General features: G+C 72.4%; 49 protein-coding genes and 1 pseudogene (2 of these 50 running past the window's edge). 20 read left to right on the top strand and 30 right to left on the bottom strand.

Features of this window, described 5'->3' with window-relative positions; all coding sequences use genetic code 11:
• Positions 1 to 1,410 carry the 5' portion of an MFS transporter gene (locus ACZ58X_RS26250; protein WP_470336048.1) on the bottom strand. 63 nt of this gene lie to the left of the window's left edge, so the window shows 1,410 of its 1,473 coding nt (coding positions 1-1,410); the start codon lies at positions 1,408 to 1,410; its stop codon lies off the left edge, out of view.
• A gap of 90 nt (positions 1,411 to 1,500) precedes the next feature.
• On the opposite strand from ACZ58X_RS26250, the gene ACZ58X_RS26245 reads away from it, so the two are divergent.
• Complete coding sequence (locus ACZ58X_RS26245) at positions 1,501 to 2,172, top strand: TetR/AcrR family transcriptional regulator (protein ID WP_470336047.1); 672 nt, start codon at positions 1,501 to 1,503, stop codon at positions 2,170 to 2,172.
• A 56-nt stretch (positions 2,173 to 2,228) separates the two neighbouring features.
• Here ACZ58X_RS26245 and ACZ58X_RS26240 read toward each other — a convergent pair whose 3' ends face one another.
• Both ACZ58X_RS26240 and ACZ58X_RS26235 read right to left on the bottom strand, forming a co-directional pair.
• Positions 2,229 to 2,690, bottom strand: coding sequence for a carboxymuconolactone decarboxylase family protein (locus tag ACZ58X_RS26240; RefSeq protein WP_470336105.1), 462 nt, complete (start codon positions 2,688 to 2,690; stop codon positions 2,229 to 2,231).
• 159 nt (positions 2,691 to 2,849) lie between these two features.
• Complete coding sequence (locus tag ACZ58X_RS26235) at positions 2,850 to 4,112, bottom strand: MFS transporter (protein ID WP_470336046.1); 1,263 nt, start codon at positions 4,110 to 4,112, stop codon at positions 2,850 to 2,852.
• Positions 4,113 to 4,233: 121 nt separating this feature from the next.
• On the opposite strand from ACZ58X_RS26235, the gene ACZ58X_RS26230 reads away from it, so the two are divergent.
• Positions 4,234 to 4,758, top strand: a complete 525-nt coding sequence (locus ACZ58X_RS26230; RefSeq protein WP_470336045.1) for a helix-turn-helix domain-containing protein — start codon at positions 4,234 to 4,236, stop codon at positions 4,756 to 4,758.
• 136 nt (positions 4,759 to 4,894) lie between these two features.
• Entirely contained in the window at positions 4,895 to 5,794 is a 900-nt protein-coding gene (locus tag ACZ58X_RS26225) for a universal stress protein (RefSeq protein WP_470336044.1), read from the top strand.
• Positions 5,795 to 5,864: 70 nt separating this feature from the next.
• Here the strand turns inward: ACZ58X_RS26225 and ACZ58X_RS26220 are convergent, their stop codons facing one another.
• From ACZ58X_RS26220 to ACZ58X_RS26205, 4 genes are all read right to left on the bottom strand, one after another.
• Entirely contained in the window at positions 5,865 to 6,749 is an 885-nt protein-coding gene (locus ACZ58X_RS26220) for a helix-turn-helix transcriptional regulator (RefSeq protein WP_470336104.1), read from the bottom strand.
• Between the two features lie 18 nt (positions 6,750 to 6,767).
• Entirely contained in the window at positions 6,768 to 7,592 is an 825-nt protein-coding gene (locus tag ACZ58X_RS26215; RefSeq protein ID WP_470336043.1) for an SDR family oxidoreductase, read from the bottom strand.
• A 309-nt stretch (positions 7,593 to 7,901) separates the two neighbouring features.
• Positions 7,902 to 8,306, bottom strand: a complete 405-nt coding sequence (locus ACZ58X_RS26210) for a hypothetical protein (protein ID WP_470336042.1) — start codon at positions 8,304 to 8,306, stop codon at positions 7,902 to 7,904.
• 39 nt (positions 8,307 to 8,345) lie between these two features.
• Entirely contained in the window at positions 8,346 to 8,891 is a 546-nt protein-coding gene (locus tag ACZ58X_RS26205) for an ATP-binding protein (RefSeq protein ID WP_470336041.1), read from the bottom strand.
• A gap of 209 nt (positions 8,892 to 9,100) precedes the next feature.
• On the opposite strand from ACZ58X_RS26205, the gene ACZ58X_RS26200 reads away from it, so the two are divergent.
• The 3 genes from ACZ58X_RS26200 to ACZ58X_RS26190 all read left to right on the top strand — a co-directional run bounded on the left by ACZ58X_RS26200 (position 9,101) and on the right by ACZ58X_RS26190 (position 11,628).
• Complete coding sequence (locus ACZ58X_RS26200) at positions 9,101 to 10,477, top strand: Tat pathway signal protein (protein WP_470336040.1); 1,377 nt, start codon at positions 9,101 to 9,103, stop codon at positions 10,475 to 10,477.
• 42 nt (positions 10,478 to 10,519) lie between these two features.
• Positions 10,520 to 11,008 (top strand): SAM-dependent methyltransferase, encoded by a 489-nt coding sequence (locus tag ACZ58X_RS26195; RefSeq protein WP_470336039.1) that lies wholly within the window; start codon positions 10,520 to 10,522, stop codon positions 11,006 to 11,008.
• A 488-nt stretch (positions 11,009 to 11,496) separates the two neighbouring features.
• Positions 11,497 to 11,628 carry a hypothetical protein gene (locus ACZ58X_RS26190; RefSeq protein WP_470336038.1) on the top strand — a complete coding sequence of 44 codons (132 nt, stop codon included), beginning with the start codon at positions 11,497 to 11,499 and terminating at the stop codon, positions 11,626 to 11,628.
• A 148-nt stretch (positions 11,629 to 11,776) separates the two neighbouring features.
• Here the strand turns inward: ACZ58X_RS26190 and yjfF are convergent, their stop codons facing one another.
• The 4 genes from yjfF to ACZ58X_RS26170 all read right to left on the bottom strand — a co-directional run bounded on the left by yjfF (position 11,777) and on the right by ACZ58X_RS26170 (position 16,412).
• Complete coding sequence (gene yjfF, locus ACZ58X_RS26185) at positions 11,777 to 12,748, bottom strand: galactofuranose ABC transporter, permease protein YjfF (protein WP_470336037.1); 972 nt, start codon at positions 12,746 to 12,748, stop codon at positions 11,777 to 11,779.
• Positions 12,745 to 13,830, bottom strand: a complete 1,086-nt coding sequence (locus ACZ58X_RS26180) for an ABC transporter permease (RefSeq protein WP_470336036.1) — start codon at positions 13,828 to 13,830, stop codon at positions 12,745 to 12,747. The genes yjfF and ACZ58X_RS26180 overlap by 4 nt, the downstream gene beginning before the upstream one ends.
• Positions 13,827 to 15,350, bottom strand: a complete 1,524-nt coding sequence (locus ACZ58X_RS26175; RefSeq protein ID WP_470336035.1) for a sugar ABC transporter ATP-binding protein — start codon at positions 15,348 to 15,350, stop codon at positions 13,827 to 13,829. Before ACZ58X_RS26175 ends, ACZ58X_RS26180 begins: the two co-directional genes overlap by 4 nt.
• Before the next feature lie 78 nt (positions 15,351 to 15,428).
• Positions 15,429 to 16,412, bottom strand: coding sequence for an ABC transporter substrate-binding protein (locus ACZ58X_RS26170; protein WP_470336034.1), 984 nt, complete (start codon positions 16,410 to 16,412; stop codon positions 15,429 to 15,431).
• Between the two features lie 1,244 nt (positions 16,413 to 17,656).
• On the opposite strand from ACZ58X_RS26170, the pseudogene ACZ58X_RS26165 reads away from it, so the two are divergent.
• The 3 genes and pseudogenes from ACZ58X_RS26165 to ACZ58X_RS26155 form a co-directional block, all read left to right on the top strand.
• Positions 17,657 to 19,141, top strand: a pseudogene (locus ACZ58X_RS26165) (glycoside hydrolase family 10 protein); the annotation flags it as partial.
• Between the two features lie 304 nt (positions 19,142 to 19,445).
• A complete protein-coding gene (locus ACZ58X_RS26160; RefSeq protein WP_470336033.1) occupies positions 19,446 to 20,867 on the top strand; it encodes a non-reducing end alpha-L-arabinofuranosidase family hydrolase in 1,422 nt (473 codons plus the stop codon).
• Between the two features lie 125 nt (positions 20,868 to 20,992).
• Positions 20,993 to 21,976: an extracellular catalytic domain type 1 short-chain-length polyhydroxyalkanoate depolymerase gene (locus tag ACZ58X_RS26155; RefSeq protein WP_470336032.1), complete on the top strand. Its 984-nt coding sequence runs from the start codon at positions 20,993 to 20,995 to the stop codon at positions 21,974 to 21,976.
• 90 nt (positions 21,977 to 22,066) lie between these two features.
• On the opposite strand, the gene ACZ58X_RS26150 is transcribed toward ACZ58X_RS26155, so the two are convergent.
• From ACZ58X_RS26150 to ACZ58X_RS26135, 4 genes are read right to left on the bottom strand one after another with little or no spacing between them, the layout of a single operon-like run.
• A complete protein-coding gene (locus tag ACZ58X_RS26150) occupies positions 22,067 to 24,448 on the bottom strand; it encodes a beta-xylosidase/alpha-l-arabinosidase (RefSeq protein WP_470336031.1) in 2,382 nt (793 codons plus the stop codon).
• On the bottom strand, positions 24,445 to 25,266 hold the full coding sequence (locus ACZ58X_RS26145) for a carbohydrate ABC transporter permease (RefSeq protein WP_470336030.1): 822 nt from the start codon (positions 25,264 to 25,266) through the stop codon (positions 24,445 to 24,447). The genes ACZ58X_RS26150 and ACZ58X_RS26145 overlap by 4 nt, the downstream gene beginning before the upstream one ends.
• Positions 25,263 to 26,159 (bottom strand): carbohydrate ABC transporter permease, encoded by an 897-nt coding sequence (locus tag ACZ58X_RS26140; RefSeq protein WP_470336029.1) that lies wholly within the window; start codon positions 26,157 to 26,159, stop codon positions 25,263 to 25,265. The genes ACZ58X_RS26145 and ACZ58X_RS26140 overlap by 4 nt, the downstream gene beginning before the upstream one ends.
• Positions 26,156 to 27,448 carry an ABC transporter substrate-binding protein gene (locus tag ACZ58X_RS26135; RefSeq protein WP_470336028.1) on the bottom strand — a complete coding sequence of 431 codons (1,293 nt, stop codon included), beginning with the start codon at positions 27,446 to 27,448 and terminating at the stop codon, positions 26,156 to 26,158. The genes ACZ58X_RS26140 and ACZ58X_RS26135 overlap by 4 nt, the downstream gene beginning before the upstream one ends.
• A gap of 210 nt (positions 27,449 to 27,658) precedes the next feature.
• Between ACZ58X_RS26135 and ACZ58X_RS26130 the strand changes: the two genes are divergently transcribed.
• Together ACZ58X_RS26130 and ACZ58X_RS26125 are read left to right on the top strand one after the other, a co-directional pair.
• Complete coding sequence (locus tag ACZ58X_RS26130) at positions 27,659 to 28,693, top strand: LacI family DNA-binding transcriptional regulator (protein WP_470336027.1); 1,035 nt, start codon at positions 27,659 to 27,661, stop codon at positions 28,691 to 28,693.
• A 406-nt stretch (positions 28,694 to 29,099) separates the two neighbouring features.
• Entirely contained in the window at positions 29,100 to 30,020 is a 921-nt protein-coding gene (locus ACZ58X_RS26125; RefSeq protein ID WP_470336026.1) for an NADP-dependent oxidoreductase, read from the top strand.
• Positions 30,021 to 30,111: 91 nt separating this feature from the next.
• On the opposite strand, the gene ACZ58X_RS26120 is transcribed toward ACZ58X_RS26125, so the two are convergent.
• On the bottom strand, positions 30,112 to 31,341 hold the full coding sequence (locus tag ACZ58X_RS26120) for an ROK family transcriptional regulator (RefSeq protein ID WP_470336025.1): 1,230 nt from the start codon (positions 31,339 to 31,341) through the stop codon (positions 30,112 to 30,114).
• A 12-nt stretch (positions 31,342 to 31,353) separates the two neighbouring features.
• Positions 31,354 to 32,784 (bottom strand): xylulokinase, encoded by a 1,431-nt coding sequence (gene xylB, locus ACZ58X_RS26115; protein WP_470336024.1) that lies wholly within the window; start codon positions 32,782 to 32,784, stop codon positions 31,354 to 31,356.
• Between the two features lie 97 nt (positions 32,785 to 32,881).
• Here xylB and xylA point away from each other — a divergent pair, with 97 nt between their 5' ends.
• Entirely contained in the window at positions 32,882 to 34,054 is a 1,173-nt protein-coding gene (gene xylA / locus ACZ58X_RS26110; RefSeq protein WP_470336023.1) for a xylose isomerase, read from the top strand.
• A 194-nt stretch (positions 34,055 to 34,248) separates the two neighbouring features.
• Positions 34,249 to 34,848, top strand: a complete 600-nt coding sequence (locus ACZ58X_RS26105; protein WP_470336022.1) for a PadR family transcriptional regulator — start codon at positions 34,249 to 34,251, stop codon at positions 34,846 to 34,848.
• A 21-nt stretch (positions 34,849 to 34,869) separates the two neighbouring features.
• Here ACZ58X_RS26105 and ACZ58X_RS26100 read toward each other — a convergent pair whose 3' ends face one another.
• Together ACZ58X_RS26100 and ACZ58X_RS26095 are read right to left on the bottom strand one after the other, a co-directional pair.
• A complete protein-coding gene (locus ACZ58X_RS26100) occupies positions 34,870 to 35,106 on the bottom strand; it encodes a hypothetical protein (protein WP_470336021.1) in 237 nt (78 codons plus the stop codon).
• Positions 35,103 to 35,504, bottom strand: coding sequence for a nuclear transport factor 2 family protein (locus ACZ58X_RS26095; protein ID WP_470336020.1), 402 nt, complete (start codon positions 35,502 to 35,504; stop codon positions 35,103 to 35,105). Before ACZ58X_RS26095 ends, ACZ58X_RS26100 begins: the two co-directional genes overlap by 4 nt.
• A 192-nt stretch (positions 35,505 to 35,696) precedes the next feature.
• On the opposite strand from ACZ58X_RS26095, the gene ACZ58X_RS26090 reads away from it, so the two are divergent.
• A complete protein-coding gene (locus ACZ58X_RS26090) occupies positions 35,697 to 36,350 on the top strand; it encodes a GOLPH3/VPS74 family protein (RefSeq protein WP_470336019.1) in 654 nt (217 codons plus the stop codon).
• Positions 36,351 to 36,366: 16 nt separating this feature from the next.
• On the opposite strand, the gene ACZ58X_RS26085 is transcribed toward ACZ58X_RS26090, so the two are convergent.
• The 8 genes from ACZ58X_RS26085 to ACZ58X_RS26050 all read right to left on the bottom strand — a co-directional run bounded on the left by ACZ58X_RS26085 (position 36,367) and on the right by ACZ58X_RS26050 (position 45,321).
• Positions 36,367 to 36,636 carry a hypothetical protein gene (locus ACZ58X_RS26085; RefSeq protein ID WP_470336018.1) on the bottom strand — a complete coding sequence of 90 codons (270 nt, stop codon included), beginning with the start codon at positions 36,634 to 36,636 and terminating at the stop codon, positions 36,367 to 36,369.
• Between the two features lie 14 nt (positions 36,637 to 36,650).
• Positions 36,651 to 37,739, bottom strand: coding sequence for an aldose epimerase family protein (locus tag ACZ58X_RS26080; protein WP_470336017.1), 1,089 nt, complete (start codon positions 37,737 to 37,739; stop codon positions 36,651 to 36,653).
• Positions 37,740 to 37,840: 101 nt separating this feature from the next.
• Positions 37,841 to 39,349: an L-arabinose isomerase gene (araA, locus tag ACZ58X_RS26075; RefSeq protein ID WP_470336016.1), complete on the bottom strand. Its 1,509-nt coding sequence runs from the start codon at positions 39,347 to 39,349 to the stop codon at positions 37,841 to 37,843.
• A 15-nt stretch (positions 39,350 to 39,364) separates the two neighbouring features.
• Positions 39,365 to 40,042 (bottom strand): L-ribulose-5-phosphate 4-epimerase, encoded by a 678-nt coding sequence (locus tag ACZ58X_RS26070; protein WP_470336015.1) that lies wholly within the window; start codon positions 40,040 to 40,042, stop codon positions 39,365 to 39,367.
• Complete coding sequence (locus tag ACZ58X_RS26065) at positions 40,039 to 41,736, bottom strand: ribulokinase (RefSeq protein WP_470336014.1); 1,698 nt, start codon at positions 41,734 to 41,736, stop codon at positions 40,039 to 40,041. Before ACZ58X_RS26065 ends, ACZ58X_RS26070 begins: the two co-directional genes overlap by 4 nt.
• 309 nt (positions 41,737 to 42,045) lie before the next feature.
• A complete protein-coding gene (locus ACZ58X_RS26060; protein WP_470336103.1) occupies positions 42,046 to 43,038 on the bottom strand; it encodes a LacI family DNA-binding transcriptional regulator in 993 nt (330 codons plus the stop codon).
• A 278-nt stretch (positions 43,039 to 43,316) separates the two neighbouring features.
• Positions 43,317 to 43,727, bottom strand: a complete 411-nt coding sequence (locus tag ACZ58X_RS26055) for a hypothetical protein (protein WP_470336013.1) — start codon at positions 43,725 to 43,727, stop codon at positions 43,317 to 43,319.
• Between the two features lie 112 nt (positions 43,728 to 43,839).
• Positions 43,840 to 45,321 carry an arabinofuranosidase catalytic domain-containing protein gene (locus ACZ58X_RS26050; protein WP_470336012.1) on the bottom strand — a complete coding sequence of 494 codons (1,482 nt, stop codon included), beginning with the start codon at positions 45,319 to 45,321 and terminating at the stop codon, positions 43,840 to 43,842.
• A 557-nt stretch (positions 45,322 to 45,878) separates the two neighbouring features.
• Here ACZ58X_RS26050 and chvE point away from each other — a divergent pair.
• The 3 genes from chvE to mmsB all read left to right on the top strand — a co-directional run bounded on the left by chvE (position 45,879) and on the right by mmsB (position 49,869).
• Positions 45,879 to 46,973 carry a multiple monosaccharide ABC transporter substrate-binding protein gene (gene chvE, locus ACZ58X_RS26045; protein ID WP_470336011.1) on the top strand — a complete coding sequence of 365 codons (1,095 nt, stop codon included), beginning with the start codon at positions 45,879 to 45,881 and terminating at the stop codon, positions 46,971 to 46,973.
• Positions 46,974 to 47,082: 109 nt separating this feature from the next.
• Positions 47,083 to 48,630 carry a multiple monosaccharide ABC transporter ATP-binding protein gene (gene mmsA / locus ACZ58X_RS26040; protein ID WP_470336010.1) on the top strand — a complete coding sequence of 516 codons (1,548 nt, stop codon included), beginning with the start codon at positions 47,083 to 47,085 and terminating at the stop codon, positions 48,628 to 48,630.
• Positions 48,631 to 48,633: 3 nt separating this feature from the next.
• Positions 48,634 to 49,869 carry a multiple monosaccharide ABC transporter permease gene (gene mmsB, locus ACZ58X_RS26035; protein ID WP_470336009.1) on the top strand — a complete coding sequence of 412 codons (1,236 nt, stop codon included), beginning with the start codon at positions 48,634 to 48,636 and terminating at the stop codon, positions 49,867 to 49,869.
• A gap of 87 nt (positions 49,870 to 49,956) precedes the next feature.
• Here the strand turns inward: mmsB and ACZ58X_RS26030 are convergent, their stop codons facing one another.
• The 3 genes from ACZ58X_RS26030 to ACZ58X_RS26020 form a co-directional block, all read right to left on the bottom strand.
• On the bottom strand, positions 49,957 to 50,319 hold the full coding sequence (locus tag ACZ58X_RS26030) for a DUF1304 domain-containing protein (protein WP_470336008.1): 363 nt from the start codon (positions 50,317 to 50,319) through the stop codon (positions 49,957 to 49,959).
• Positions 50,320 to 50,407: 88 nt separating this feature from the next.
• A complete protein-coding gene (locus tag ACZ58X_RS26025; RefSeq protein WP_470336007.1) occupies positions 50,408 to 50,905 on the bottom strand; it encodes a hypothetical protein in 498 nt (165 codons plus the stop codon).
• Between the two features lie 117 nt (positions 50,906 to 51,022).
• Positions 51,023 to 52,072, bottom strand: a complete 1,050-nt coding sequence (locus ACZ58X_RS26020; RefSeq protein WP_470336006.1) for a LacI family DNA-binding transcriptional regulator — start codon at positions 52,070 to 52,072, stop codon at positions 51,023 to 51,025.
• A 473-nt stretch (positions 52,073 to 52,545) separates the two neighbouring features.
• Here ACZ58X_RS26020 and ACZ58X_RS26015 point away from each other — a divergent pair, with 473 nt between their 5' ends.
• The 3 genes from ACZ58X_RS26015 to ACZ58X_RS26005 form a co-directional block, all read left to right on the top strand.
• Positions 52,546 to 55,119, top strand: coding sequence for an RICIN domain-containing protein (locus ACZ58X_RS26015; RefSeq protein WP_470336102.1), 2,574 nt, complete (start codon positions 52,546 to 52,548; stop codon positions 55,117 to 55,119).
• A 362-nt stretch (positions 55,120 to 55,481) separates the two neighbouring features.
• The gene (locus ACZ58X_RS26010; protein ID WP_470336005.1) at positions 55,482 to 56,435 is read left to right on the top strand and encodes an expansin EXLX1 family cellulose-binding protein; all 954 of its coding nucleotides are present in this window, start codon (positions 55,482 to 55,484) and stop codon (positions 56,433 to 56,435) included.
• 134 nt (positions 56,436 to 56,569) lie between these two features.
• A protein-coding gene (locus tag ACZ58X_RS26005) for a SigE family RNA polymerase sigma factor (protein WP_470336004.1) crosses the window boundary here: on the top strand, positions 56,570 to 56,898 show its 5' portion. Its footprint extends 202 nt past the window's final position; 329 of the gene's 531 nt are visible here — the first part of the coding sequence; it begins with the start codon at positions 56,570 to 56,572; the stop codon falls past the right edge of the window.

Genomic DNA, 56,898 nt, shown 5'->3' with positions numbered 1-56,898 from the left:
CTCGGTCGCGCCGGGCCGCCGTCGGGGCAGGACGGTGACGGCGACGACCGCCGCCAGCGCGAACAGCACGGCGCCGGCGGCCAGCCCGAGCGCGTACCCGGCGTCCAGGGCGGCCGGGCCGGTGGTCGCCCCGGTGGCCGACCCGGTGCGGTGGGCGGCGAGGGTGGCCAGGGCCGCCAAGCCGACGCAACCGCCGAGTTGGCGCGAGCTGTTGAGCAGGCCGGAGGCCGCCCCCGCCTCGCGGGGTGCGACACCGGTGGTCGCGGCGGCGGCGACGGGGGCCAGCACCAGCCCGGTGCCGATGCTGGTGACCAGGGACGGGCCCAGGACGTCGCCGAGGAACCCGCCGTCCGGACTGATCAGCGCGAACCAGCCCAGCCCTACGGCGGCCAGTACGGCCCCGGGCACCAGGGCCGCCCGCGGGCCGCGGTGCGCGGTGATCCGGGTCGCGAGCAGCGAACCCACCACCAGCCCCGCCGAGAACGGCAGGAACGCGGCCCCGGTGGCGGCGGCGCCCAGCCCGAGCACCTGCTGGAGGTGGAGCGAGACGAAGTAGAAGGCCGCGAACTGCCCGGCGGCGGCCAGGAACACCAGCACGTTCGCCCCGGCGACCCACCGGCTGCGCAGCAGCCCGAGCCGCAACAGCGGTGCGGGGGACCGGAGTTCGGCAGCCACGAAGCCGACCAGCAGCGCAGCGGCGGCACCCAGCGTCCCCAGGGTCGCCGGGGATCCCCACCCCTGGCTCTCGGTCCGGACGACGCCGAACACCAGCAACCCGACGCCCCCGGTGGCCAGCACCGCGCCGAGCACGTCCAGCCGTTCCCGCCGTTCGGGCCGCGCCCCGGCCCCGAGTCCCCTGGGCAGCAGCGCGAGCGCCGTCGCCACGATCGGCAGGTTGACCAGCATGACCCAGCGCCAGCCGGCGTACTCGGTGAGCACCCCGCCGGCCAGCACGCCCAGTGCGCCCCCGGCGGCGTTGGCGGCGCTCCACGCCCCGAGGGCGCGGACCCGCCGGGGGCCCTCGGGGAAGGCGGTGGTGAGCATCGCCAGTGCGGCCGGGGCGGCCGCCGCAGCGCCCGCGCCCTGCCCGGCGCGGGCGGCGACCAGCTGCCAGGGGTGCTGGGCCAGCCCGCCCGCGAGCGAGCAGAGCCCGAAGGCGGCCAGGCCCAGCACCAGCAACCGCCGCCGCCCGTACAGGTCGCAGGCGCGGCCGCCGAGCAGCAGCAGCCCGCCGAAGGTGAGCGCGTAGACGTGGACGACCCAGGAGAGGTCGAGCGGGGCGAAGCCCAGGGCGTCGCGGATCGCGGGCAGCGCGACGTTGACCACGGACATGTCGAGGGCGAACACGAACTGGGCGACGGTGACCGCCGCGAGCACCAGGCCGGGTCGGCCTCGCGAGTTTTTATACATGTAAGGAAAGTACCCTCGCAGGCTCACCGCTGTCGAGCCGCACAGGACCGGCGAGGCACGACGGGCCCCCGGACGAGGCATGATGAGGGGATGCAGCAGCCCTCCCCCACCCCCCGCAAGGCCACCGGCCGTCCTCCCCGCATTTCCCGGGAGGAGGTCGTCGAGGCGGCCCGCCGGATCGTGGCCGAGGAGGGCGTCGAGCGGCTGACCATGCGCCGTCTGGCCACCGACATCGGCAGCACCCCGATGGCGCTCTACCACCACGTGCGCAACAAGGAGGAGTTGCTCGTCCTGCTGCTCGACGACTACGCCGCCCGCACCCTCCACCCGGTCGAGCTCCCGGCCGACCCGCGCGAACGCGTCCTCACCGCGGCCGCCGCGATCCACGACGCGCTCGCCGCCTGCCCCTGGATCGTCGAAGTCCTGGCCGCCGACGACCTGTTCTCCATCCACGCCCTCTGGTTCGTCGAGCAGATCGTCGACGGACTGGTCGACTGCGGCCTGACCCCGGAACGCGCCGCCCACGGCTACCGCGCGATCTGGTACTACACCGCCGGGGAGATCGTGGTCCGCACCACCGCCGCCAGGCGCCGCACCGACGACGACCGCCCCACCTACCGGGAGCAGGTCTTCGCCGGCCTCGACCCGGCCGTCCACCCCCGGCTGGCCCAGGTCGCCGACCGCTGGGAGACCCTCACCGCCCAGGAGACCTACCGCGACGGACTGAGCGCCCTGGTCTCCGGCCTGCTCGCCGCCCGCTGAAACGCGGAACCGGCCCGCCGGGCGAAACGCCCGACGGGCCGGTCCAGGGCCGGAGTTCAGGACCAGGGGTCGGTGAACGCCCTCCCGGGGACGGGCTTGGCGATCAGCGCGATCGCCGTGAAGAAGTTCACCTGACCGATCGCCAGCATCAGCGTGGCCAGCGCCTTCTCGTCGTAGTGCGCGGCGACCTCGGCGTACAGCTCGTCCGACACCCGCTCGCCGTCCGGGTTGGGCTGCAGCACGGCGTCCGCCAGCGCGAGGGCCGCCCGCTCGGCGGCGGTCAGGAACGGCGAGTCCCACCAGCTGGCCACCGAGGTGATCCGCTCCTCCGACTCACCGGCCTTGCGCAGGAAGCCGGTGTGCAGGACGGTCAGGTAGGTGCTGCCGGCGAGCTGCCCGGCCCGCAGCTGGACCAGGCTGACGGTGCCGCGCGGGAGCGAGCGGTTGCCGACCGCCCGGAACAACGCGGCCGAGACGTCGGCGAGTTCGGGGACGAGCTGGTTCGGGTCGGTGGCCATCCGGGGGCGCAGCGGGATCTCGTCGGTGATCGAGCGGGCGCTGGGCCGGTCGGCGGTCAGGTCGGTGCTCATGGTCGTGTTCCTCTCGGGCGTTCGGTGTGCTCTCACCGACCCGACGGATCCCGGCACCCGAGTGTGACAGCGCCGGGAGAGGAATTCTCAACCCCGTTCCACCCGGCGCCCGCCGTCGTGCCCCGCCCGCATGCTCAGCACCGCACCGACCAGCAGCAGGCCGATCAACGCGAGCAGCGGAACCGTCCACGACCCGGTGCCGCCGTGCAGGACCGCGACCAGCGCGGGGCCGGCGGCGGAGACCAGGTAGCCACCGGTCTGGGCCATCGTGGACAGCCCCGCGACGTGGTCGTGGTCGGTACCCCGCCGGGTGAACAGCACCCCGGCCAGGGCCTGCCCGCCGCCCATGCCGATGCCGAGGATCGCGGCCCAGGCCGGCGCCCAGGCGGCGGGGGCGAGCAGCAGGCCGAGCAGCCCGAGCGCGGAGACCGCGGCCACGCCGAGGATGTGCGGGCGCTGGTCCCGGCGGGCCGCGGCCAGGGTGGGCGCGAGGAAGCCGCCGACGGCCAGGCCGAGGATCATCACGGCCTGGTCGGTACCGGCGGTGGTCCGGCTCACGCCCGCGCCGACCAGGATGGTGGGCAGCCAGGCCAGCGTGGCGTAGAAGACCAGGGTCTGGATGCCGAAGTAGGCGGTCAGGCTCCAGGCCAGCGCCGTCCGGCCGACCGGCCGCCGCACCCCGGGGGCCGCCCCCGCCGGGGCGCGCCGCCCGACCCGCAACTGCGGGGCCGTGCCCACCACGGCGAGCACCGCCGGGACGACGGCGAGCGCGATCGCCGCCTCCCACGACCAGGCGCCCGCGACGGGCGCGACCAGCGCGGCGACCACGGCCGAACCGGCGCCCATGGACAGCGCGTAGACGCCCATCATGGTGCCGATCCGCCGGGGCGCGAAGCGGGCCCGGACGAACACCGGGATCAGCACGTTGACCACCGCCACCGCGGCGGCCACCAACGCCGTCCCCACGTACAGCCCCGGCATCCCCAGGGTCCGCACCACCGCCCCGCCGACCAGCAGCACGCTCGCCCAGAACAGCCCGCGCTCCTCGCCGAGCCGCCGCCGGGCGAGCGCGCCCAGCGGTGCGAACAGGCCCATGCAGAGCGGGGGTATCAGCGCGAGCACGGTGACGGTGCCGGCACCCCAGCCGGCCACCGGGGCGAGCGGGCCGACCTGCCCGAAGGCGACCCTGCTGTTGAGGCTGAGCAGCACGAAGCCGAGCACCAGCAACACGCCGGAGGCGGGCGCCGCGCGCGTCGGTGTGGGTGCCGGTGTGGGTGTCGGTGTGGGTGTCGGCGTCGGTGTCGGCGTCGGTGTGGTCGCGCTGACCGTTGCGGCGGTCGGAGACGGCATGGGCGGATACCCTTCGCATCGCGGAAGTTAGGCTTGCCTAAGCGTTCTCGCTCAAGTGCGCTTGAGCGCAAGCAGCGGTACGAAAGGCAGTGCCGGCAGCGAGCCCGGGAAGGAACCGCGGATGTCCGACCTCCACTCCATCACCGAGGTCTCGGCGGCCTTCGGCCTCTCCGTCGCCGCCCTGCGCTACTACGAGGAGTGCGGCCTGGTCATCCCCACCACCCGCCGCGGCCGGGTCCGCCACTACGACCGCGCCGCCCTGGAACGCCTCGCCCTGGTCCAGCTCTGGCACGTGGACGGCATGATCCCGGTCGCCGGCACCGGCGCCGTCCTCGCCACCGAACAGGCCGCCGAACGCCGAGTCCTGCTGGAGGCCCAACGCGCCGAGATGCTGGCCCGCGCCCGCCGCCTGGAGCACGCCGCGGCCGTCCTGACCCACATGCTCAACTGCCACCGCGACCAGCCGCTCACCTGCCCCACCACCCTCGCCCACATCCACGCCCGGGTCGACGCCGCCCTCACCGGCGAACCCCTCACCGACGGCTTCCTCCCGCCCCCGTCGGATCCCACCCCGTCGGGCCCAGACCCGTCGGATCCCACCCTGTCGGACCCCACCCCGTCGGATCCCGACCCGCAGGAGGCCTGAGCCCCACCCCACCGGAGGCCCGGGCGCCCCGAGAGGTGCCGTCCCCGCCCACCGCCGATACTGGGGTCGCAGTCCCGAAGCGGCCCCGGCGGGCCGGGTACGGCCCTCCCCGCGCCGCAGAACCCGAGGAGCCCCCGTGTCCGAACCCGCGCCGACCGGCCCCGTCGGCCCAGCCGCTGCCGGCCCCGCCACCGGCCCGGTCGTCGTCGGCTTCGACGGCTCCCCCGAGAGCCTCACCGCCACCCAGTGGGCCGCCCACGAGGCGCAGCGCCGCGCCGTCCCGCTGGAGGTCCTGGAGGCCTGGCCCTGGCCCAAGCGGGACGTGGTCGGCAGCGACCAGACGTACCACCGCGCCCTGGCCCACCTCGCCGAGCGCGAGTCCGCGCTGACCGCCCTGTCGCCCGGCCTCTCCGTCGTCTCCTCCGCCGTGTCCGCCGACCCGGTCGAGGCGCTGGAGGCCGCCTCGCACCGCGCCGCCCTCCTCGTGCTCGGCTCCCGCGGGCTCGGCACCCTGCGCGGCTTCCTGGTCGGTTCGGTCAGCCAGGAGGTGCTGCGGCGCTCCGCCTGCCCGGTCGTCCTGGTCCGCGCCGACCACGACGAACCGGACGGCCCGGTCACCGTCGGCCTCGACCTGACCCACCCCGCCGAGGAGGTGCTGGAGTTCGCCTTCCGGGCCGCCGCCCTGCGCTCCGTCCCGCTGCGGGTCGTCCACGTCTGGTCCCCGCCGGCCGGCAGCGAGTACATGGCCTTCGACGCCATCGGCGGGCTGGAGCGCGAGGTCTCCGGCGTCGAACGGGACGGCCTCACCACGGCCCTGGCCCCGCTCCGGAGCCGCCACCCCGAGGTCGAGGTCACCGCCGACCTCGTCCGCGGCAAGCCCGCCGTCGAACTCGTCGACGCGGCCGCCACCGCCCGTCTCCTCGTCCTCGGCCGCCGCCTGCGCCACGCCCCCCTCCGCCACCACCACCTCGGCCCGGTCGCCCACGCCGCGATCCACCACGTCCACTGCCCGGTCGCCGTCATCCCCTACGACTGACCGCCCACAGCCCGACGCCCCGCCGGGGAATCAAGCCGGTGGATCCGGGCATACGGCCGCAGGGGTTGGACTATCCGTTGTGTGCTTCGAGTTCGGTAGCCCGCTCCTGGTGGGTGGCCGCCCACGACGCCAGGAGCGTCAGATTGTCAGCGGTCGGCGTGTCCGCCGGTGCGGTGTAGACGTTGAGGTACAAGCCGGGTTCGGCGGGCAGTTCCAGGGACTCGACGTCCAAGTCGAGTCGGCCCACGATCGGATGGCGCACACGCTTGCGACCGGACCGGTGCAGCCGCACGTCCTGGGATGCCCACCGCTGCCGGAACAGCTCGCTGGACGTCGACAGTTCGCCGACGAGGGCGATCAGCTCCTCGTCGTGCGAATTGCGGCCGGCTTCCATGCGCAGCTTCGCGGCCACGGCAGCGGCAATCTGGTCGTAGTCGACAAAGAGATCTCTTGCCGCCTCGGGGTTCAGATAGACGAACCGCGCCGTGTTCGCGGGCCGTCGTGAGTCGGCCAGCACCGGTGAATAGAGCGCGCGAGCGAGTTGATTCATGGCGAGCACGTCATAGCGGCCGTTACCGATCCAGGCCGGCGCACCGGAGATCGCGTCGAGCACCTGCTGCAGCGTCGAGCGCACCGTCACGGCAGGCCTGCGCCGGCGTGGGCCGCCGGGCGCAGGGGATCGGCGCGCGAGGTGGAACAGGTGGTCGCGCTCGGCCTCGTCGAGTTGCAAGGCGGAGGCCAACGCGTCGAGCACGCCATCGGAGGCACCGGCGAGGCTGCCCCGCTCCATTCGCGCGTAGTAGTCGACCGATACCCCCGCCAGTAGCGCTACCTCCTCGCGGCGCAGACCTTTGACCCGACGGTTGCCGCCGTAAGCGGGCAGGCCCGCCTGCGCGGGTGCTATGCGGGCGCGACGCGAGCTGAGGAACTCCCGGATCTCGGTGCGTGGATCCATCGTGGCCATCCCCTCACCCTAAGCCCGTCCCGCAGTCCGAGGGGTGCCCGATGCGGTCGTCGCTATGCCGCCGTCCACCGGGATGACGGTGCCCGTGAGGTAGGACCCGGCCCGGCCGGCGAGAAACACGGCGATACCCGCCATGTCGTCGTCACGGCCGAGCCGGCGCAGAGGGGCCGCCGCCGCGATCGTGTCACCGACGGCATCGATCGTGGACGCCGTCATCTGCGACGGGAACACCCCCGGCGCTACCGCGTTCACCGTGACGTGCTGTGGGCCCAGCTCTCGGGCAAGCACTCGGGTGAGTTGGTGGAGTGCCGCTTTACTGCTGGCGTAGGAGTAGTTGGGCGACTCGGCGACGTGAATGGCCGCGATGCTGCCGATGTTGATGATCCGCGCGGGATCATCGGCAGTGCCCGCCCTGCGAAGCGCGGGCAGCAGCGCCTGCACCAGCCAGAACGGCGACTTGAGGTTGAGGTCGATCACCGCGTCCCAGGCCTCGTCCGGGAACGTCGCCAGCGGCTCGTGCCACATCGCTCCCGCGTTGTTGACAAGGATGTCCAGGCGCTCCGAGTCGACCTGGACAAGATCGGCGAGGCGCTGACACTCGTCGTGCCTGGACAGGTCGGCGGGGATCGCTCGAACGTCGCCGAATTCGGACAGTAGATGCTGTGCCTCCGCGCACGCCTCTTCCTTGCGTGAGCTGACGACGACGCGGGCACCTGCCTGGAGAAGGCCGCGCGCCATCATCAGCCCGATTCCCCTGGTGCCGCCAGTGACAAGGGCGTACTTCCCACTCAGATCGAAAAGCTCTGCGTGAGTGGTGAATTGGTCGTCCGCCATCGGTCTCCGTCCCTTCTGTCGTGGAAGAACGCGCCAGCACGGTCGCGCATTCGAGGCAGCTGAATTGAACTGACGGGGGTAAAGCTGCGATGTGTCTCCATGTTGGCAGGCGCTGTGGATGCCTGGGAGGCCCTGGTGATACACGTACTGCGAGGGCACCCTTGCCTGGTGCACTGACCCCGGATCCACCAGCTCGATACCGGTGGATGGTTCTTCCAGAAACGAAGAAGTGCCTTGCGGCCTGCGGTGACGGGGTCCTCCAGGACCACATCAGGCGAAAAATGGCGTGCCGACCTATAGCCCCACCGCCTACGGCCTGGTGGCTCCCGCGAAGTCGGAGGCGGGCATGGCGCTCGCGGCCACATCGCGCAGCGGGACACCGGGGCTGCGCCAGAAGGTGACCGCGCGTCCGTTGGCGATCCGGACGCGGTCGTGATCCGGGAGGACGACGGCAACCTGATGCTCGTCGAACAGCCGGGCACCGTGCAGCAGCGCCCCTGCCTGGTCCGCATCCGCGTGCACCAGGGCGAACAGGTTCGAGGCGGGCAACCACCAGGCGTGGTGCGGGTGTTCACTGACCAGCTCGGCTTGGGAGGGGCTGTCGCCGGTATCCGCGCAGACCTCGGTCAGAGCGGCGTAGGCGGCCACGACGGCATGTCTGCGGGCCTCGCTGGTAATCCTGGTCAGCGTTCTGGTGCGCGGTCCGACGCTCACGGCGCAGTCCTCTGGTCCGAAGTCGATGGACGGATGGGGTTACGCCGCCGGTATCCGGTCGAGCTCCGACTGCCGACCGAGCCGCACACCGACGGCGGACCTGGGCCGGCCGACCCGTACGGGGGCGCCGGTGCACAGCACCACGACCTGCGGCTCGACCTGCCGACCGAAGACCGTTGCCGGGGAGGGCCGGAACGCCTCGGGCAGGTCGAGTTCGGCCCACACCACCTTGTGGTCCGGCCCTTCGTCGACACCGAACCGGTCGACCACCCCAGCCACGAGCAGCAGACCCCGACCGCTGGTGGCGCCCTCCCCCGCCTTCCGGGGTTCGGGCCTGCCGGACCCGGGGTCGGTGACGGACATCCGCAGCACCCCGGTCGGGGTGAGGCACAGCGCAGCAGTCAGCTCTTCGTCCGGCCGGCCGCCGTCGCAGCCGTGCACAACGGCGTTGGCCGCGATCTCGGACATCACCAGCTGGATGTCCTCCACCCGCGGATCGTCCAGGCGCAGGCCGAGCGCCGGCAACTGCCCCTTCGCCCACCGGCGAACGGCGCCGACCCGCGCCAGTTCGGCGGGGAACCTCATCGTGACGGTACGTGGTCTCGGCTCCATGGGGCGCCTCACTCGGGTCGAATACCAGGACGTGCCGTGTGGCCGCCCTCAGGACGGCCGGACGCGTCGTGCGGCCTGAAACCGCCTTGCAGAAACAGGAAACCGTCCATGGTCGCTAGGAGTAAGGTGTTGGCGACCGTCCGCTGTTTAACGTGTTGAGCGGCACCGCCAGGGAGACCCCTATGGGGCGCACTCGTCAGCCCAATGAGCGGTTGGGCCAGCTCATCCGTGAATCCGGTCGACCCAACGAAGCCCTCGCCCGGGCCTTGTGCGCGGTCGCGGCCACCCACGGCGACCCGGCGCGGCCGAGTCGATCATCCGTCACCCAGTGGGTCCGCTACGGCTGGGCCCCCTCCGGTAACCTCCCGCAGTACCTCGCGGAAGTCCTCACCAGGTGGCTCGACCGGGACATCACCCTGGCCGCGATGGGACTCGGCGAGGAGGAACCGGATCTTCGGGACTGGGACTTGGATACGCTGAGAGCCCTGGCGGCTCTTGGACGGATCGACGTTGACGTGGAACGCAGACAGCTCCTCCGCAGCCTTACGTACTCGCTCGGGGCGTTGAGCATCCCGCCCAGCAGTTGGTGGGAGCACAAAGCCCGTGCCGACAGCCGCAACAGCACCCGGCACCGCGCCGGTCGGGCTGATGTGGAGGCCGTGCGCGAGATGAGCGGGCTGTTCTCCCAGCTCGACCAGCGCCGCGGCGGCGGGCACGGCCGCACAGCGGTCGCCCAATACCTCCTCACGGACGTCCACGACTTCCTCCGCGGCACCTTCGCCTCCGACCAGGTGCGACGCGACATGTTCTCCGCGGCCTCCGAACTCGCCTACCTGGCCGGGTGGACGGCCTTTGACAACGGCGAACACCCCACCGCCCAGCACTACTACACCGTCGCCGTGAAACTGGCGGCCGAAGCCGACGATCCCGCCATGGCCGCCCACGTCCTGCGTGCCATGGCCCACCAGGCGGTCGACCTCGGCAAGCCGGGCCACGCCGTAAGGGTCTCGGAGGCCTCCATGTCCGGCGCCCGGTACGCTCTGGCGAGCCCGCGCGAGCGCTCCCTCCTCGGCGTCGTCCACGCCCGCGCACTCGCCGCAGCCGGACGCGCCCCCGAAGCGAACGCCGCGCTGCTCCGGGCCGAACGCGACCTGTCCGCAGCCTCCCCCGGCGACGACGAACCGGCCCGGGTCTTCTTCTTCGGCGAGGCCTCCCTGGCACATGAGACGGCGTCGGCCCTGCGGGACATCGGCGACCTGGACGGCGCGGCCCGGGAGTTCGAGCGCAGCGTCGCGACGCGTCAGGCCTCCGCGTTCACCCGCACCCACGCCGTCACCCTCGGCCACCTCGGGCTCGTGAAGGCCGAACAGCACTCCGTCGAGGAGGCCTGCGCGATCTGGGCGCGATCGCTGGACGCGATGCAGAGCGTGCGCTCAGCCCGCACCCGTGACGTCGCCCTGCAGATCCGCGGAGCGCTGTCCACCTATCGTGGCCGCAAGGTCCCGGTCATCAACGCCGTCGACCGGCGCGCCGCCGAGTACCTGGCGGCCACCGCCTGACCCGCCGACCTGGCGCGGTCTGTTCACAGGAGGGGAAGCACAGTGACCGAAGTCTTCACCGTGGAGGCACTCGGGTACGTGGTGGGGGGTCGCACCGAGCCCACCGACGACTACTGGGGAGGCACACGCGCCATCATCCGTCTCGACGGCGACCGCTTCCCACCGGAGGCCACCAAGGGGCTGGAGGCGTTCTCCCACCTCGACGTGATCTTCCGGTTCCACCTGACCGACCCGACCGACCTGAACTTCGGCGCCCGCCGCCCGCGCGACAACCCGCAGTGGCCCGAGGTCGGCGTCTTCGGCCACCGGAACATGCGGCGCGTCAACTGGCTCGGCTCCTCCCGCTGCCGCCTCCTCAAGGTCGACGGCCTGGACCTGCACGTCGAGGATCTGGACGCCGTGGACGGCACCCCGGTCCTCGAGGTGAAGCCCTGGTTCGAGGAGTTCGGCCCCCGTGGCGACACCCACCAGCCCGCGTGGACCACCGAGATGCTCCACGACTACTTCGCCCCGGGCCCCACCACTCCCTGATCGCAACCCTGCGGTGCTTGCCCCCTCGTCAGCGGCGCTTACGCGAGGGGGCAAAGGGTCGGGCACACCGCCCCCGTGAAGCTCGACTTCACCGTCGGTGCGAACGGTGGGTTTCCCGACGACGGGACACAGCGAGTTAGTGGTCGTTGTGACATTGACCGTTCAGCAGCGTGAGCGGAGAGGCAGAAGCACTCACCGGTGCACCGGGGGGAATGGGGGCAAAAGCAACAGCACCGGCAGGCCCTCTGCTCACGATCGTGACACATCGCCAGGCCGGAGACTCCGGATGCCGTGCGAAGGGGCGGTAGGAGAAGGAGTCGGCTCTCCATCACTTTCCTTGATTCGCCGGTCAGCTGTGCCTCGGCACCCGGCGAGCCGAGCGTTCAGCGTCGGATCTGGCAGGATCGCCGAGTGACAGATGTCCGCTTGCCCGCATTCCGGGGCGCCGGATCGATCTGGACGCACCGCATTTCACCGATTGAGTCGCCGTGGCATTCGCAGTGGTGAACGACCGGGTGAAGTCCCCCGCGCTCCACGAGTCCGACCGGGGACTCCTCAGCGGCCCACTGAGCGGACTGAGCGCCGCCATCAGCACCGAGAAGGACAAAGAGCATGCCTGACCAGCCGCTCGCTGCGGGTTGGACTGAACTCGGGGCAGAGGGCCGCTCATTCCCGCAAGCGCTCCGCCCCGCTGGACGAGGTCCGGCAGGGCGGAGCGCCGGCCGGGACGCGGGTCCTGCGGACCCGGACCGCCGGCGACCGCTCCGGCTACCGCCGGCGGGCGGTGATCAGGCGCTGCAGGACGATGAAGACGAACAGCAGCCCGCCGATCACGATCCTGGTCCACCACGAGCTGAGGGTGCCCTGGAAGCTGATGACGGTCTGGATCAGGCCCAGCACCAACACGCCCAGCACGGTGCCCAGCAGGTAGCCCGAGCCGCCGGTGAGCAGGGTGCCGCCGATCACCACGGCGGCGATCGCGTCCAGCTCCAGGCCGACCGCGTGCAGGCCGTAGCCGGAGAGCATGTAGAAGGTGAGCAGCACGCCGCCGAGCGCCGAGCAGAAGCCGCTGATCGCGTACACGGTGGTCTTGGTCCGCGCCACCGGCAGGCCCATCAGCAGGGCGGACTGCTCGCTGCCGCCGAGCGCGTACACGTTCCGGCCGAGCCGGGTGTAGTGCAGGACGACGAATCCGGCCGCCACCACCAGCAGCGCGATGACCACGCTCGGCGAGATGAACAGGTCGCCGAGCGGGATCCGGGTCTGCGCCATCGCGGTGTACGACGGGTCGGTGATGGAGATCGACTCGATGCTGATCGTGTAGCACAGGCCCCGGGCGAGGAACATGCCCGCCAGTGTCACGATGAACGGCTGGATCTCGAAGGTGTGGATCACCCACCCCATCACCCAGCCTCCGGCCGTGCCCATCACCAGCACCAGCGGGATGACCAGCAGCGGCGGCCAGCCCTGCCGCTCCACCAGCCAGGCGGAGACCATGGTGGACAGGGCCACCACCGCGCCGACCGACAGGTCGATGCCGCCGGTCAGCACGACGAAGGTCATCCCGACCGCGACCACGAGCAGGAAGGCGTTGTCGATCAGCAGGTTGAGCAGCACCTGCCCGGAGAAGAATCCGTCGTACTGGACCGACCCGGCGGTGAACATCGACACCAGCAGGACGGAGGTGACCAGCAGCGGGATCTGGCCTCGCACTCTGGTCAGCAGGGCGTTGGCGTTCACGCGCCGACCTCCCGGTTGGTGGTGGTGGTGGCAGGGCGCGGCCGGCCGGTGCTCCGGCGCCCGGCGCCGCGTCGGGCGACCTTGGCACGGAAGTTCGGCGACTGGATCAGGCAGACCGTGATCACGACGAACGCCTTGAAGACCAGCGTGGTCTCCGGCGGGATGCCGATGGTGTAGACCGTGGTGGAGAGGGTCTGGATGATCAGCGCGCCGAGGACCGTGCCGCCGATCGAGAAGCGGCCCCCGTTGAGCGACGTCCCGCCGATCACCACCGCGAGGATGGCATCGAGCTCGATCCACAGACCGGCGTTGTTGCCGTCCGCCGCCGACACGTTGGAGGAGACCATCAGTCCGGCGACGGCCGCGCAGAGGGCGCTGAACACGTACACCAGGCCGACCAGGCGCATCGCCCGGATCCCGACCAGCCGGCTGGCCACCGGGTTGCCACCGACCGACTCCAGCAGCAGGCCGAGGGCGGTGGAGCGGGTGAGCAGCGCGGTGAGCAGCGCGACCAGCCCGCTGAGCAGGATCGCGAACGGCATCGCCAGCCAGTAGCCGCCGCCGATGAGCTGGTACGGCGCGCTGGTGATCGTGATGATCTGACCGTCGGTGATCAGCTGGGCGACGCCGCGGCCGGCGACCATCAGGATCAGGGTGGCGATGATCGGCTGTACCCCGATCCGGGCCACCAGCACCCCGTTCGCGACACCCAGCAGCACCGCCGTACCGAGCGCGATGCCGATCGCGCCGAGCACCGTGCCGAGGCTTGCCGGGTCGGCGGCCTCGCTGATGTGCTGACAGGCCAGCGCTCCGGCGATGGCGACGGTGGAGCCGACCGAGAGGTCGATGCCGCCGGTGGCGATCACCAGGGTCATGCCGAGCGACACCAGGATCAGCGGAGCGCCGAAGTGCAGGATGTCGACCGTGCTGCCGTACAGGTGGCCGTCCTTGAGGTGGACGGCGAAGAAGTCCGGGGTGAAGGCGAGGTTGGCGAGCAGGAGCACGGCCAGCACCACGGCCGGCCAGAACAGCCGGTACCGGGCCACCGCCCTGCCCTTCCCGGTGGTCGAGGCCGTGGTCATCGTTCCGCTCCACTCGCGATGGTGGCCAGGACGCGCTCCGGGGTGAGGGCGTCGTCGTTGCGCAGTTGGGCGACCATCCGGCGGTCGCGCAGTACCCCGACGCGGTGGCTGAGCCGCAGCACCTCCTCCAGCTCGGCGGAGATGAACAGCACCGCCATGCCCTCCTCGGCGAGGTTCGCGACCAGCTTCTGGATCTCGGCCTTGGCGCCGATGTCGATGCCGCGGGTGGGCTCGTCCAGGATCAGCAGCTTGGGGTCGGTGATCAGCCAGCGGGCCAGCAGTACCTTCTGCTGGTTCCCGCCGCTGAGGTTGCGGACCAGCGCCTCCGGATCGCCCGGGCGGATGTCCAGGGCGCGGATCCAGCGCAGCGCCAGCTCGTCCTGCACGGTGCGCGACAGCGGACGGGCCCAGCCGCGGGCCGCCTGCATCGCCAGCACGATGTTCTCCCGGACGGTCAGCTCGCCGACCAGGCCCTCGGTCTTGCGGTTCTCCGAGCAGAACGCGATGCCGTGCGCGATCGCGTCGCGCGGGCTGCGCAGGTCGGTCTCGGTGCCGTCGATCCGCACGGTGCCGCCGTCCTTGTGGTCGGCGCCGAACAGCAGCCTGGCGGCCTCGGTCCGGCCGGATCCCAACAGGCCCGCCAGGCCGATCACTTCACCGGGACTGATGGCGAGGTCGTACGGGGCGACGGCGCCCTGCCGGGCGAGGCCCTCGGCCTCCAGGAAAGGGCGGCCGGTGGCCGGTGCGGAGCGCTCGCGCCCGTGGCCGCCGGCGAGGCGGTCGAGCCCGACGAGCTCCGCCCCGATCATCCGCGAGACCAGGTCGACCTGGTTGAGCTCGCTGGTCAGGTACTCGCCCTCGAGCCGTCCGTTGCGCAGCACCGTCATCCGGTCGCAGATCTCGTAGATCTGGTCAAGGAAGTGCGAGACGAACAGGATGGCGACGCCCTGGTCGCGCAACCGCCGCAGCACGGTGAAGAGTTGGCCGACCTCTTCACGGTCCAGGCTGGAGGTCGGCTCGTCCAGGATCAGCACCTTGGCCGAGACGTCCACCGCGCGGACGATGGCGACCAGTTGCTGGACGGCGATGGAGTAGCTGTCCAGCGGCGCACTGACGTCGACGTCCAGTTCCATCGTCCGGACCAGTTGGGCGGCCCTGCGACGCATCCCGGCCCAGTCGATCAGGCCGAAGCGCCGCGGTTCGCGACCGATGAAGATGTTCTCCGCCACCGACAGGTTCGGGCAGAGGTTCACCTCCTGGTAGACGGTGCTGATGCCCACCTCCTGGGCCTGCAGCGGACCGGCGATCCGAACCCGCTCTCCGGCCAGCACCACCTCGCCGCCGTCCGCCGGGTGCACCCCGGTGAGCACCTTGATCAGGGTGGACTTGCCGGCGCCGTTCTCCCCCATCAGGGCGTGCACCTCGCCTGGGAAGAGCCGGAAGTCGACCCCGTCCAGCGCCACCACCCCGGGGAACTCCTTGCGGATCCCCCGCACTTCCAGGACCGGTTGCTGACGCACCCCGGTTCTCCTCTCCTCGTGCGACCCTGTCCGCCCGGGAAGTGATCCGCCGATCACTCCCCGGGCGGGCGGGCCCGTTCAGTACTGGCGGGTCGGCAGCGCGGCAGCGGCCTGGTCCTGGGTGAAGACACCCTCCTGCGTCTTGATCCGCTTCGGCACCTGCTCGCCGGCCTTGACCTTCTTCACCAGGTCCATCAGCTGGTCGCCGAGGATCGGGTTGCACTCCACATCGACGTTGATCTTGCCCTGGGTCATCGCCGTGAAGGCGTCCTTGACCCCGTCCACCGAGATGACCCTGATGTCGGTGCCCGGCTTCTTGCCGGCCTCCTCGATCGCCTGGATGGCCCCCAGCGCCATGTCGTCGTTGTGCGCGTACAGCACGTCGATCTTCGGCTGGGCCTTCAGGAAGGCCTGCATGACCTCCTTGCCCTTCGCGCGGGTGAAGTCGCCGGTCTGCGAGGCCACCACCTTGAACTTCGCGTCCGCCTTGATCACGTCACCGAAGCCCGCCTTGCGGTCGTTGGCCGGCGCCGAGCCGGTGGTGCCCTGCAGTTCGACGATGTTCACCTCGTCGGACTTGCCCTGGTACTCCTTCACCAGCCAGTCGCCGGCCTTCTTGCCCTCCTCGACGAAGTCCGAGCCGAGGAAGGAGACGTAGAGCGAGTCGTCCTTGGAGTCCACCGCGCGGTCGGTGAGGATCACCGGAATCTTGGCGTCCTTCGCCTCCTTCAACACGGTGTCCCAACCCGACTCCACCACCGGCGAGAAGGCGATCACGTCGACCTTCTGCTGGATGAACGAGCGGATCGCCTTGATCTGGTTCTCCTGCTTCTGCTGCGCGTCGGAGAATTTCAGCTCGATGCCGGCCTTCTTCGCGGACTCCTGGATCGACTTGGTGTTCGCGGTACGCCAGCCACTCTCCGCGCCGACCTGCGAGAAGCCCACGACGAGCTTGTGGCCGGCTCCCTTGTCTGCCGAGCCCCCGCCACTGCCGGAACCACACGCGGTGAGGACGGTGACCATCGCACCGGCGACCAGGGCCGCCGCAGCTCTCTTGGACATGGTGGGACTTCCTCTCGGGATCGTCGATCGCGCGAGCGGCACCCGTCACGTGAACGTGAGGTGTCGACGCCGTTTCGCTCGGAACAGATTGTTAGCGCTCACAAATGGCACCGGCAAGGCTCTTGCACCCCGTTACCCAATCTTGACCGGGTCACCGAGGGCGGCCCGAAGCACCGTCAACTCGCCGAAAACATGAGCAGTTGGCTCACGCGAAGGAGCACATCGCGACACTCTCGCCGTCGCGTGCGGAGCGCCTGGCCCGATCCCGACCAACCGTCACCTCGTCGTGCGGCGGCGCCGCAGCCCTGGGGCCTCGCCCGGACGGCACCTGTGAGCGCTAACAGACATCCGGAGGCGGACTCAGGACCCGACGGTCGGCCGACGGCGGCACGTCCCCGTCGAGGCGGAGGGCTCTTCTCGGCGGCCGAGGGATCGCCGAAACTTTCGAGCACGTTCGCCGGCGCGGATCGCGGTCTGCGCTGCGGAGTGACCGTCGGAAATCGGCGAGATCCCGGACAAGTTCCTGCATGTGCCCCGAACGCCGAGCACCTGATCGGCCTCCCGGCCCACCGGAGGGTCGGGAGGCTTTCGATGCCCTTGCCGAAACCGTTGACAGCTTGTCGGGCTCCAGTCAACACTGTCGCCGTCGACACGTCCCGACGGCGCCGGATCGATCCGGGGCCGTCTTCGCCGACCGGCGGAGGGTGCGGCCGTGTCGATGCCAAGCCGGTCCCACCCGCACCGCTGCGCGACACCGTCCGGCCGACCCACCCACCACGGCCGCCGGTGCCGCAGGGATGCCCCCACTCCCATCAGCAGGACGGATCACCGTCGTGAATTCTCCGCACCCCCAAGAGCCGTACGACGAAGCGCCCTTGGCGGGACGCCCGCAGAGCGTGCTCCGGCGCGCCCGCGAGCTCCTGCGGTGTGACCTGACGGCCCGCCGTCGCGCGAAGCCCTGACACCACCCGCCAGGGCCGGCCCGTCAGAACCGACCTGCCAGGTCAAGCCGCACGTCTGCCCACGATGAATTGTGAGCGTTAACGGGGCTTGCAGCCAGGCCGATCCCCGCCGGCCCGACCTCCCCGCACGCACACCGCCCGCCCCGCTCGGCCGGACCGGACCAGCACGGATCGGAACGGAACGGACCGGCCGAGTGCCCGCTCCGGAACCGGCGTCAGGACGCACAGCCGGTTCCCGAGCGGTACGCAGGATTCCCCCACCCACAAGGAGAACGATCCGTCATGCCATGGCTCAAGCAGAAACCCGGTCTCCGCGCGGTCCTCACGACCGCCGCCTGCCTGCTCGCCGGCTCGGTCACGGCCGCCGCCACCGCGAGCCCGGCGGCCCACGCCGCCGGAGGGACCACGCTGGGTGCGGCGGCCGCCGACAGCGGTCGCTACTTCGGTACGGCCGTGGCCTCGGGCAGGCTCGGCGACCCGACGTACTCCGCCATCGCCGACCGGGAGTTCACCATGGTGACCCCGGAGAACGAGATGAAGTGGGACACCATCGAGCCCTCACGCGGATCGTTCACCTTCGCTCCCGCCGACTCGATCGTCAGCCACGCCTCCGCGCACGGCCAGCGCATGCGCGGCCACACCCTGGTCTGGCACTCCCAACTGCCCGACTGGGTCAAGTCCACCGGCGACGCCAACACCCTGCGCAGCGTGATGAACAACCACATCACCCAGGAGATGTCCCACTACAAGGGGAAGATCTACGCCTGGGACGTGGTCAACGAAGCGTTCAGCGACGACGGCAGCGGCCGGCACCGCGACTCCGTGTTCCAGCGCGTGCTGGGCGACGGCTTCATCGAGGAGGCCTTCCGCACCGCCCGCACCGCCGACCCGTCGGCCAAGCTCTGCTACAACGACTACAACATCGAGAACTGGTCCGACGCCAAGACCCAGGGCGTCTACAGCATGGTCAAGGACTTCAAGTCCCGCGGCGTGCCCATCGACTGCGTCGGCTTCCAGAGCCACTTCGGCGCCGGCGGCCCCCCGCCCAGCTACCGGACCACCCTGGCCGACTTCGCCGCACTCGGCGTGGACGTCCAGATCACCGAACTCGACATCGCCCAGGCCCCCGCCACCGCCTACGCCGACACCGTCAAGGCATGCCTGAGCGTCGCCCGCTGCACCGGCATCACGGTCTGGGGCATCCGCGACAGCGACTCCTGGCGCACCGGCGAGAACCCGCTGCTGTTCGACAACAACGGAACCAAGAAGGCCGCCTACGGCGCGGTGCTCAGCGCCCTGGGCGGAGGCGGCGGCACACCGGGCGGCGGCACACCGGGCGGCGGCATCACCTCCGGCACGGTCTACACGCTCTCCGACGTGGCCGCCGGACGCGTCCTCGACGAGCCCGCCGGGCAGAACGGCAACGGCACCCCGCTCCAGGTGTGGGACGCCGGCGGCGCCGCCAACCAGCAGTGGCGCGCCGACCGGAACGGCGACGGCTCGTACACGCTGACCAACACCGCCAGCGGCAAGGTCCTGGACGAACCGGGCGGCGGGACGGGCAACGGAACGAGGGTGACGGTCCGGGACGCCAACGGCGGCGCCAACCAGCACTGGAGGGCCGGCCGGAACGGCGACGGCTCGTACACCCTCGTCAACGTCGCCAGCGGCCGCGCCCTGGAGACCCCGGGCGGCCAGACCGGCAACGGCACCCCCGTCCAGATCTGGGACTCCTGGGGCGGCGCCAACCAGCACTGGATTTTCAGGTGAACTGACCCGCAGGCGGGGGCGGGGCGGGGGAGCACCTCTCCCGCCCCGTGCCCGCCGAAGGCCGCCGGGAGCCACCGGGGCGGACGACCCGCCAGGTGCCCCGACGCGGCCCGACCACGATCCCGGAGGCCCGGCAGAGGCACGGGCCGCCGTAGGTACGGAGTCCCCGACCCCGTACGGGCCGAGGCGCGGGTACCCGCGCCGGCCGATAGCCGGCTCCCGGAGCGTACGCACGCCGCACCCGGAGCCCAACGATGACGAAGGCGTGCGACAGTTCCGCCCATTCCCACTGGAGATCCCCATGCGCAGACGAAGTTCCACCTACCGGCGCCTGTCCACGGCGCTCACGGCCGTACTCGCGGTCGTGGCGGCACTGGCGACGATGGTCGTCGCCAACCCGGCCCAGGCGGCCGGCACCGGCGCCCTGCGCGGTGCGGGCTCCGGGCGGTGTCTCGACGTGCAGAACGCCGGGCAGGCCGATGGCACCGCCCTGCAGATCTACGACTGCTGGGGCGGGACCAACCAACAGTGGACGGCGACCTCCGCCAACGAGCTGACGGTGTACGGAAACAAGTGCCTGGATGTGCCCGGCCACGCCACCACGGCCGGTACCCGGGTGCAGATCTGGACGTGCACCGGCGGCGCGAACCAGCAGTGGCGGGTGAACTCCGACGGCAGCGTCGTCGGCGTGGAGTCCGGGCTGTGCCTGGACGTCGCGGGCGGGGCCACGGCCAACGGCACGGCCGTGCAGATCTGGCCGTGCACCGGCACAGCGAACCAGCAGTGGAGCGGCCTGTCCGGGTCCACCCCGCCGGGCGGCACCTGCCCGCTGCCGTCGACCTACCGCTGGTCCTCGACGGGCCCGCTGGCGCAACCGGCCAACGGCTGGACCGCGGTGAAGGACTTCACCAACGTCACGTACAACGGCAAGCACCTGGTGTACGCGTCGAACGTGTCCGGGAAGTCCTACGGCTCGATGGCGTTCGCCCCCTTCACCAACTGGTCGGACATGGCCTCCGCCCCGCAGACCGGGATGAACGAGAACGCGGTGGCGCCCACCCTGTTCTACTTCGCACCGAAGAACATCTGGGTGCTCGCCTACCAGTGGGGCGCGTGGCCGTTCATCTACCGCACCTCCAGCGACCCGACCAACCCCAACGGCTGGTCCGCACCGCAGCCCCTGTTCACCGGCGGCATCCCCGGCGCCGCCCCGATCGACCAGACCCTGATCGGTGACGACCAGAACATGTACCTGTTCTTCGCCGGCGACAACGGCAGCATCTACCGGGCCAGCATGCCCATCGGCAACTTCCCCGGCAACTTCGGCTCCTCGTACACCACCGTCATGACCGACACGGTGAAGAACCTCTTCGAAGCACCCCAGGTCTACAAGGTCAAGGACCGGAACCAGTACCTCATGATCGTCGAAGCCCGCGGCACCAACGAGCAACGCTACTTCCGCTCCTTCACCGCCACCAGCCTCAACGGCACCTGGACCCCCCAAGCCGCCACCGAGACCAACCCCTTCGCCGGCAAGGCCAACGCCGGCGCCACCTGGACCAACGACATCAGCCACGGCGACCTCGTCCGCAACAACCCCGACCAGACCATGACCATCGACCCCTGCAACCTCCAACTCCTCTACCAGGGCATGACCCCCGGCTCCACCGCCCCCTACGACCAACTCCCCTGGCGCCCCGCCCTCCTCACCCTCCAGCACTGACCCGACCGGGCCCGCCCGTTGACGGGCGGGCCCGTTGACGGGCGGGCCCGTTCCGGACCGTTCGCACCGGCACCGGCATCGGCACCGGCACCGGCGTCAACCGCCCACAGAGAAGGGGTTCCCTCGTGCGCTCCCGGCACCCGAAGTCCCGCCTGCTCGCCCTACTACTCGCGGTCGGCGCCGCGTCAGGGGCGAGCCTGTCCGCCGCTCCCCCGGCCGCCGCCGCCGCACTGACCCGGATCACGGCCTTCGGCAACAATCCGACCGACCTGCAGATGTACGTGTACGTCCCGAACGGCGTCAAGCCGCACCCGGCGATCCTGCTGGCGCTGCACGGCTGCCAGGGCTCCGGGCCGTACATGTACTCCAGCACGGACTTCGCGGGGCTGGCCGACCGGTACGGCTTCGTCGTTGTCTACCCCTCGACCAGCCCCGGCGGCAGCTGTTGGGACGTCTCCTCCGACCAGGCGCTGACCCGCAACGGCGGCAGTGACCCGGTCGGGCTGATGTCGATGATCACGTACACGGAACAGCACTACGGCGGCAACCCCGGCGCCGTGTACGTCACCGGCGAGTCCTCGGGAGGCATGATGACGAACGTCATGCTCGCGGACTACCCGGACGTGTTCACGGCGGGCGCCGCGTTCATGGGCGTGCCCTACCACTGCTTCCACACGGGCACCGTGCGCGGCTGGAACGGCGCCTGCGCCGGAGGCCAGGTCTCCATGACCGCGCAGCAGTGGGGCGACCTGGCGCGCCGCGCCGACCCCGGCTACAACGGGCCCCGTCCCCGCGTGCAGCTGTGGCACGGCACCGCCGACCCCGTCCTGAACCACCGCGACCTCGGCGAAGAGACCAAGCAGTGGACGAACGTCCTCGGCGTGGGCCGGACCCCGTCCTCGACGGACACCCCGGCCGCCGACTGGAACCGGTCCCGGTACGCCGACCGCTCCGGCAGGACGCAGGTCGAGACGTACAGCATCGTCGGCGCCGGCCACCAACTCCCCATCCAGGGCACACCGATGGCCGCCGACGCCGTCCACTTCATGGGCCTGGACGCCAGCTCCGCCGCCACCGCCCCGGGCACCCGGCAGCCGCACCACGGCTGAGCCGACGGCTCCCGGCCGCCCCGAACCAGCCGCCGCCGCCCCGGCCGAGGGGCGGCGGCGGCTCACGAGTCGAACTGCCCGGGAACCCCGCTACGGGGTCGTGGCGGACGGGAGGCGGTGGACGGTGACGGTCGGGTGCAGCCGCCGGGTGTGGTCGAGCGGGCGGACCGGGCCGGTGAGGCGCAGCGGTGCGGTGAGGCGGGCGTCGGTGCTGGAGGCGGAGATCCGAAGCTCCAGGGCGCCGGGTTCGACGGTCCGCCGGCCGTCCCGCCCGGTGAAGGAGGCCAGGTCGGCGGGGAGGGTCAGCTCCACCCGGCAGGCCGCTCCGGGGGCCAGCTCGATCCGCCGGTAGCCGACCAGCCGCTGCACCGGCTGGACCACCGTGGCCACCGGGTCGTGGAGGTACAGCTGCACCACGTCGGTACCGGCCCGGGCGCCGGTGTTGCGCAGCAGGAAGCTGAGGCGGAACGCGCCGTCGGTGCCGGTCTCGGCCTGCTGCACGTCCAGGTCGGACCAGGCGAACTCGGTGTAGCCGAGGCCGTGTCCGAAGCCGAAGGCGGGGGTCGGGTCGGTGCTGGAGACCTCGCCCGCCTGCGCCAGCCGGGCGGCCAGGTAGGTGGAGGGCTGGACGCCGGGGTGGGCGGGGACGGAGACGGGCAGCCGCCCGGACGGGTTGACGCGCCCACTGAGCACGCCCGCGAGGGCCCGGGTGCCGGCCTGGCCGGGGAAGAAGCACTGGACGATCCCGGCCGCCTCGGTGACGGCCCGGCCGAGCGCGTACGGCCGCCCGGCGAGCAGGGTGAGCACCACCGGTGTCCCGGTGTCCAGCACTGCTTCCAGCAACTGCCGCTGCCTTCCCGGGAGTTCGAGCGACTCGACGTCGCAGCCCTCGCCGCTGGTGCCGCGCCCGAACAGTCCGGCGCGGTCGCCGAGGGCGAGCACCACCGCGTCCGCCCGCTCGGCGGCGCGGACGGCCTCGACGATGCCGGCGGTGGACTCGCCGTCGACCGTCACGCCCCGCACCGTCCGCAGCTCGCTGCCGGGGAACTCCGCCTCCAGCGCCTCCCGCAGAGTGGGGAGTTCGAGGCCGGGCGGGGTGTCCGGGTGCTGGCTGCCGACGTGGACGGGGAAGGAGTAGCAGCCGAGCACCGCGGTGGGCACGTCGGCGTTCGGGCCGATCAGCGCGATCCGGGCCGGGTCGCGCAGGGGCAGCAGGCCGTCGTTGCGCAGCAGCACCACGGCCTGTTCGGCGAGTTCGGCGGCGAGTGCGCGGTTGGCGGGCCCGTCCAGGTCGATCCGGCCGCGCAGCGCCCGCGGCTCGCCCAGGTCCGCGTCGGCGAGGGCGGCCGGGACGGGGTTCCAGTCCTCGTCCAGCAGCCCGAGTTCGGCCTTCTGGACGAGGACGCGGCGCAGCGCCCGGTCGATCAGCCGTTCCGGGACGGTGCCCGAGACGACGGCGTCGAACAGGGGCTGTCCGAAGGTGTCGACGGTCGGCAGTTCGACGTCGACCCCGCTGCCCAGGGCCAGGCCGGCGGCGTCGGACCGGTCCTCGGCGACGCCGTGCAGGGTCTTGAGGAAGGCGATGCCGAAGTAGTCGGCGACGACGGTGCCGGTGAAGCCCCAGGTGTCCCGGAGCAGGCCGGTGAGGAGGTCCTGGTCGGCGGCGGAGGGGAGGCCGTCGGTGTCGGTGTAGGCGTGCATGACCGAGCGGGGCCGCCCTTCGCGCACGGCCATCTCGAAGGGCGGCAGGATGACGTCGGCGCGCTCGCGCGGGCCCATGGAGACGGGGGCGAGGTTGCGCCCGGCCCGGGAGGCGGAGTACCCGGCGAAGTGCTTGAGGGTGGCGACGACCCCGGCCGACTCCAGGCCCTGGACGTAGGCGGTGGCGACGGTGCCGACGAGGTACGGGTCCTCGCCGATCGTCTCCTCGACCCGGCCCCAGCGGGCGTCGCGGACCACGTCGAGCACCGGCGCGAGGCCCTGGTGCACGCCGACGGCCCGCAGGTCGTGCCCGATGGCGGCGGCCGTCGTACGGACGAGGTCCGGGTTGAAGGTGGCGCCCCAGGACAGCGGCACGGGGTAGGCCGTGGCGCCCCAGGCGGCGAAGCCGGCCAGGCACTCCTCGTGGGCCAGCGCGGGGATGCCGAAGCGGTTGGCGGCGGCGATGCGCTGCTGGGTGCGCAGCAGGGAGAGCGCGCCGATCGCCGGGTCGACCGGGGCCGTGCCGAACGGGCGGGTCAGCTGGCCGAGTCCGTACGGCAGCAGGGTGTCGAGGTCGGGCGGCTCCTCCATGTCGTGCTGGTGGGGGGCGACTTCGTCGCCCTCGCCGTCGGCCCCGACCCACAGGCCGACCAGTTGGGCGGTCTTCTCCCGGAGCGTCATCGCCGCGATCAGGGCGTCGGCCCTGGCCTGCGGGGTGAGCCCGGCGTCCCGCCAGGCGGGCGCGGTCTCCGTGCGCTGGCGGTGGTTCATTTTCCTCCCACGCCCGTCAGGCCCTGGACCAGGGCGCGGCGGGCGAACAGGTAGACGACGAGGATGGGGAGCATGGACAGCACGACGGCGCTGAGCAGTGCGGGCACGTCCACGCCGTGTTCGGTCTGGAAGTCGTACAGGCCGAGAGTGATGACCTTGGTGCTGTCGGACTGGGTGAGGATCAGCGGGAAGAGGAAGCCGTTCCACGCCTGGAGCGCGGCGAAGACGGTGATCGAGGACAGCCCGCCCTTGGACAGCGGGATCACCAGCTGCCGGAAGACCCGGGCCGGGGAGGCGCCGTCCATCGCCATCGCCTCGTACAGCTCGGGGCTGATGTCGCGCATCGCCCCGGTCAGCACCAGGGTGCAGACGGGCAGGCAGAAGGCGGCGGTGGGCAGGACGATGCCGATCAGGTGGTCGTACAGCCCGGTCTGGTTCATGACGTAGAACATCGGCACGATCACCGCCTGGGCGGGGATCGCCAGGCCCAGCAGGAACAGCCGGAAGATCCAGCCGGTGGCCCGGCCGCGGGCGCGCACGATGGCGTAGGCGAGCGGGGGGACGACCAGCAGCACGATGGCGACCACGCCGGCGGTGACGGTCAGGGTGTTGAGGAAGTCCTGCCCGAAGCCGTTGGAGAAGTCGTCCAGGTAGTTCTGCAGGGTCCACTGGGCGGGCGGGCTCAGCGGGCCCTCGGTGGAGTAGTCGGAGCGGGTGCGGAAGGTGGCGATCAGCAGGACGTACAGGGGCAGGCCGATCAGCGCCAGCCAGACCAGGGAGCCGAAGCCGGCCAGGACGTTGGGGCGGCGGCGCGTCACATGCCCTCCGTCGTGCCGCGCATGCGGTCGTAGCCGGAGAGCCGGACCAGCACGATCGAGATCAGGGTGGCGACCACCACGAGGACCAGGGCGACGGCCGAGCCCGGGCCGAACTCGAAGCCCTTGAAAGCCTTCTGGTACATGTAGTAGGCGGTGACGGTGGTGTCGGTGCCCGGTCCGCCCTGGGTGAGGATCAGCACCGTGTCGAAGGTGGTCAGGCCGCCGACGACCATGAGGATCACCGAGGTGACGACGGTGTTGCGCAGCTGCGGCAGGGTGATGTGGAAGAACTGGCGCACCCGGCCCGCCCCGTCGATGGCGGCCGCCTGGTAGAGCACCTGGGGGACGGCCCGGGCGCCGCCCTGGTAGAGCAGCGCGTGCAGCGGGGTGTACTGCCACACGCCGACGAAGGTCAGCACGGCGATCGCGCCGCCCTTGGTGCCGAGCAGGTTGCCGTCGCCGAACAGCCAGGTGAGCTGGGCGGGGACGCCGAAGTTGGGGTCGAGTACGGCCCGCCACACCACCGAGACGGCGGTGGCCGAGAGCAGCAGCGGCACGAAGTAGATCGCGGAGAGGACCGCCCGGTTGCGCTGATGGCCGGCGGCCCAGACGCCGATCAGGATGCTGACCGGCGTCTGCACGGCCACGCCGAGGGCGGTGAGCAGCAGGGTGGTCCAGACGGACTGGAGCATCACCGGGTCGTCGAACAGGGAGGTCCAGTTGTCCAGGCCGTTGAAGTGCGGTTCGCCGATGCCGTCCCAGCTGGTGAAGGACAGCACGGCGACCAGGGCCAGCGGCAGGAACGCGAACAGCAGGAAGAACACCGCTGCGGGCAGCGCCCACACGAAGCCCGGGCGGGTCGCCGCCGCGGCGGGGCGCGCGGGGCGGGTCATGAGGTCGGCAAGGCGCTCATGGCCTTGATGAAGCCGTCGGTGTCGATCCTGCCGTCGAAGAACTGCTGGACGGCGGTGTACATGGGGGTCATGGCGCTCGGCGGGTACGCCTGGTCCCAGGAGAGCTGGAAGGAGGGGGCGGCCTTCACCAGCTCGTACTGGGCCTTGGAGTAGGCGGGGCTGGCCGAGAGGTCGAGGAAGTCGGCGGTGCTGGTGGTGGTCGGCAGGTTGCCGATGGCCAGTTGCGCCTTCACGAAGTCGTCGGAGTACATCAGCTTGAGGAAGGCGGCGGCGGCCTCCGGGTACTTGGTCTTCCTCAGGACGGAGTAGAAGTTGTTGGTGTTGCCGACGACGGCGGCCGGGTCGCCCTTGCCGCCGCCCACGGAGGGGAAGCCGGTGTAGCCGAGGCCGGACCTGGCGAAGTCGGGGTTGGCGTCCTGCTGCGTGGAGTAGTACCAGGAGCCCATCAGTTCGAAGGCGGCCTTGCCCTTGGCGACCAGGGCCGGGGAGCCTCCGTCGGTGAACTTGACGGAGTCGAAGTTGCTGCCGAAGGCGCCGGCGTCGACCAGTTCCTTGAGGGTGCTCAGCGCCTTGCGGCTGTCCTCGCTCCCCCAGGCGGCCTTGTCGCCGCTCAGCGCGCGTTGGAACAGTTCGGGGCCGGCGATCCGGTCGTAGAGGTACTCGAACCACATCAGGGTCGGCCACTGGTCCCCGCCGCCGAGCGCGATCGGGGTGATCCCCTTGGCCTTCAACGCCTTGGTGGCGGCGACCAGTTCGTCCCAGGTCTTCGGCGGGGTGAGCCCGGCGTCCGCGAGCACCTGCTTGTTGTGGAACAGCAGCACCGGCTGGGTGCCGCGCATCGGCACGCCGTACGGCTTGCCGTCCACCACGGCCGAGTTGAAGACCGCGGGCAGGAAGTTGTCCCTCAGGCCCGGGTCCTTGGCGATGAAGTCGTCCAGCGGCAGCAGCAGTCCCGCCTTGACGAACGGCTGGATGGAGCCGCCGCCCCAGTTGAAGAAGACGTCGGGGGCTCGCGAGGTGTTGATCACGGTCTGCAGCTTCTGCTGGTAGTCCGCGCCGGGAATGGTGTCCAGCACCACCTTGACCTTGGAGGTCTTGTTGAAGGTCTCGACGAGCCGCTTCTCGACCTTGTTGGCGGCGTCACCGTAGACCAGCACGTGGATCGTCCCGGAGCCGGAGTCGGAGGAGCCGCCTCCGGAGCCGCATGCGGCGGTGGTGCCGAGGACGAGCACGGTGGCCGCGGCGACCGCGGCGATTCTCGATCCCATATCCTGCCCTCTGATTCGAATATTTCGAGCGAGTCAGCGAATGTTGTGGGAAACCTAGGTCCGTGCTGACAGCTCGTCAAGGGATCTGACGGGATCGGTTTCGGCTCGGCTGGGGCTAGCATCCCTGCGGTACGGCACGGCCTCAGGGCGCGTCGTCCCACCCATGTCCGCAGCGGAGTTCGCCCAGCAGGGGCAGTGCAGGAGGAACTCATGACCAGAGCGGCAACGCTCGCCGAGATCGCACAGGAGGCCGGGGTCTCCGCACCGACGGTTTCGAAAGTCCTGAACGGCCGGGCCGACGTCGCCCCGGCCACCCGGGAGCGGGTGGAGGAGCTGCTGCACCGGCACGGCTACCGGCGGCGCGGCAACCGCCAGGCCAACCCGCTGCTGGAGCTGGTCTTCCACGAACTGGAGAGCGCCTGGGCGGTGGAGGTGATCCGCGGCGTCGAGAACGTCGTGCGCGAGGAGGGCCTGAGCATCGTCCTCTCCGAGTCCGCCGAACGGAACGGGCCCGGCCAGTCCTGGGTGGACGGCGTGCTCGCCCGCCGCCCGACCGGCGTGGTGCTGGTGCTGTCCGACCTGGACCGCGCGCTGCGGGAGCAGCTCTCCAGCCGGGACATCCCCTTCGTGGTGATGGACCCGGCCGGCGACCCGGGCCAGGAGGTGCCCGCCGTCGGCACCACCAACTGGGACGGCGGCCTCGCCGCCACCCGGCACCTGCTCGACCTCGGCCACCGCCGGATCGGCCTGATCGCCGGGCCCGCCCGGATGATGTGCAGCCGGGCCCGGGCCGACGGCTACCGGGCCGCGCTCGACATCGCGGGCATCCCGTACGACCCGCGGCTCGTCCGCGAGGGCGACTTCCACCACGAGGCCGGGCACCGGCTCGGCCGGGACCTGCTCGCGATGCCGGACCGGCCGACCGCCGTGTTCGCCGGGAACGACCTCCAGGCGCTCGGCCTGTACGAGGCCGCCCGCGAGCTGGGGCTGCGCGTCCCGGAGGACCTCAGCGTGGTCGGCTTCGACGACCTGCCGCTGGCCCGCTGGGTGGGGCCGCCGCTGACCACCGTGCGCCAGCCGCTGACGGAGATGGCCGAGGTGGCGACCAGGCTGGTCATCGACCTGGCCCGCGGCACGCGGCCCGGGACGCGGCGGGTGGACCTGGCCACCAGCCTGGTCGAACGCAGCAGCACGGCGCCGCCGCGAGGAGGCGCCCCGGCCCCCGCCCCCGCCCCCGCGGGCTGAGGCGGCCCGCGCCGCGAGCCGTCCCCCGGGCCCGTGGCGCACCCGGCCGAAGCGGTTCGTGTCAGAAAGGTTGACGGGCCGTCGGGCCCGCCCCTACCGTCCCCTGCAGAAGTCGGAGGATGATCCGAAACTTTCGATACCGCTCGGCCGCTCCCGCACCTCCGGCGTTCCCGGCACACCGCACGTCCCCCTCCTCGCCCCACCCGACGAGAAAGGACCACGCCGGTGCGATTCCCGACGTCCCGCCTCGGCCGCTGCCCTCGCGGTCCGCGGCGGGGCCGGGGCCCCTCCGACGGCCTCGCCCGGATGCCGGACGGGCGCCGTCGGCCTAGCGTGGCCGACGGCGCCCTCCGCACCCGCCCCGGGGTGCGCGGGGCCGGCACATCGACCCCCTGGAGGTCCGTCCATGCGCGCGGTGACCTACGGCTCCTACGCCCCGGACAACTCCCGCCTTCGGTACGGCGAGGTGCCCGATCCGAAGGTGGGCCCCGGCCAGGTGCTGATCCAGGTCCGGGCCGCCTCCGTCAACCCCGTCGACTGGAAGGTCATGGCGGGCGGGCTGGACCCGATGATGGACACCGTCTTCCCCGCCGTCCCCGGCTGGGACGTGGCGGGCGTGGTCACCCGCACCGGCCCGGACACGCCCGAGTTCGCGCCCGGGGACGAGGTGATGGCGTACGCCCGCAAGGACGTGGTGCAGGCCGGCACCTTCGCCGAGTACGTCGCGGTCTCCGCGCCCGCGGTGGCGCGCAAGCCCGCCTCGCTCAGCTGGGAGCAGGCGGGCGGCCTGCCGCTGGCAGGCCTGACCGCGCTGCGCAGCCTGCAGCGCCTTGAGGTCGGCCCCGCCGACGTGCTCCTGGTGCACGGCGCGGCGGGCGGGGTGGGCAGCCTCGCCGTGCAGCTCGGCCGCGACCGCGGGGCCCGGGTGATCGGCACCGCCTCGGAGCGCAACCACGACTTCGTGCGCAGGCTCGGCGCCGAGCCGGTGACCTACGGCGAGGGGCTGGCCGACCGGGTGCGCGCGCTGGCACCCGGCGGCGCCTCCACCGTCGCGGACTTCGTCGGCGGCCAGCTGGAGACGACGCTCGCCGTGCTCGCCGGCGGCGGCCGTCACGTCTCCGTCGCCGATCCGACGGTGACCGAGCACGGCGGCGCGTGGATCTGGGTGCGCCCGGACGGCTCCGCGCTCGCCGAGCTGGCGGCGCTGGCGGACCGTGGCGCCCTGACCGTGGAGGTCGCGCAGACCTTCCCGCTGGAGCGGACGGCCGATGCCTTCGACGCCAGCCGCACCGGCCACACCCGCGGGAAGCTGGTCATCGTTCCCTGACCGGCCCGAGAGCCCTGCGGCCGGGGGCTGAATGCCGAGGTCCTCCGGCATGACCGGCAGGGGGTCGTCCTGGTGCCGCGCGGGCTCCTGATCAGGCGGCGGGGAGCAGCGTCGGATCGGCCATGATGCGCCGGACCGTCGTCAGCGCCGCGCCGAGCAGGGGCCCGCGCCGCCCCAGGGCGGCCGGGCGCAGCGCCTCCTCGGCCCACGGCCGTACGGTGACGCGCTCGGCCAGCTCGGCGCGGACGCAGGGCAGCAGCCACCCGGCGAGTTCGGCGTAGGCGCCGCCGAGGACGAGGCGGTCCGGGTCGATGAGGTCGACGGCGGAGGTGAGCGCCAGGCCGAGGGCGCGGCCCGCGCGCTCCAGTGCCGCCAGGGTCGGCGGGTGCCCGGCCGCCGCCCGTTCGGCGAGCAGCGCGACCGGGTCGCCGGTGCCCGCGCCGTCGTGCTGCGCGAGGCCGGCCTCGCGCAGCACGGCCGCCTCGCCCGCGTACTGCTCCAGGCAGCCCCGGGCGCCGCAGGGGCAGCGGGGGCCGTCCGGGTGGACGGGGATGTGGCCGAGTTCCCCGGCGAAGCCGCGGGCGCCCCGGAACAGCCGCCCGTCGATGACCAGGGCCGCGCCGATTCCGGCCCCGGCGGAGACGTGGACGAAGGTCTCCACCGGGTTCCCGGCGTTCCAGTACTCGGCCAGCGCCCCGAGGTTGGCCTCGTTCTCCGGCTCGGGCACGGTGTCCGGGTCCGGCCAGTGGTCGGCGAGCCGGACGCCGTGCCAGCCGAGGTTGGGCGCGCGCTCCAGCAGTCCGCGCGGCGTGTTGGGGACCACCCCGGGGACGGCCAGGACGCGGCCGGCGACGCGCAGTCCGAGGGCGGCGGCCTCGGTCTGGGCCTCGTCGGCCAGCGCGGCGAGGTCCGCCAGGACGGCTTCGGCGGGCCGGCCCGCGTTGGCCCGTTCCACCCGGCGCCACACCCGCGGTTCTCCGCGCAGGTCGGCCACGCAGGCGCCGAGGTGGGTGACGCCGATCTCCAGGCCGAGGCCCGCCGGGCCGTCGTCGGCCATGGTGAGGGCGCGTCCGGGCCGGCCGACCCGTCCGCTGGCCGTGGCCTCGGCCTCGGTCACCGCTCCGCGGCCGATCAGTTCGTCGACGAGCGAGGAGACGGCGGCCCTGGTCAGCCCGACACGCCCGGAGACGTCCGCCCGGGAGAGCGGGCTGTGTGCGGCGACGGCGGCGAGGACGACCGAGAGGTTCTGGCGCCGCATGTCCTGCAGCGAGGCGGGCCCGTGCTCCGCTCCCCTGCCCGCCGCCCTGCCGACCGCTGTCACGCGCTGCCCCTCCTACCGGTCCTCGACCGGGGCGCCCTGCAAGGCCCCGGCCCGTCGCAGGGTATCGCCGATCCGCGCGAGCGCGTCCTCGTCCCTCTGCACCGGCTCCAGCACCGGACCGTGGGCCGTCCGCCAGCGGCGCGCCACGTCGTCGGCCTGCTCGCCGGTGAGCAGCGCGGCGGCCTGGGCGGCCGCGCCGAGTGCGACCGGTTCCTGGGCGTCGGGCACCTGGACGGCCCGGCCGGAGAGCCGCAGTACGGTCCGCTGCCAGGCCCGGCCCCGGGCGCCGCCGCCGATGAGCAGCAGCGGCTGCTCGCCCGCCGGGTCGGCGCCGGCGGCGCGCAGCACGCCGTCCAGGGCGGCGAACAGGGCGTGGGCGGCGCCGTCGTAGGCGGCCTGCAGCAGCTGGCCCGGGGTGGTGTCGTGGCGCAGCCCGTGGACCAGGCCGGAGGCGCCCGGGAGGTCCGGGGTGCGCTCGCCGTCCAGGTAGGGCAGGACGACGGCGGTGCCGCCCTCCTCGACCTCCTCGCGGTCTCGCCCGAGGAGGGCGGCGAAGCGGTCGACGGCGAGGGTGCAGTTGAGCGTGCAGGCCAGCGGCAGCCAGTGGCCGAGGGCGTCGGCGAAGCCGGCGACGGTGCCGGTCGGGTCGGCGGGCCTGTCCCGGCCCACGGCGTAGACGGTGCCGGAGGTGCCGAGGCTGAGCACCGGCCGGCCGGGCGGAAGGCCGAGCCCGAGGGCGGCGGCCATGTTGTCGCCGGTGCCGGTGGCCACCGCGGCGCCCTCCCGCAGCGGCGTGCCGGGGCGGACGGTACCGGCGCGGGCGCCCGGCGCGAGGACCCGGGGCAGCAGGGCCGGGTCGAGCCCGATGCGGGCGAGCAGGTCGCGGTCGTAGCCGTCCGGGCCCCACCAGCCGGTGCCGGAGGCGTCGCCCCGGTCGGTGACCGCCTCCCCGGTCAGCCGCTCGGTCAGGAAGTCGTGCGGGAGGCGGACGGCGGCGGTCCGCTCGGCGGCGGCGGGCTCGTTGGCGCGCAGCCAGGCCCACTTGGAGGCGGTGAAGGCGGCCGTGGGGACGCTGCCGGTGCGGCGGGCGAGTTCCGCCGCGCCGATCGCGGCGGTCAGTTCGCCGGCCTGCGGCGCGGAGCGGACGTCGTTCCAGAGCAGCGCCGGGCGGACCGGCGCCCCGGACACGTCGAGGGTGACCAGGCCGTGCTGCTGACCGGCGACCGAGACGGCAGCGGCGCGGTCGGCCCAGCCCGTCGCGGCCGCGGCCTCGCCGAGCGCCCGCCACCACTGCTCGGGGTCGCTCTCGCGGCCGGCTCGCGTGCTGACGGTGTGCGGGGCGCGCCCCTGGCCGAGGACGGTGCCGGTGTCGAGGTCGACGGCGAGGGCCTTGGTGGACTGGGTCGAGCTGTCGAAGCCGATCACGACGCGTTGCTCAGCCATGCGTTCCTCCGGTACGGGGGTTCCTTCCGACGTCCCGGCATACTAATTTGTTGAGAGTCCTGACAAACACCCCCTGGCACTCATCGGGAGCCGTTCCATGTCCAGTGACCCGCTCGCCCCCACCCCCGCGCACAAGTTCACCTTCGGTCTCTGGACCGTCGGCTGGCAGGGGCGCGACCCCTTCGGCGACGCGACCCGCCCCGCCCTCGACCCGGTCGAGACCGTGCAGCGGCTGGCCGGACTCGGCGCCTACGGCGTCACCTTCCACGACGACGACCTGATCCCCTTCGGTACGGGCGACGCCGCCCGCGAGGAGACCGTCAAGCGCTTCCGCGCCGCGCTGGACGCCGCCGGGCTGAAAGTCCCGATGGCGACCACCAACCTCTTCACCCACCCGGTCTTCAAGGACGGCGCCTTCACCGCCAACGACCGCGACGTGCGCCGCTACGCGCTGCGCAAGACCATCCGCAACATCGACCTGGCCGCCGAACTCGGCGCCTCCGTCTACGTCGCCTGGGGCGGGCGCGAGGGCGCCGAGTCCGGCGCGGCCAAGGACGTGCGCACCGCGCTGGACCGGTTGAAGGAGGCCTTCGACCTGCTCGGCGAGTACGTCGAGCAGCAGGGCTACGACCTGCGGTTCGCGATCGAGCCCAAGCCCAACGAGCCGCGTGGCGACATCCTGCTCCCCACCGTCGGCCACGCCCTGGCGTTCATCAACGAGTTGGAGCGCCCCGAGCGGGTCGGCCTCAACCCGGAGGTCGGCCACGAGCAGATGGCCGGGCTCAACTTCCCGCACGGCATCGCCCAGGCCCTGTGGCACGGCAAGCTGTTCCACATCGACCTCAACGGCCAGTCCGGCCTCAAGTACGACCAGGACCTGCGCTTCGGCGCGGGCGACCTGCGCCAGGCGTTCTGGCTGGTCGACCTGCTGGAGTCGGCCGGGTACGACGGCCCGCGGCACTTCGACTTCAAGCCGCCGCGCACCGAGGACTCCGACGGCGTCTGGGCCTCGGCGGCCGGCTGCATGCGCAACTACCTGCTGCTGGCGGAGCGTTCGCGCGCCTTCCGGGCCGACCCGGAGGTCCAGGCCGCGCTCACCGCCTCCCGCCTGCCCGAACTCGCCCTCCCCACGGCCGGGGACGGCCTGGCCGGGCTGCTGGCGGACCGCTCCGCCTTCGAGGAGTTCGACGTGGACGCCGCCGCCGTGCGCGGCATGGCCTTCGAGCAGCTGGACCAGCTCGCCCTGGAGCACCTCCTCGGCGCCCGCTGACCGGAACCCGGAACGGGTGCGCCACCCGGGTCGGGCAGGGCCGCACGACCAGGTCGGCGCAGCTTCCCTTCCCCCATCGGAACGAAAGGCGTGGACCTCCGTGCCGGCCGTCCCGGCGGAGGCCTGAGGAGTAGGCAACTTCTTGACTATTCGCCTCAGTGGCCGCTGTCCCCGGCGCTCGCTAGGCTGTCGGCATGGCCCTGCGCAACGCGATCATGTCGACCCTCCTGGAGGGCGAGGCGTCCGGTTACGACCTGACGAAGGCCTTCGACGCGTCGGCGGCGAACTTCTGGATGGCCACCCCGCAGCAGCTCTACCGGGAGCTGGACCGGATGAAGGCCGAGGGGCTGATCAGCGCCCGGGTCGTCGAGCAGGAGCGGCGGCCGAACAAGCGGCTGTTCTCGCTCACCGAGGCGGGCCGCGCCGCCCTGCGGTCGTTCACGGCCGCCCCGCCCCGGCCGTCCGCGATCCGGGACGAGCTGCTCGTCCAGGTGCAGGCCGTGGACGCGGGCGACCCGGAGGCCGTGCGCGCGGCGCTGCTCGAACGCCTGGTGTGGGCGCAGGCCAAGGTGGCCCGCTACGAGCGCCTGCGGGCGCGGCTGCTGGACGGGCGTTTCGAGGACGAGTACCTCGCCACGGCCGAGCGGATCGGGCCGTATCTGACGCTGATGCGCGGGCTGTCGTTCGAGCGCGAGAACCAGCGCTGGTGCGAGCAGGCACTCGCCGTCCTGGACCGGAGGCGGGCCACCGCGCCGGCCCCCGCGGCGCAGGGACCGGCGCAGGGCCCGGTCTGACGGATCCCGGGGCCCGCCCGCTCAGTGAACGGGCCGGGGAACCTCGACGGGCCGCAGGTCCGGGCGCTTCGCGCCCCGTCCGTCACCGGAGGAGCGGCCGCGCGGGCGGCGCACCAGCCGCGGCCCGAGGAGGGTGCCGATCCGGGCGGCCTCCTGGGCGGCCCGCCGCCCGGCCCCCGCCGCCGGAAGCGGCGGCAGCCCCTCGGCCCGGCGGTCGCCGACCGCGACGTGGCGGCGCGGGCCCGTCGTCGCGCTCACGCCCCGGACGCACCCAGCGCCTCGGCGGCGATCCGCTCGAACTGCGCGCCCATCGCCGTGGAGAGTGCCTGCGCACCGGAGAGCGGGCGGACCATCACCGTGAACTCGTCGATCAGGCCGTCCTCGTCGAGGTGGAGGAAGTCGCAGCCGTGCACCTCGCGGCCGTCGACGGTGGCCTTGAAGACGAAGGCGTGGTCGCGGCCTCCGGGGTCGTTGATCTCGCGGACGTAGCGGAAGTCCTCGAAGACCCGTGCTGCGCCGCGCAGGATCGCGGCGGTCATGGCCTTGCCCGGGTAGGGCTTGAAGACGACGGGGCTGGTGAAGACGACGTCCTCGGCCAGGAGTGCCTCGATGGCGTCGTGGTCGCCGGCCTCGACGGCTGCGCGGAAGGGGTGCACGGGCGGGCTCCATAGTCAACGAATTGAATAGCTTGCCTGCGCGTGAGCCTAGCCTCCCCGTCCCGGCACTGTCGAGGGTGACGTCGACGCACCTGGTGCCTCCGAGGCGGGCCGGGCGTGCTCCCGCAGATGGAGGGCGGGTCCTCCCGCGGGGCGACGGCGGGCGGGGCGGCGCGCCGTATCGTCGGTCCCATGAGCCGAGGACTCCATCTGGACGCCTATCTGCTGGCCTTCGACACCCGGGCGCAGTCGTTGCAGGACCGCGCCCGGGCCGGGTTCCTGGTGCGGGCCGCCGCCCTGGCCGAGCTCGCGCACCGGGGCGCCGTCGACGAGGACGGGGCGGGCCGGGTGCGGATCGTCTCCGCCGCTGCCACGGGGGACCCAGTGCTGGACGCGCTGATCGCGGAGGTGGCCGAGCGGCCGCGCTCCTGGAAGGCGTGGATCAGGCGCGGACGCGAGGACACCCTGGAGGCCGTCGAGGAGCGGCTCGCGGTGCTCGGCGCGGTGACGATGGCCGACCGCGACCCCTACGGCCCGGTCGCGCCGCACCGGGCGGTGGCGGTGGACGATCCGGGCGAGGCCCTGGACCTCCAGCTGCGGGTGGCCGAGGTCGTCCGGGGCGGCGCCCCGGTCGCCGCGGTGCCGTTCGGCGACGCGGTCCTCGCGGCGCTGGCCGCCCACGGACACCTGCGGCTGGTGCTGTCGGGCCACGACCGCCGGGCCCACCGCGAGCGGGTCGCCGCGCTCACCGCCCGGCTCGCCGAGGGAACCCCGGGCCTGGCGCGGGCGGTGAACGGGCTGAACCTGACCATCGTCGCCGCCCAGGGCGGCATGGGCGGGAGCTGACCGGCCCCGGCCGGGGTCAGCGGAGCAGGCCCCCGACCTCGGCCCCTTCCCGGAGGAGGACCGGGAGGCGTTCCAGCGGGACGTCCGCGTCGAGCGTCGTCCCGCCCTCGACGGCGCGGCCGGTGGCCGGGTCGAGCCGGCGGGCGCCGGAGGGCACGTACACCCGGCGGGAGCGGGCGCCGGCCTCGTACCCGGGTGCCACCAGCACATCGGGGCCGAGCGGGAACCGGTCGTCCACGTCCCAGGCGCGTTCGTCCTCGGGGAAGCCGAAGAACAGCGGGCGCATCGGCCGGGTGCCCCCTACTCCGCCGAGAAGCGGTACACCGTCATCGAGCGGAACTCCTCCCCCGGGCGCAGGACGGTGGAGGGGTACTCGGGCCGGTTCGGCGAGTCCGGGAAGTGCTGGGTCTCCAGCGCGACGCCCGCGTACGCGCCGTACGGGCGCCCGGACCGGCCGGTCAGGGTGCCGTCGAAGTGGTTGCCGGTGTAGACCTGGATGCCCGGTTCCGTCGTCAGGCAGTCGAGGCGCCGGCCGCTGGCCGGGTGGTTCAGAGTGGCGACCTGCCGGAACCCGCTGCCGTCCAGGACCCAGTTGTGGTCGAAGCCCGTGCCGGCCCGGAGGAGCTGCCGGTTCCCCTCGACGAAGCGGTTCCCGATCCCCCGGGCCTCGCGCAGGTCGAAGGGCGTGCCGTCGACCGGCGCCACCGGTCCGACCGGTATCAGCCCCTGGTCCACCGGAAGGTACCCGCCGGCCTCCACCCGCAGCAGGTGGTCCAGCACCGTGCCGTCGCCCTCGCCGGCCAGGTTGAAGTACGCGTGGTTGGTGAGGTTGACGACCGTCGGGGCGTCGGTGGCCGCGCGGTAGCCGATCCACAGCTCACCCGCCGGGTCGAGCAGGTACGTGACCTCGACCGTGAGCGCTCCCGGGAACCCCTGGTCGCCGTCGGGGCTGTGCAGCCGCAGCCGCACCCCGGCCCGCCGGCCCGCCCGGACCGCGACGCCGTCCCACAGCCGGGAGGCGAAACCGTCCGTTCCGCCGTGCAGGGCGTGGCCGCCGGGCGGGGCCGCCACCCGGTGCGTGGTGCCGCCGAGCGGGAACTCCCCGCCCGCGATCCGGTTCGCGTAGCGGCCGACGGTCGCCCCGAGGTACACGGCCTCCCCGAGCAGGTCCTCGACCCCGTCGCAGCCGAGGACGACGTTCGCCGGCACCCCGTTCCGGTCCGGCGCGTACAGGGCCTGGAGGCGGGCGCCGAGTCCGAGCACCTCGGCGCTCACGCCCCGGGGCGCGGCGAGGGTCCAGTTGGTGACGGGCCGTCCGTCCGGCAGCGTCGCGGTGACGTCCTGGGAGACGGTCACCTCGCCCGTCGATGTGAGCGCTTCTCCCGGCACGCGGCCGCTCCGTTCCGTGCGGGGTCTCGGCGTGAGGGGTCTCGGCGTGAACGGGCGACGCCCGCCGGCTCGGCGGGCGTCGTCGGTTCGGGACACGGGCCTCACAGCCCCTGGGCCAGGCGGTGGTACGCCTGGTTCCAGCGCAGTTCCTTGGTGAAGCGGCGCAGGGACGTGTCCTCGTCGATCAGCAGGAGTTCCACCCCCAGCATCTCGGCGAGGTCGTCGAGCTCCTCGGCGCCGAGCGCCCGGGTGAGCACGGTGTGGTGCGGCCCGCCGGCCGTCAGCCAGGCCTCGGTGGAGGTGTGGAGGTCCGGACGCGGCTTCCACACCGCGCGGGCGACCGGCAGGTGCGGCAGCGGCGCCGGCGGCTCGACCACGTCCACCTCGTTGGCGACCAGCCGGAACCGGTCGCCGAGGTCCGCGAGGCCGACCACCACGGCCGGGCCGGGCTCGGCGTCGAAGACCAGGCGGACCGGGTCCTCCCGTCCGCCGATGGACAGCGGGTGGATCTCGCAGGACGGGGTCCCGGCCGCGATGCTCGGGCAGACCTCCAGCATGTGCGCGCCGAGGATCAACTCGGAGCCGGACTCCAGGTGGTAGGTGTAGTCCTCCATGAAGGAGGTCCCGCCGGGCAGGCCGCTGGAGGCCGCCTTGAGGGTGCGCAGCAGGGTGGCGGTCTTCCAGTCGCCCTCGCCGCCGAAGCCGTAGCCGTCGGCCATCAGCCGCTGGACGGCGAGGCCGGGCAGCTGGCGCAGTCCGCCGAGGTCCTCGAAGTTGGTGGTGAACGCCGAGAAGCCGCCCCGCTCCAGGAAGCCGCGCAGGCCGAGCTCGATCCGCGCCGCGTGGCGCAGCGACTCGTGGCGCTCCCCGCCGGCCCGCAGCTCGGGGGCGAGGCGGTAGCCGTCCTCGTACTCCTTGGCCAGCGCGGTGACGTCGGCGTCCTCGGCCGCGTCCACCGCGGCGACCAGGTCGTTGACGCCGTAGGTGTTGACGGAGACCCCGAAGCGGCGCTGGGCCTCGACCTTGTCCCCCTCGGTGACGGCGACGTCGCGCATGTTGTCGCCGAAGCGGGCGAGCTTGAGGCTGCGCAGTTCGGCGCGGCCGACGGCGGCGCGGGCCCAGGCGCCGACCCGGGCGGCCACGGCCGGGTCGCTGACGTGCCCGGCGACGGTCTTGCGGGGGACGCCCAGGCGGGACTGGATGTAGCCGAACTCGCGGTCGCCGTGGGCGGCCTGGTTCAGGTTCATGAAGTCCATGTCGATGGAGTCCCAGGGCAGTTCGACGTTGGCCTGGGTGTGGAGGTGGAGCAGCGGCTTCCGCAGGGCGTCGAGTCCGGCGATCCACATCTTGGCCGGGGAGAAGGTGTGCATCCAGGCGATCAGGCCGATGCACCCGTCCGCGGAGTTCGCCTCCAGGCAGATGCGGCGGATGGCGTCCGCATCGGTGAGGACGGGCTTCCAGACCACCTCGACGGGCATCGCCGGGGCGCCGTCCAGGGCCGCGGCGATCTGCCGGGACTGCTCGGCGACCTGGCGCAGCGTCTGCTCGCCGTAGAGGCCCTGGCTGCCGGTCAGGAACCAGACCTGGCGTCCGTTCAGCGGCTTCTTCACGGGGGTGGCTCCTTCTTACCGGCCCTGGGGCTGGCCGTAGACGTTCTGGTAGCGGTGGTTGAGGCTGTCGATGTCCGCCTGGGCGATGGGCAGGGGCTCGCCGAGCTGGCGGGAGAGGTGGACGGTGCGGGCCACGTCCTCGCACATCACGGCGGCCTTCACGGCGGCCTCGGCGTCCTTGCCGACGGTGAAGACGCCGTGGTTCTGCATCAGCACGGCGGGTGAGCGGTGGCCCTTGAGGGTGTCCACGATGCCCCGGCCGATCGAGTCGTCGCCGATCAGCGCGAACGGGCCGACGGGGATCTCGGCGCCGAACTCGTCGGCCATCGCGGTCAGGACGCAGGGGACGGCCTCGCCGCGGGCCGCCCAGGCGCAGGCGTAGGTGGAGTGGGTGTGGACCACGCCGCCGACCTCGGGCAGGTGGCGGTAGACGTAGGCGTGCGCGGCGGTGTCGGAGGAGGGCGCGTGCTCGCCCTCGACGACCGTGCCGTCCAGGTCGCAGACGATCATGTTCCCGGGCGTCAGCGCGTCGTAGGAGACACCGCTCGGTTTGATGACGAGCAGGTCCTCGCCGGGGACGCGGGCGGAGACGTTGCCGGCCGTCCAGACCACCAGGTTGTAGCGGACCAGCTCCTGATGCAGGTCGCTGACCTGGCGGCGGATGGCGTCGATGGTCGCGTTGATCACGTTCACGGGGCCTCGCTCGGTGTGGTGAGGGCGGCGTTGCGGATGTCGCGCAGGCGGTGCAGGAGCTGGTCGGCGCCGAGACCGAAGTGGTCGTGCAGGGCGCGGTACTCGGCGAAGAGGAGGTCGTAGGTGTCGGCTGCGGCCGGGTCCGGCAGGTAGGCGCCCTGCCGTACCCGGCCCATGGCGGCGGCCGCGGTGCGCACGTCCGGGTACGCTCCGGCGGCGACCGCCGCGTGGATCGCGGAGCCGAGCGCGGGGCCCTGCTCGGACTCGGCGACCGAGACCGGGCGGCGCAGCACGTCGGCGTAGATCTGCATCAGCAGGGCGTTCTTCTTGAGGCCGCCGGTGACGATGAACTCGGTGACGGGGACGCCGCCCTGCTCCAGGGCTTCGACGATGACGCGGGTGCCGAAGGCGGTGGCCTCCAGCAGGGCCCGGTAGACCTCCTCGGGGCGGGTGGCCAGGGTGAGCCCGACGATCACGCCGGACAGGTGGTGGTCCACCAGCGTGGAACGGTTGCCGTTCATCCAGTCGAGTGCCACCAGGCCGTGCGCGCCGACGGGTTGGGCGGCGGCCTTGCGGGTGAGCAGCCGGTGCAGGTCCTCGCCGTTGGCCTCGGCCTCGGCCAGGTAGTCCGCGGGGACGCCCTGGCGCAGCCACCAGGCGAAGATGTCGCCGACGGCGCTCTGCCCGGCCTCGTAACCGTAGGAGCCGGTGACGATGCCGTTCTCGACGACGCCGCAGATGCCGGGGACGTCGGCGAGGGTGGCGCCGTTGACGACGTGGCAGGTGGAGGTGCCCATGATGGCGAGCAGTTGGCCGTTGTCGACGGCGCGGGCGGCCGGTGCGGCCACATGGGCGTCGACGTTGCCGGCGGCGACGGCGATCCCCTCGGGCAGGCCGGTCCACCGCGCCGCCTGCGGGGTGAGCGAGCCGACCCGGGAGCCCAGCGGGGAGAGCGGGTGCTCCAGGCGGGTGCGGGCGAAGTCGGCGAACTGCGGGTGCAGCGCGGCGAGGTAGTCCTCGCTCGGGTAACTCCCGTCCTGGTGGATGCCCTTGTACCCGGCGGTGCAGGTGTTGCGGCTCTCGGCGCCGGTGAGCTGCCAGACGATCCAGTCGGCGGCCTCGATCCAGCGCTCGCAGGCGGCGTAGACGGCCGGGGCCTCCTCCAGGACCTGGAGGGCCTTGGCGTACTGCCACTCGGCGGAGATCCTCCCGCCGTAGCGGGCGATCCACTTCTCGCCGCGGGCGTGGGCCAGTTCGTTGATCCGGTCCGCCTGGGGCTGCGCGGCGTGGTGCTTCCAGAGCTTGGGCCAGGCGTGCGGGTAGCCGGACCAGGCGGAGGTCTCGGCCAGCGGGGTGCCGTCGGCGAGCACCGGCAGGACGGTGCAGGCGGTGAAGTCGGTGGCGATGCCGATGACGTGCGCGGGGTCGACGCCGGCGGCGGCGACCGCGGCCGGGACGGCGGTGCGCAGCACCTCGCGCCAGTCCTCCGGGTGCTGGAGCGCCCAGTCGGGCGGGAGCGGTCGGCCGGTTCCGGGCAGGTCGCTCTCGATCACGGCGTGGGGGTAGTCGTGGACGGCGGTGCCCACCTCCTCGCCGTCCCGGACGCGGACCACCACTGCGCGGCCGGAGAGGGTGCCGAAGTCGACGCCGACGACGTACCGGTCGGGGTCCTGGGCGGGAGGGGTCACGGTCACGTGCTCATCCTTCGTGGGAGGGGTGTGCGTCGTCGTCTGTCGCCGGTGCGGTCCTCGACCGGGGCAGGGCGGTCCGCACCGGCGACAGGCTTCATTCCGCCGTCTTTCCCTCGTGAGGCGGCGGAACGCGGAACCGTCGGCCGGGCTCACGGAAGCGGGATGCGGTGGCCCGGCCGGCGGGGTGGAGGGGGCGTTTCTGTTAACGCTCACGGAGATTGTTAGCGCTAACAATCGGCATGTCAAGGGAGGCGGCGGACAGCATCGGTCAGTCTGCGGACCCGGCGCCCGGGGACCGGGCGCCGGGTCGGCTCATCGGCGCACGGCCGGTCCCGCGCTGCGCCGCAGCACCAGCTCCGGGCCGATCTCCAGCTGGGTCGGCGAGGACTGCGCGCCGCCCTCCAGCTCGGCGACGAGCAGTTCCAGGGCCCGCCTGCCGAGTTCGCCGAAGTCCTGCCGCACCGTGGTCAGCGGCGGGGTGAAGTACGCGGCCTCCGGAATGTCGTCGAAGCCGATCACGCTGATCTCCTCCGGGACGGCCCGGCCGGCCTCGTGGAGGGCCCGCAGCAGGCCGAGGGCCATGTGGTCGTTGGCGCAGAAGACGGCGGTGACCTCGCGCAGCCGGGCGATCCGCAGCCCCGCCTGGTAGCCCGAGCGGGCGCTCCAGTCCCCGCGCTCCACCTCCGGCACCGGGCATCCGGCCGCCTGCAGCGTGAGCCGCCAGCCCTCCTCCCGGTCCTGGCTCTCCCGCCAGTTGACCGGACCGGCCAGGTGGTGCACGGTGCGGTGCCCGAGGTCGATCAGGTGCCCGGTGGCCTCGCCGGCGCCGTACCGGTTGCCCACCGACACCATGGGCACGCGCGCCCGGTCGCCCGAGCCGACCGCGACCAGCGGCACGGAACTGGAGAGGCGTGCCACCGCACTGACGGAGGAGGTCTGCGGCGCGATCACCACCACGCCCTCCACCCCCTGGTCCCGCAGCCGGTCGACGGCCTCCTGGACCGAACGGCCGTCCAGGGAACGCAGGCTGGTCACGGTCACGAAGTACCCGGCGCTGCGCGCGGCCCGCTCGATCCCGTCCAGCATCGAGGCCGGGCCGTAGAGGGTCGATTCGAAGCTGACCACGCCGAGGGTCTGCGAGCGGCGGGTGACCAGGGCGCGGGCCGCGGAGTTGGGGCGGTAGTCGAGTTCCCGGATGGCCGCCAGCACCCGGTCCCGGGTGCCGGGCTTCACGTGCGGGGCGCCGTTGAGCACCCGGGACACCGTCTGGTGGGACACACCCGCCAGTTTCGCCACGTCCGCCATCACGGGCTGACGCTGTTCCGTCCCGGTGCTGTCGGTTGCCACTGCAGTCCCCTCCTCACGATTGTGGACCACAGTACGCGACCAGGTCCAGGCCAATCCGTCACCCTCGGTACAACCGGTGGCTTCTCTTGATACCAGCTCCGCGCTCCGCTGCCATGTGCCGCTATCGCCAAGTCAACGCTCACCCCTCGCCGCGGAGGAGTTTGCCCGGATCGCCGTCCCACCGCCCGCACGGACAGCGGCGGCCGGTGAGCGGGCCGGTACGCGGCGCGGTCAGGTCACGAGGATCGGGCTGGTGAGCGCCGCCGTACCGCCTTCGGCGTCGCGGACCTCGCCCGGACGAAGGCCGACTCCACCGGCGCCGCCACGTCGTCCGCCTGCCACGGCAGCTCCGGACTCCACGGCCCGTTCCGCACCTCGACCAGATCGGGCCCCTGATACGGGTGCCGGAACGAGCCCGACCCGTACGGCACGCACGGGTGCGCCACCACACACAGCCCGCCGCTCTGGCGGAGCTCCGCCGGCTGCCGCTCGATCCCGCCGTCCACGGCGCCGCAGCGCCGGTCGACCAGCTGCCCCGGCCGGAGCCCCAGGGCGAGCCGGTGCCCGTCCCGGGTGGTCACCTCCCGGCCCGGGACCACCAGTGGGTCGCCGTCCGCGCGCAACTCCCGGGCGCCGCACGTGTCCACCGCGTCGTGCCCGGTGACGGCGCGGGCGTCGAGCCCCGGAGGGCCCGACGCCGCACGGCGGATTCCGGCCGGGCAGGCGCGGGCTGCGCGCCTGCCCGGCCGGAGCCGGGGACTACCCGAGGGTCCACTTCTGGTTGTCGCCGCCCCAGCAGCTCCACAGTTGGACGGGTGTGGCATCGGCGCCGAGCCCTCCGGCGACGTCCAGGCAGCGGCCGGACTGGACACCGGTGACGCTGCCGTCGGAGTTGAGCTGCCACTGTTGGTTGGCGCCGCCGTTGCAGGGCCAGGTCACCACCTTGGTGCCGTCGGCCGTCTCGCCGCCGTACGCGTCCAGGCACAGCGTGCTGCCGGAGACGTTCACGGTGAGCTGCCCGCCCGCCGTGCGGGTCCAGGTCTGGTTCGCCCCGCCGGAGCAACTGGAGATCTGCGCCTGAGTCCCCGGTGCGGTGGAGGCGTTGGGGACGTCCAGGCACTTGCCCGAACCGGTGCCCCTCAGCGCCCCCGAGGCGGCCGCCGGGGAATTGGCGTAGCCTGCGGCGACGATGTCGGCCTGGACGGCGTTCTCGGTGGCCTCCGACGGGTAGCCGGCGGTCATCACGCCCTCGTAGAAGGTGCCGGCGGAGCTGTTGCTGTTGTCGCCGCCGATGCCGAGGATGATCGCGCCCTCCTTGTGCATCGGGTCGTAGCCCGCCGCGTTCGGGCGCGGACCGGAGTAGAAGGTCGACAGGCCGCCGGACTGGGCGTCGCCGGCGCGGATCGCCCACTGGTTCGGGGCTCCCTTGACCATGGCCGTCAGGTAACGGTGGTTCACCGTCGGGTCGTTGGCGTTGTAGCGCGTGTTGACGCCGGAGAACAGGCCGTTCTCCAGATCGGCCATCACCCAGGGGCCCGGCCCGGAGCCGTAGCCCCAGACCTTGATGGTGCCGAAGTAGATGGCCTCCATGTGGCCGTTTCCGGTGTCGTTGCTGCTGGTCTCGGCGTTGCCGTAGTCGAAGCAGCAGCCGCCGTTGGCGTGGGTGCCGTCGAGGATCGCGTACATCCCCTCGGGCTGGTCGCCGGTGGCGACGCCGGAGGTGTGGTTGTTGCGGTAGCCGGTGCCCGGGGCGACGTACACGCCGTAGGCGCGGTGGCCGTTGAGCGTGGTGGGCGCCAGCGTGGCGTCCGCGAGCTTGTCCGGGCCGGGCGCGGCCCCGCCGCCGGGCGCCTGGGTGAGGTGGTTGTGCCGCTCGCTCTGGTCGTAGATGACGGTGATCACGCAACTCGTGCGCGCGCAGAAGGCGTCCTGGGCCGCGGCGTCGGCGTAGCCGCCGGTGCTCAGCACGCCGATGTCGCGCAGCGCCTGGTCCGAGGCGCGCCGGACCTGGTACAGCGGCCCGGCGTAGCCGCCGTAGAGCGCGCGCGTGGTGCTGTGCGCGGCCACGCACGGTGTGCCGCCGGCGCGGTAGATGTCGCACGGCCCCTGTGCGGCGGCCTGGGCCGCACCGCTCGTCGCGGTGGCGCCGGCCAGCGCGCCGACGAGGACGGCGAGGGCCGCCCCGGCCCGGGCGAGGCGGCGCAGCGCGCCCCGTCCCCGGGTGGTCCTGGTGTCACTCATGCTGTCTCCCTGCTCGTCGTTGAGCGCGGCCCAACGGGAAAGTGAGCGCTAACAATCCAGCCCGGGACAGAGTCCTCCCGCCCGAGCCGGAAGCGAAGAGTTCCTGGAGCGGCGACAGTGCCCGCACCGACGGTGTCCCGTCAAGGCTTCTGACGCGGCACTGCGGCACCGTCCGCCGGGACAGCGCGACGGTCGACCACTCCCGGGGATCCGTCTTCGGCCTCACCTGCGACGTCGTCGCCCCGCACGAGGAAGCCCTCCGGACGGACGCCGAATCGACACGGATTCGCCCGGCTGTCACCCCTTCGATCCACCCCCGTCCAACCGTTCGCATCCGGACGGACCCGACCCCGGGACACCGCGACCCAACGGTGACCCGAGGCCCCTTGACGACGCTGTTGTGAGCGTTAACACTTCATTTCACGCCAGGCCAGAGCTACGGCCACCCCAACGTTCCACAGCGCGAGGGTCCGCTCCGGCCCCGGCCCGCTCGACCGCTTCCAGCCGCCCAGCAGGGGCGCGCTGCGCCGGTCGCGGAACATCACCATGGAGGAACTGTGCGGAAGCTTTCAGCGGGCCTCGTCGCAGCGGGCCTGACGCTCTCGTTGGCGGCCTGCGGGCAGAGCGCCAACGGAGTCGGCGACGGGGCCGCCAAGGGCGACGCCAAGGGCGGGCTCATCGGCATCGCGATGCCGACCAAGTCGTCGGCACGCTGGATCGACGACGGCAACAACATGGTCAAGGAGTTCCAGGCCAAGGGCTACAAGACCGACCTGCAGTACGGCGACAACGTGGTGGAGAACCAGGTCTCCCAGGTGGAGAACATGATCACCAAGGGTGCCAGGCTGCTGGTGATCGCCGCCATCGACGGCTCCTCCCTCACCAACGTGCTGCAGAAGGCCGCCGACGCGCACATTCCGGTGATCTCGTACGACCGGCTGATCCGGGGCACCCAGAACGTCGACTACTACGCGACCTTCGACAACTACAAGGTCGGTGTCCTCCAGGGCGGGTACATCGCCGACAAGCTCGGTCTCAAGGACGGCAAGGGTCCGTTCAACGTCGAGCTGTTCGCCGGCTCACCGGACGACAACAACGCGACGTTCTTCTTCAACGGCGCGATGAGCGTGCTCAAGCCGTACATCGACCAGAAGAAGCTGGTCGTGCAGAGCGGCCAGACCGAGTTCAACCAGGTCGCCACGCTCCGCTGGGACGGCGGCCTCGCCCAGTCCCGGATGGACAACCTGCTCAGCAAGGCGTACACCGGCGCCCACGTCGACGCCGTCCTGTCCCCGTACGACGGCATCTCGATCGGCATCATCTCCTCGCTCAAGGGCGTGGGCTACGGCAGCGCGAAGTCCCTGCCCATCGTCACCGGCCAGGACGCGGAGCTGGCCTCGGTGAAGTCGATCATCGCGGGCGAGCAGACCCAGACCGTCTACAAGGACACCCGCCAGCTCGCCAAGGTCGCCGTCCAGATGGGCGACGCGCTGCTGACCGGCGGGAAGCCCGAGGTCAACGACACCACCCAGTACGACAACGGCGCGAAGGTCGTTCCGGCCCAGCTGCTCCAGCCGGTGAGCGTCGACAAGGACAACTACCAGAAGGTCCTGGTCGACAGCGGCCAGTACACCGCCGACCAGCTCAAGTAGCCCTGCGGGGCCCGCTCGACGGGCCCCGCGCCGAACCGGCGGTGCGGCGCCCGGACTCCCCCGGGCGCCCTACGGGCCGCACCGCCCCGAACGATACGGACGCACAACCATGGCTGGACCCGTTCTCGAAATGCGGTCGATCAGCAAGTCGTTCCCCGGTGTCAAGGCGCTCTCCGAGGTCAACCTGACCGTGGCGGCCGGCGAGGTGCACGCCATCTGCGGCGAGAACGGCGCCGGCAAGTCCACCTTGATGAAGGTGCTCAGCGGGGTCTACCCGCACGGCAGTTACGAGGGCGAGATCCTCTTCGAGGGCGAGCCCTGCCAGTTCAAGGACATCCGGGCCAGCGAGCAGCGCGGCATCGTCATCATCCACCAGGAACTCGCCCTGGTGCCGTACCTGTCCATCGCCGAGAACGTCTTCCTCGGCAACGAGCACGCCGACCGGGGTGTCATCCGGTGGCACAGGACCCTCACCCACGCCGGCGAACTGCTCCGCCAGGTCGGCCTGGACGAGAGCCCGCACACCAGGATCGCCGACCTCGGTGTGGGCAAGCAGCAGCTGGTGGAGATCGCCAAAGCGCTGGCCAAGAAGGTCAAGCTGCTCATCCTGGACGAGCCGACCGCCTCGCTGAACGACGAGGACAGCCGCAAGCTCCTCGACCTGATCCTGGAGCTCAAGGCGCAGGGCATCTCCTGCATCATCATCTCGCACAAGCTGAACGAGATCGCCCGGGTCGCCGACTCCGTCACGATCCTGCGCGACGGGCAGACCATCGAGACCATCGCGATCGGCCCGGAGGGCATCTCCGAGGACCGCATCATCCGCGGCATGGTCGGCCGCGACCTGGAGCACCGCTACCCCGAGCGCACCCCCGACATCGGCGAGGTCGCCTTCGAGATCGACGGCTGGACCGTGCGCCACCCGATCGACCAGCAGCGCACGGTGGTGGACGGCGCCTCGCTGAACGTGCGCGGCGGCGAGATCGTCGGTATCGCCGGCCTGATGGGCGCGGGCCGCACGGAACTCGCGATGAGCGTCTTCGGCCGCTCCTACGGGCGCTGGGCCGGTGGCCGGGTGATGCTGCACGGCCGCGAGATCCGCACCCGGACGGTGCCGGAGGCCATCGGCCACGGCATCGCCTACGTCACCGAGGACCGCAAGCAGCTCGGCCTCAACCTCATCGACGACATCAGTCGGAACATCTCGCTGAGCGCGCTCGGCAAGGTCTCCCGGTACGGCCGGGTCGACCGGAACGAGGAGGCCGAGGTCGCCGAATCGTTCCGGCGGACGATGAACATCAAGGCGCCGACGGTGTTCACCCGGACCGGCACGCTCAGCGGCGGCAACCAGCAGAAGGTCGTGCTCAGCAAGTGGATCTTCGCCGGGCCCGAGGTGCTGATCCTCGACGAGCCGACCCGCGGCATCGACATCGGCGCCAAGGCGGAGATCTACACCGTGATCGCCGAACTGGCCGCCCAGGGCAAGGCCGTGCTCGTCATCTCGTCGGAACTCCCCGAACTCCTCGGCCTGTGCGACCGCATCTACACCATGGCCGAAGGCCGGATCACCGGCGAGGTCGCCCGTGAAGACGCCACCCAGGAATCCCTCATGCGACTCATGACCATGAGCGCCGCCTCCAGCAACGAGCAGGTGTAAGGCATGGCCCAGACCGAGATCCTCCCGGACTCCGCCCAGAACGGGCCCGAGCCCGACCCGAGCCCGTCCGTCGGCGCCGCCCTGGCCCGCGCACTGCGCGGCAACGTGCGCCAGTACGGCATGCTGGTCGCCCTGGCGCTGATCGTGCTGCTGTTCCAGGTGTGGACGGACGGCATCCTGCTCCAGCCGCTCAACATCACCAACCTGATCCAGCAGAACGGCTACATCCTCATCCTGGCGATCGGGATGATGATCGTCATCATCGCCGGGCACATCGACCTGTCGGTCGGCTCCCTGGCCGCCTTCGTCGGGGCCGCCGCCGCGGTGATGATGGTCGAGCACCACCTGCCGTGGCCCGTGGCGATGCTGATCGCGCTGGTGATCGGCGCCCTCGCCGGCGCCTGGCAGGGCTTCTGGATCGCCTACCTCGGCATCCCGTCCTTCATCGTCACCCTGGCGGGCATGCTGCTGTTCCGCGGCGGCACCCAGATCCTGCTCCAGGGCCAGTCCGTCGCGCCGTTCCCCAAGGGCTTCCAGAGCATCAGCAGCGGCTTCCTCCCCGAGGTCGGCCCGCACACCAACTACCACAACCTCACCCTGCTGCTCGGCCTCGCGGTGCTGGCCGTCGCGATCCTGCAGGAGCTGCGCGGCCGGCGCCGGACCGCCTCGTACGGACTGGAGGTGCTCCCGCTCGGGCTGTTCCTGGCCAAGCTCGCCGTCATCGCGGCGGCCGTGGTCGTGTTCACCCTGCTGCTGGCCAGCTACCACGGCGTGCCGATCGTCCTGCTGATCCTCGGCGCCCTGCTGGTCGGCTTCGGCTACCTGATGCGCAACTCGATCATCGGCCGGCACACCTACGCCATCGGCGGCAACGAGGCGGCGGCCAAGCTGTCCGGCGTGAAGAGCAAGCGGGTCGTCTTCCTCGCCTTCACCAACATGGGCGTCCTGGCGGCGCTGGCCGGGCTGGTCTTCGCCGCGCGGCTCAACGCCGGTACCCCGCAGGCCGGCATCAACTTCGAGCTGGAGGCGATCGCCGCCGCCTTCATCGGCGGCGCCTCCGCCAGCGGCGGCGTGGGCACCGTCATGGGCGCGATCATCGGCGGCCTGGTGCTCGGCGTGCTGAACAACGGCATGTCACTGGTCGGCGTCGGCACCGACTACCAGCAGGTGATCAAGGGCCTGGTGCTGCTCGCGGCGGTGGGCTTCGACGTCTACAACAAGCGCCGGGCCGGCTCCTGATCCGGTGAGCGACGAGTGACGAGTGAGGACGGGCACGGTGCGCCGGCACCGTGCCCGTCCTGCCGCGTTCCGGGCCACGGCGCGGACTCAGTGGGCCAGGAGCACCAGGGCCAGCACGACCAGGGCCGGCACGGTCTGCACGAAGAGGATCTTCCGGGAGGACGTCACGGCGCCGAACAGGCCGGCGACGGCCACGCAGGCGGTGAAGAAGACCCGCACCCGGAATCCGACCGGGTCGGAGGCGAAGGCGCCCCAGAGCAGCCCGGCCGCCAGGAATCCGTTGTACAGGCCCTGGTTGGCGGCCATCGCCTTGGTCGAGACGGCGAACTCCGCCGACGTGCCGAAGGCCTCCCGGGCACGGGGCGTGGTCCAGAGGAACATCTCCAGGACCAGGATGTAGACGTGCAGGAGAGCGAGCGCGACGACCGCGATCACGGCAGGTGTTGACATACCGGGCAGAGTACGCGGCACCGACGAGCTCACCCGGCATTTTGTTCAGCCTCTTGTTCAATCGCCGAGTACAGCATCGCCGCGCCGGTCAGACCCCCTCGCCGTCCCGGCGCTCCAGCCCGGCGGCCCGGGCGCGCGCCCGGGCCGCGTGGGAGGCGATCAGCAGCGCCAGCCGCTTGGACCGACGGACGTGCACCAGGACCAGTGGCTCCTCCCTCCCACGGACCAGCAGGGCGACGGTCGGATGGTGGAACGTCGACACCTCCCGGCCGCCGCTGCGGTCGGTCTCCGCGTAGCCGGGGCGGTAGCTGACGTCCAGGATGTCGGCCCAGCCGAGCAGCATCGGCTCCGGCGTGCGGGCGAAGCGCAGCCGCAGGCCCTCCGGGCGCACCTCGACGGTCCGCAGGCCCACGCTCGGCGGGAGCTGACCGATGATCACCAGGCCGCCCAGCACGCCCGCGTCGAACACCAGTCCCTGCCACAGGATGCCGTGGTACATCAGCAACCAGAAGAGCAGGACCAGGGCGATGAAGGCCCACTTCCAGACCGCCAGCGGAACGTAACGGCGGATCTGGTGAACGCTCACAGAGCCACCCCTGGGCACCGCTTGCGACATGGCTTCCCCCTAACCCAAACGTTTGGCCCAATCGTTTGGGTTGGATGATAGGCAGGTTCGACCGACGGCGCCAGAGGCCGGAACTCCTCAGCTGGACCGAAGAAGTGACGGCCCGACAGCCATTCCGCTGGAGGCCCGCTCCACCAGCTCGGGCGCGAGCCGCCGGGAGCGGGCGGGCGCGCCGCCGATCCGGCGCAGCAGCTCCCGCACCGCCACCCGGCCCTGCTCCGCCATCGGCGAGCGGACCGTGGTCAGTGCGACCGGCAGCTCGGCGGCGACCGGGGTGTCGTTGAAGCCCGCCAGGGCGAGGTCCCGCCCCGGGTGCCTGCCGAGGTCCCGGGCCGCTCCCAGGACCCCGATGGCGGCCAGGTCGTTGACGGCGAACAGCGCCGTCGGGCGGCCGTCGGCGGCCAGCAGGGCGGTCGCCGCCTCGCGGCCGCCTGCGGTGTCGAAGGCGCAGTGTCGCACCAGTTCGGGCGGCACCGGCAGACCGGCCTCCGCGTACCGGTCGACGAAGCCGGCGGTGCGGTCGGTGCCGGTGCTGGCGAAGGGCTCCCCCGCGACACAGCCGACCCGGCGGTGCCCCAGCCGCAGGAAGTGCTCGGCGACCAGGCGCCCTCCCCGGTAGTCGTCACAGGTGACGGCCGGAAGCCCGCCGTCGGTACGGCGGTTGACCAGGACGTGCGGCGTGCCCCGGAGCGCCGGGTCCGCCAGGGCGGCGCCGTCCAGGTGCGCGTCGCCGATGATGAGGCCGTCCACCCGCCGGCCGAGGACCATCGCGATCCGCTCGCGCTGGCGGACCGGATCGTCCTGGGTGTTGGTGACGAAGGCCGCGAACCCGTGCCGGGCGGCCTCCTCCTCGATGCCCTCGTAGATGGTCGCGACGACGATCTCGGACAGCCGGGCGAACACCACGCCGATCAGACTGCTGCGCCGGGTCCGCAGACTGACGGCGGCGGGATCGCGCCGGTAGCCCAACTCCTCAGCCAGGTCCCGGACCCGACGGGCCGTCGTTCCCGAGGCGGCCCGCCGCCCGTCGCCTTCGGATCCGTTCAGGACCCTGGAGACGGTGGACACGTCCAGCCCCAGCTGGTCGGCGATCACCCGCAGCGTCACCGGGCGGCTCTCGATACCCATGACCGACTCCCTCTCCTCCACGACCGCCATTGTGCGCGATCACCGCACGGGCCGTCGGCGGGGGTTTCCACGGCCGGTGGCTGCGCGGTCGAGCCCACCTCCGAGGGCGCTGCGGGCGTCACCGGCTCCCGCTCCGTCGCCCGGGCGGCCCGTCGCCGCCCTCGCACCGATCCCCGGCACCGGCGGGTCGATGTCCGGGGCCGGTCGAAACCTTTTTTGGCGGGCGGCAACCTCCCGCACGACAGCGGCAACTGACGGGCGACACCGAGGGCGGAACACCCCACGGTTCGTCCGATCCCACCGCCTGCCGCCGCCGCGCGCCCGCCCGTACGACCGGGTGCGGTGCGGCAGCGGGGCCGAAGCAAGGAGTAACCCGCATGAACGAGACGGACGCCACGGCTCAGGGCCGCGGTCGGCGCGCCCGGGCGGCCGGCAGCGCAGGGCGTGCCCGTGGGCGCCACCGCCGACGCGCGATGAGCGCGACCGCTCTGCTGCTCGGCGTGCCCGTCGCCGTCGGGTCGTACTTCGTGTTCACCCACGAGGAGTCCCAGGCCGCGACGGTCGACGGCGATGCCTACTACCGGCTGGTCTCCGTGCGCAGCGGCAAGGTGCTGGACGTCGACGCCTTCTCCACCGCCGACGGCACCCGTATCCAGCAGTGGACCGACCAGGCGACGGCCAACCAGCAGTGGCGGCTGAGGCCCACCGGGGACGGCTACTACGAGCTGGTGAACCGCAACAGCGGCAAGGTGCTGGGCATAGCGGGGGATTCGACCGACCGGACGGCCACCGCCGAGCAGCAGACGGATCGTTCCGCCGCCTCCCAGCAGTGGCGGATCGACGATGTGAGCGGTTCCGACGCCGTCACCTTCACCTCCCGCAGGAGCGGCCAGGTCCTGGACGTCTCCGCGGCCTCCACGGCCCAGGGCGCGGCGGTCATCCAGTACCCCGACTGGGGCGGGACCAACCAGCAGTGGAAGCTGGTGAGGATGCCCGCGACCGACGGCGCGAAGGCCACCGGACCGTACGTGTGGAAGAACGCCCAGATCGTCGGCGGCGGGTTCGTCACCGGCTTCGTCTTCAACCCCAGCCGCAAGGACCTCCTCTACGCCCGCACCGACATCGGCGGCGCCTACCGCTGGGACGCGGCCGCCGGCCAGTGGATCTCGCTGACCGACTGGATCGGCGGCGGTGACTGGAACCTGCTGGGCATCGAGAGCCTGGCGACCGACCCGGTCGACCCGAACCGGCTGTACCTGGCGAGCGGCACGTACACCAACAGCTGGGCGGGCAACGGCTCGATCCTGCGCTCCACCGACCAGGGCAGGACCTTCCAGCGCACCGACCTGCCGTTCAAGCTGGGCGGCAACGAGGACGGCCGGTCGATGGGCGAGCGCCTGGTGGTGGACCCCTCCGACCACAGCAAGCTCTACCTGGGCACCCGCAAGAACGGCCTGTGGCGCAGCACCGACTTCGGTGCGACGTGGAGCCAGGTCGGCGCCTTCCCCGTCAAGGACGGCGCGAGCAGCGGGGTCGGCCTGTCCTTCGTGACCTTCGGCCCGGCGGGCAGTAAGACGGTCTACGTCGGCGTTGCCGACAAGTCGACCTCGCTGTACCGCTCCACCGACGGCGGCAACTCCTGGCAGGCCGTGCAGGGCCAGCCGACGGGTCAATTGCCGCACCACGGCGTGCTGTCCGGCGACGGCTCGCTCTACCTGACGTACAGCGACGGTCCGGGCCCGCAGCCGGTGACGGCCGGGTCGGTGTGGAAGTACACGCCGTCCACCGGGGCGTGGAAGAACATCTCGCCGTCCAGCGGCCATTACGGCTTCGCCGGTCTCGCGGTCGACGCCGAGCACGCGGGCACGGTGATGGTCACCACCCTCAACCGCTGGTACCCCAACGAGGAGCTCTACCGGTCGACCGACGGCGGCACGACCTGGAAGGCGCTGGGCTCGACCGCCGTGCGCGACGCCTCGGCGGCGCCCTACGTGGGGTCCGGCAGCGTCGGGCACTGGATGGGCGCGCTGGCCATCGACCCCTTCGACTCCGGACACGTCCTGTACGGCACCGGATCGGGCATGTGGCGCAGCACCGACGTGACCGCGGCGGACCGCGGGGGCGCCACCCACTGGACCATCCCCAAGGGGGTGGAGGAGACCGCGACCAACGGACTGATCAAGGCGCCCGGCTTCCCGCTGGTCAGCGCGCTCGGCGACCAGAGCGGATTCCGGCACGACGACCTGACCAAGTCCCCGACCCGGCAGTTGACCAGGCCGAAGTTCACCACCGCCACGGGCATCGACTTCGCCCAGGCCAAGCCGTCGTTCTCCGTGCGGGTCGGCTCCGGCGGCGAGCAGCACGGCGCCTACTCGACCGACGGCGGAGCGACGTGGACGCCGTTCGCGACGGCGCCGACGGCCGACGCGGCCGCCGGCTCCACCGCCGTCTCGGCGGACGGGGCCACCGTGGTGTGGACCCCGGAGGGCCAGGTGCCGTTCCTCTCGACCAACCGCGGCGCGTCCTGGACGGCGGTCTCCGGCCTGCCCAAGGAGGCGGCCGTGGTGGCCGACCGCTCCGCGGCGGGCACCTTCTACGCCCTCAGCGGCGGCACCCTCTACGCCAGCACCGACGGCGGCAGGCACTTCACCGCCCGCGCCACCAACGCGGGCTACGGGCAGCTCAAGGCCGTCCCGGGCGTCGCGGGCGACCTGTGGATCTCGGGCAAGGACAACGGCCTGCTGCACTCCACCAACGGCGGGACGAGCTTCACCAAGGTCGCCGGTGTGCAGGGGGCGAGCGGCCTCGGCTTCGGCAAGGCGGCACCGGGCGCCACCTACCAGGCCCTCTACCTCAGCGGGACGGTCAAGGGTGTGAGCGGGCTGTTCCGCTCCACCGACGCCGGCTCGACCTGGGTCCGGATCAACGACGACCAGCACCAGTACGGCGGGACGGTCATCAACGTCATCACGGGCGACCCCGACGTGTACGGCCGCGTGTACTTCGGCAGCTACGGCCGCGGCGTGGTGTACGGCGACCCGTCCTGACCGTGGCGGGGGGGGGGGGGGGGGGGGGGGGGGGGGTGGGGGGGGGGGGGGGGGAGGGGGGGGGGGGGGGGGGGGGGGGGGGGGGGGGGGGGGTACGTNNNNTCCCCCCCCCCCCCTCCTACTCATCGTCGTCGGCGCCCTTCGCCCTTCCCCCCCCCCCCCCCCCCCCCCCGGCCGGCGAGGGCCGTGGAGGGCTGCAGGGGCTGCGGGGGGAGCTGCGAGGGAAGCGGCGACCGGGCGGCAACCTTTCCGCCCTCGGCGGCCACTGACGGGTGCAACGTCGACTCGATCTACCGAATTGGATGGGCATGAGGGCAACGAAGCACGCCGTCCCCCGGGCACGGCGCGGGCGAATGCTGGTCATGGGCGTTCCGTTGGCACTGGTGACCGTCGGGCTGGTGGTGTGCCTGGCCTTCGCGCTCACCGGGAGCGGCGGGAGCGGCTCGGGGCAGCCCGTCGCGGCGGCCGTCGCAGCCACCGGGCAGGGCGTGCCGACCGCCTCCGGCGGCCCTGACGGTGTCACGCCCCCGGAGGCGCAGCCGTCCCCCACCGCCCCGACGCCGACGCCGTCGCCGTCGGCCGGAACGCCGTCGCCCTCCGCCTCCATCTCCGCCTCTTCCTCCCCGAAGCCGTCCGCCTCCGCGACCGCGTCCGCGTCGGCGACCGCCGCCGGCCGTGCGGCCGCCGGCCCGGCATCACTGGCCGGGCGGATCAGGCCCGGTACGGGCTACCAGGGCGTGGCGACCTCCTACGACGCGGCCGACGGCAACGGCGCCTGCTCGTTCGGGCCGTCCGCCGACCTCATGGTCGCGGCGATGAACCACACCGACTACGAGACGTCCGGCGCATGCGGGGCGTACGTGCAGGTCCGTTCCGCCGGCGGGGCGAGCATCACGGTGCGGATCGTCAACGAGTGCCCGCTGCCCTGCGCCCCCGGGCAGCTCGACCTCAGCCATGAGGCCTTCAGCAAGCTCGCCGACCTCTCCGTGGGCCGCCTCCCGATCACCTGGACGCTGCTGAGCCCGGCGGCGCCGGACAGCATGTCCGTCCGGTACAAGACCGGCTCGAGCCAGTGGTGGTGCGGGATCCAGGTGATCGGTCACCGGAACCCGGTGGCGGCGCTGGAGGTCCAGGCCGGCGGCGGCTGGCGGAGGTTGAGCCGCACCGACTACAACTACTTCCTCTCCCCCGACGGCAGCGGCTGCGGCGGATCGATCAGGGTCACCGACATCTTCGGCGAGCGGCTGACCGTCGACGGGATCGCGTTGCAGCCGGACGTCGTGCAGTCCGCCCACGCCCAGTTCGCACGGCATTGAGCGCGCCGCCGGCCCGGCAGCCGCAGGTCACGGCCCTGCGGAGCGACGACCGCGACGCGGCGGCCCCGGGGGCCCCTGGTAGGCTCACGCCTCTTGTTAACGTTCACATTGCAGGGAGAGGGCGACCGAGGGACATGCTCCCCGATGACGCGTCCGCGGAGTTCCACCACTTCTTCGAACGCCACTACGCCGAACTCGCCCGTCTCGCCCATCTGCTGACCGGCGAGACGGACGCGGCTGACGACCTGGCCTCGGACGCCCTGGTCGCCCTGTGGCAACGCTGGGACCGGCTCCGCGCGGCCGACCACCCGCTCGCCTACGCCCGGGGAGTGGTCGCCAACATGGCCCGGGAGCGGATCCGCAGCGCGGTCCGTGAGCGCCGCCGGGTCCTGCTGTTCTGGTCCCGCAGCCCGAAGAAGACCTCGGGCCCCGACGTCGCGGCGGTCCTGGACGTCCGCGCGGC

It is taken from the genome of Kitasatospora sp. NPDC040550 (assembly GCF_055594965.1).
Note: the sequence above shows the minus strand (reverse complement) of the source record. Positions and strands in the feature narration are given on the sequence as shown.

Bases quoted from the DNA above. Each gene is read 5' to 3' on its own strand.
- ACZ58X_RS26245 (WP_470336047.1), top strand. From the start codon at position 1,501: ATGCAGCAGCCCTCCCCCACCCCCCGCAAGGCCACCGGCCGTCCTCCC.
- ACZ58X_RS26240 (WP_470336105.1), bottom strand. From the start codon at position 2,690: ATGGCCACCGACCCGAACCAGCTCGTCCCCGAACTCGCCGACGTCTCG.
- ACZ58X_RS26235 (WP_470336046.1), bottom strand. From the start codon at position 4,112: ATGCCGTCTCCGACCGCCGCAACGGTCAGCGCGACCACACCGACGCCG.
- ACZ58X_RS26230 (WP_470336045.1), top strand. From the start codon at position 4,234: ATGTCCGACCTCCACTCCATCACCGAGGTCTCGGCGGCCTTCGGCCTC.
- ACZ58X_RS26220 (WP_470336104.1), bottom strand. From the start codon at position 6,749: ATGGATCCACGCACCGAGATCCGGGAGTTCCTCAGCTCGCGTCGCGCC.
- ACZ58X_RS26215 (WP_470336043.1), bottom strand. From the start codon at position 7,592: ATGGCGGACGACCAATTCACCACTCACGCAGAGCTTTTCGATCTGAGT.
- ACZ58X_RS26205 (WP_470336041.1), bottom strand. From the start codon at position 8,891: ATGAGGTTCCCCGCCGAACTGGCGCGGGTCGGCGCCGTTCGCCGGTGG.
- ACZ58X_RS26200 (WP_470336040.1), top strand. From the start codon at position 9,101: ATGGGGCGCACTCGTCAGCCCAATGAGCGGTTGGGCCAGCTCATCCGT.
- ACZ58X_RS26180 (WP_470336036.1), bottom strand. From the start codon at position 13,830: ATGACCACGGCCTCGACCACCGGGAAGGGCAGGGCGGTGGCCCGGTAC.
- ACZ58X_RS26170 (WP_470336034.1), bottom strand. From the start codon at position 16,412: ATGTCCAAGAGAGCTGCGGCGGCCCTGGTCGCCGGTGCGATGGTCACC.
- ACZ58X_RS26160 (WP_470336033.1), top strand. From the start codon at position 19,446: ATGCGCAGACGAAGTTCCACCTACCGGCGCCTGTCCACGGCGCTCACG.
- ACZ58X_RS26150 (WP_470336031.1), bottom strand. From the start codon at position 24,448: ATGAACCACCGCCAGCGCACGGAGACCGCGCCCGCCTGGCGGGACGCC.
- ACZ58X_RS26140 (WP_470336029.1), bottom strand. From the start codon at position 26,159: ATGACCCGCCCCGCGCGCCCCGCCGCGGCGGCGACCCGCCCGGGCTTC.
- ACZ58X_RS26135 (WP_470336028.1), bottom strand. From the start codon at position 27,448: ATGGGATCGAGAATCGCCGCGGTCGCCGCGGCCACCGTGCTCGTCCTC.
- ACZ58X_RS26130 (WP_470336027.1), top strand. From the start codon at position 27,659: ATGACCAGAGCGGCAACGCTCGCCGAGATCGCACAGGAGGCCGGGGTC.
- ACZ58X_RS26125 (WP_470336026.1), top strand. From the start codon at position 29,100: ATGCGCGCGGTGACCTACGGCTCCTACGCCCCGGACAACTCCCGCCTT.
- xylB (WP_470336024.1), bottom strand. From the start codon at position 32,784: ATGGCTGAGCAACGCGTCGTGATCGGCTTCGACAGCTCGACCCAGTCC.
- xylA (WP_470336023.1), top strand. From the start codon at position 32,882: ATGTCCAGTGACCCGCTCGCCCCCACCCCCGCGCACAAGTTCACCTTC.
- ACZ58X_RS26105 (WP_470336022.1), top strand. From the start codon at position 34,249: ATGGCCCTGCGCAACGCGATCATGTCGACCCTCCTGGAGGGCGAGGCG.
- ACZ58X_RS26090 (WP_470336019.1), top strand. From the start codon at position 35,697: ATGAGCCGAGGACTCCATCTGGACGCCTATCTGCTGGCCTTCGACACC.
- ACZ58X_RS26085 (WP_470336018.1), bottom strand. From the start codon at position 36,636: ATGCGCCCGCTGTTCTTCGGCTTCCCCGAGGACGAACGCGCCTGGGAC.
- ACZ58X_RS26060 (WP_470336103.1), bottom strand. From the start codon at position 43,038: ATGGCGGACGTGGCGAAACTGGCGGGTGTGTCCCACCAGACGGTGTCC.
- ACZ58X_RS26050 (WP_470336012.1), bottom strand. From the start codon at position 45,321: ATGAGTGACACCAGGACCACCCGGGGACGGGGCGCGCTGCGCCGCCTC.
- mmsA (WP_470336010.1), top strand. From the start codon at position 47,083: ATGGCTGGACCCGTTCTCGAAATGCGGTCGATCAGCAAGTCGTTCCCC.
- mmsB (WP_470336009.1), top strand. From the start codon at position 48,634: ATGGCCCAGACCGAGATCCTCCCGGACTCCGCCCAGAACGGGCCCGAG.
- ACZ58X_RS26030 (WP_470336008.1), bottom strand. From the start codon at position 50,319: ATGTCAACACCTGCCGTGATCGCGGTCGTCGCGCTCGCTCTCCTGCAC.
- ACZ58X_RS26020 (WP_470336006.1), bottom strand. From the start codon at position 52,072: ATGGGTATCGAGAGCCGCCCGGTGACGCTGCGGGTGATCGCCGACCAG.
- ACZ58X_RS26015 (WP_470336102.1), top strand. From the start codon at position 52,546: ATGAGCGCGACCGCTCTGCTGCTCGGCGTGCCCGTCGCCGTCGGGTCG.
- ACZ58X_RS26010 (WP_470336005.1), top strand. From the start codon at position 55,482: ATGGGCGTTCCGTTGGCACTGGTGACCGTCGGGCTGGTGGTGTGCCTG.